The organism is Fulvivirga sp. M361 (assembly GCF_007097395.1).
In the GTDB taxonomy this organism is placed as follows: Bacteria; Bacteroidota; Bacteroidia; order Cytophagales; family Cyclobacteriaceae; genus Fulvivirga.
The window spans coordinates 1-57,671 of record NZ_VKDC01000018.1 but is presented as its reverse complement, the minus strand read 5'-3'; the positions used below and the strand labels follow the sequence as shown (position 1 = coordinate 57,671).

The following is a 57,671-nucleotide window of genomic DNA, read 5'->3' as shown; positions in this document are numbered from 1 at the left end:
CCCGTTCAAAATGCAGACTATATTTCGGACACCAATCCTGAAGGGTGGGGAATCGGTTCTGTTAACGCTCCCTCCTATGCCTGGAACCCGGTAGCTATCCTCAATTTAAGTCATCAGGATAATAACTTCTCGAAACTGGTGGGTAATGCCTATCTCAATGTAAAGCTTGCAGATTGGATCAGCTACAGGTTCAATGTCGGTTTGGAGGCCAGTTTTGATCATATCAAGTCTGTGAGGGAAGATGGCGTATGGTCTTTCAATGCAGCCGTTTTTCCGAGTTATGTGGATGATTACCGTTCCACTTACCTGAGTAAACTATTTGAGCATACGATCAACATCAATAAAGACCTGGGTGATCATTCGATCAACGCGGTGTTAGGTATATCACAACAGTCGAATCAACGTGACTTTACTTCCGCGCGCAGAAGTGAACTTCAGCAATTTAACGGACAGTACCTTAATACCATCAATTCTGCTATAGGTGACGATGTAGCTGCCGGCGGTCGCCCGGAAGATAATTTTATTTTGGGATACTTAGGACGTATCAATTATATCTATGCAGATAAGTACCTGCTGACCCTTACAGGTCGCATAGATCAAAATTCACGCTTCTCGGAAGATTACCGCACCGGTTATTTTCCTTCTGTAGCTGTGGGTTGGAGGTTAAGTGAAGAAAGCTTCTTCGACGTATCGTTTATTTCAAATTTAAAGTTGACCGCTTCTTACGGCCGTCTTGGAGTTATTCCCGGTATCGTGGGGTCCTGGGACCATATTGGCAGATTAAATAGTAATGCCAGAGCCATTTTTGGCCCGGACCAGGAGGCATATGTAGGCGCCTACCAGGCCAGGATCTCAAATACTCAACTTCAGTGGGAGACCCGTATCACTCAAAATATTGGCCTGGAAGCGGGTCTGTTTTCAAACCAATTGCTGTTTGGGATAGAATTCTATAATTCTTTGTCAGATGATGCTATCCTTCAGCTTCCCTTACCAAGATACCTGGGTAATCTCAACGGGGATCCTTTTGTAAATGCCGGTTCCATACGGAATAAGGGTGTTGAAGTAAGTGCGTCTTACCGTAAGCGAGAGGGGGAATTGAAATGGGAGGTCTCCGGTAATTTTACCACTATTGAAAATACGATCGAGAGCGTGGGAAATCAAGGTGAAGGGATAGATTACCTGCAAACCGGACTCACACGCTCAAAAGTGGGAAGGCCTGTAGCAGAATGGTTCCTGCTCAAAACCGATGGTATCTTTCAGAGTGAGCAGGAAGTACTCGACCATACTAATTCTGATGGAGTCATAATTCAAGGGAATGCACGTCCGGGAGACATCCGCTTTGTAGACGTAAATGATGATGGCCAGATCACGGAAGCGGATCGTGACTACAGTGGAAAATCACCATGGCCTACATTACAAGCCGGGGCACAATTCAACGCTGAATATAAAAACTTCACATTGAATTTACAGATGGTAGCCGTTTTTGGCAATTATATCTATAACGGCACGCGTCAGATCCTGGATGGCTATCAAAACACCAACTTTCGAAAAGATATCCAGCCCTGGACCGAGGAAAATCCCAACACCGGCGATCCGCGGATAGGTGTAGCGGAAGGCGACGTAGCCCTGTCCCAAAATGCAGGAAACAGTACACGGTGGCTAGAAAACGGGTCTTACTTCAGGATACGTAACTTGGAAATCGGGTACAACTTCAACGAGGAATTACTGGGTACAACAGGAATAGAGAATGCACGGGTTTTCATTAGTGGTCAAAATTTAATGACCATAACCAACTATTCCGGATTAGACCCAGATGTGGTAGGAACGGGGATCCTCGAACGAGGATTTGATTCCGGCAACTGGCCTTCGAGCCGGGTATATTCTATAGGAGTCCAGTTCCAATTTTAAATAAACTACGGCCATGGGCATACACCTTGAATCCTCCATAGAACATGGCAAAGGAATAAAGTGATGTCAATACATAAGACCGTTCAATGAAAATTAAAATACACATGAAAAGAATAGTTATTTTATTGATGACAGTAGCATTGGGGTTTGGATGCGAAGATAATCTGGAGGTGGACAACCCCAACGAACCCAACGTAGCACTTTTTTGGGAAACGGCAGAAAATGCCGAACAAGGTATAAATGCGGTCTACAGTACGTTTCACAGAGGCTCCATTTCAAGATGGATGATTATGCTGTATTCTACACGTACCGATATGGGTGAAAGCAGAAGCCCATGGTTTGAACTGGCCAACGCCTTGGATAAATTCATCCAACCGAATTATAATTTCGATCCGGTGGCAGGAGTTTGGAGTGATAATTACATTGGTATAAACCGGGCCAACCAGGTAATCGATAATGTACCATCCATCGATATGGACCAGGATAAGAAAGACGAGATCTTAGGCCAGGCGTATATGCTTCGAGGAGTATTTTATTATCACCTGGTCACCTTGTTCGGAAATGTACCTCTGATGCTGAAGGCCTCAGAACCCCAGGACTATCCGGCCAATAGCCTGCAGGAAGAAGTTTACCGGCAGATCATTGATGACCTGGAATTGGCAGTAGACTTACTTCCCGTAACTTACAATAACCCTAATGACCTTGGAAGAACCACCAAAGGCTCGGCTCATGCCTTAATGGCAAAGGTATACATGCAGTTAGGTGAATACGAAAAGGCACTACCATCGTTACAGTGGCTGGTAGAAGGGTCGGGAGCAGGCATTTATGACCTCACTCCTGACTATAGAGATAACTTCCTGATCACAACAGAAAATAACGTAGAGTCGGTTTTTGAGTGGCAGTTTGAAGAAAACCCTAACGAGTTTACGGATAACGACGTGGCTACACCTAATCATAATTACGGATCTTCGCTGGCCCAGTTTACAGCACCTGTAGGGATAGGGTTTTCCGATGCGGAGGCACGCCGGTGGATCATTTATGAATTTGATGAACTTACTACCGGAGGCAACCGTGATCCGCGCCTGGAGGCCAGCTTTTTGTTTGACTCAGCCCATGTAGATGGCCCCGAAGCCACTATGGTGTATGGCCAAACTTTTGCTTCACGGTTTGGCACCGGACCCGATAGCAAGCGGGTTTGGATGAGAAAGTTTCTCAATGATCACTGGAAAAATGAAGAAGGATTCCGCTCTCCTAACAACTACCGGTACATAAGGTACGCAGATGTTTTACTGATGTATGCTGAATGCCTGAATGCTACCAACAACACGGCTGCCGCCTACCCGCATGTAGACAGGGTTCGCCAGCGTGTGGGACTTCCGGCTTTATCTTCTGTCAGACCGAATTTATCCCAGGCTGATTTTCTGGAGCAATTAAAGCACGAACGCTTACTGGAACTTGCGGGAGAAGGCCATCGATGGAATGACCTGGCACGTTGGGGAGACCTGGGGCCAAAACTGGCAACAAACGATCCGGCATTTGCCAATTTCGAAATAGGTAAACACGAATTATTACCTATTCCACAGATAGATGTAGATGCTAACCCCAATTTAGACCAAAACCCCTTGTGGTAAAATTTGTGTGATATAGAGGATTGGTTTTTCCAGTCCTCACTACTTCATATTTACTAATGTGTATGTCAAAAATGCTTTTCTTGCCATCTATTGGGTCTTTATTACTTTTATTTTGGACCTGTGCGACCAATCAGACACCGGAAAGCCAGCTGCCCGACCAGCCTGATGTGGAATCAGACTCTCTTTTTCTTAACCCGATCCATACCCATGGGCCGGACCCGTGGGTATTTCAAACCGAAGGTCAATATTTCCTAACCTTCACGACCGGAGTTAATGTGACACTGTATCGTTCATCTGAGATGTCCAACCTGTCAGGTGCATTTAAAAAGGTGATATGGACACCTCCTTCCACAGGGCCAAATTCACAAAACATCTGGGCCCCGGAGATCCATCGTGTACATGGAAAATGGTATGTATACTATGCCGCTGATGATGGTAATAATGAGAACCATCGGATGTTTGTATTGGAAAACAGCCATGAAGATCCAATGGCAGGTCAATGGGTCGATAGCGGTGAACTAAAACTACCGGACAACCGGTGGGCTATCGACGGGACCATCTTCGAACATGAGGATCAGCTCTACTATCTCTGGTCCGGGTGGGAAGGCGTAACGAACATCAGGCAAAACATCTATATCTGTAAAATGAGTGACCCCCTCACTCCTACCGGGAAGCGGGTATTACTTACGAGCCCGGAACTTTCGTGGGAAACCAACGGAGTAATCCCAACAGTAACCGAAGGGCCTCAGATGTTAAAGAAAGATGACAGGCTATTCATTGTGTATTCTGCAGGAGGTTGCTGGACGGATGGTTATACGCTTGGGATGCTGTCAGCCCGGAAGGATGCCGATCTTATGGACCCGGCTTCATGGGAAAAAAGTCCGCAACCTGTCTTTATTCAGAACCCTGAGGGGAATGCCTTTGGTCCCGGACACAATGGTTTTTTTACATCAAAAGATGGTACGGAAGACTGGATCATTTACCACGCCAATGGATTCGCCGGGCAGGGTTGTGGAAATAAGCGGTCCGCACGTATACAGCCCTTTCTTTGGAAAGATGATGGTACACCTGATTTTGGGCAACCTCATCCTCTTTATCAAAAGTTAACCAAACCTTCGGGTGAATATTGACCCGATCAAAAAGCAAACTAAAAAACAATAATGAAAAAATACGTGTCACTTTGTATTGGCATTTTGGCTTGTCTCACCCTGAATGCACAGGACTACCCTATAAGCTATATACTATCGGTTAAAACGCCAGGCAATCCGGCCAAACAATATACCCTTGCCGGTAAGCAGGGTGAAATGATAATGGATAAGGCGATGCCGGTACAGGTCATTCAGGAGCTTTCCGGAAATGCTAATGATCAGCTCCTGAGTATTACGATTGAAGCACAGGAAGACACCTACATTAATTTGTACGGAAAGCTGTCGCTTGGTCAGCAGGAATACGAGGCATCCCAGTTTTATCTCCCGGGCTTTTGGTACCGGAAAAACCTGCGGTCTCCGGATAAAGCGCCCAATGCCCGGGTAAATAAAAGCTGGATCGTACGTGAGGACCGCCTTAGTACACCGCTCGTCGGAGCTTACGACACAGCCACTGGCAAAGGAGTCAACCTGGTCCGGTCAGATGATGCAGATAAAGTCGCACTGACCCCCCTGAACCAGGGAGAGGTAATTCTCAGTGGCCCTACCAACCTGGGGGCAATGGGTTTTGGCGAACAAACAGGTCAGGTCTTTTTGTCTTTCGCTATTCCCTATAAAGAAGCGCCACATAGTTACTATCGAAAGCTCACTTTGGGCGAACCTGTCACCTCTTTTGTCCTGGTCCGTTCAGGAGAGCGGTTGACCGTAGAATATCTCATCAGATCTTTTGAGGCAAGTGATTTTTCCGACTTCGTGGCCCGGTCGTGGACCACTTCTTTTGAAACTAAAAAACCTGAACCGGTGAAAGACGACGGTTTTTCTGACCTGGAGATAAAAAATGTGTTAGCGAAATTCTGGAAACAGTCCTTCACATCTACCAGTGACCTTAAAGGCTATTCAGGCGTACACCTTCAAACGGCGGATTGTGAAGTAGTGCCACTATTGGAAGTGGGATTTGTGGGGCGTGTGCTACTGAATGCATTCAATTCTTTAGAGTTCGGTTATCAGCAAAGCGACCGGGAATTGGTGTTTATTTCCAATCAAATATGGGACAGTTACCTCGCCAACGGCTTTACAAAAGGCGGACTTTTTCGAGAGGTGGTGGACGAATATCATAACCGGGAGGCAAATGTTTTCTCCATCAGAAGGCAATCCGAGGGTCTCTATGCCACGCTGTTTTACCTGGGATACGAAAAGGCTGCCGGCCGTCTTCATCCTGAATGGGAATCGCGTGTAAAAGCGCTGCTGGAGGTATTTTCCAAACTACAAAAAAAAGACGGTTCTTTTCCAAGGAAGTTCGACGATGTTCTGAAGGTAAAAGACGCCAGTGGTGGCAGCTCTTCTTGTGCAGTGCCGCCATTAGTGATGGCTTACCGGTATTTTGGTGATAAAAGTTATCTTGAGATGGCCGGAAAAGTAGCGGCCTACCAGGAATCGGAATTAATTTCCAAAGCAGATTACTTTTCCTCTACACTGGACGCTAATTGTGAAGACAAGGAGGCCTCGCTCTACGTGGCTACTTCGCTGTATTACCTGGCCCAGGTAAGTAAAGGCAAAGAAAGAGCACATTACATTGAGCAAGCTAAAAAGGCCTCCTACTTTGCATTAAGCTGGTACTATACCTGGGATGTGCCTTTTGCACCCGGACAGATGCTGGGAGATCTGGGTCTGAAATCCAGGGGGTGGGGCAATGTGTCCGTAGAAAACAATCACATAGATGTCTACATTTTTGAATTTGATGAGATCCTGGATTGGCTTGCCTCTGAAACAAAAGAATCCCGTTTTGCGCATTTTGCTCATGTGATCCGCTCCTCCATGCGCTCTCAGCTCCTACCCTACGAAGGACATATGGTGGGTATCGGTAAGGTAGGCTACTACCCCGAAGTAGTACAACATACACAGTGGGATTACGGAAAATTTGGTAAGGGCTTCTACAACGACCTTTTTGCTCCCGGGTGGACTGTAGCCTCGCTGTGGGAGCTGCTCACCGTAGGGCGTACAGAAGCTTATTTTGAATAAGAAAACGATGAAAAAGCAAATCAACTATTTGGTATGGTTACTGGCTGGTGTATGGGCGTGCCATTCGGGAGATGAAAATATCACGCCGGGTCCAAACGAGGAACCCGATGAGGACACTACCCAGTGGGTAATCGAAAAAATCATCCCTGGTAAACCTATCCGGCACATCGAATGGGGACAACCGCAAAAAGTTTCGCATGAGGTATTCAGTGCAGACTATCCACGCATGCTAAGTCTCGGGGGAGATACACTGTTCCTGGCTTACCATGGTGGTCCGCAAAACAACGAATGGGACAACCTGTACCTTAGGAAAAGCTTCGATAACGGTCAAACCTGGCTAAAAACAGAGGTGATGATGGCTGACACAGACCCGGATTACTATGGTTTTGCCAATCCGGAATTCCTGGAGTTGAGAAATGGAAGGATATTACTGGCCTTCACGGGGCGAGGTAATCCGGATGATAACCAGCACAATAATATCCAGGTGATGCATAGCGACGACCGTGGAGCGACCTGGTCAGCCCCACGTGTTGTAGCTTACGGACGTTCATGGGAACCCGCCATGGCAGAACACCCCGGAGGAGGCATCCTCATGTTTTATTCCAGCGAGGCACGCTGGTGGCAAGTATCGGATCAAATCGAACAAGAGATCCTTATGGTGCGGTCCGAAAATGACGGGATGTCATGGAGTATTCCACGGTCAGTAGCCTATACTTCAGGAAAACGTGACGGTATGGCCGTACCGCTGGTGCTACGCGAAGGTAAAGGGATGGTATTTGCGATTGAATCTGTCGGCAACAGGGACTCTCCGTGGATACTACATTCCAGCCTGAAGAACCGGTTCGAAAAACCCTCGGAAGTCACACGATATCTGGCTACGTCCAAATCTTTGGTGGATTTTGGAGGTGGCCCATACCTCATTCAGCTACCCACCGGTGAAACCATTCTCTCCTGTCATGATACAGGGGGCAGGACCATCGGTTCCGATTGGAAGAAAAATACCATGTACGTACTGATCGGGGACAGCGACGCCAGGAATTTTTCTAACGTGAGTTACCCATTCCCTGATCTCCCTCCTGAAGAAGGGGCTTTTTTCAATGCAGTGCATGCACTGGATGCAAATACCATAGTAGCACTGGGAAGCCGGCATTTTGCCGATGGACATGCCGAAGTACATTGGGTGACAGGCACTATTGTAAGAGAAGACTGAGTCCTGATGGGTCCGTTGATCCGGAGCTCATCATAAAAAGACACAAAATCAAACCAAACAAAAGGATATGAAAAATATTTACAGTATAGCGCTGACCTTGGTATTAGCGAGTTGTATGGCCGCTGTCCAGGTACAAGCGCAGAGTTTTGTGAATCCTATCAGCGATTTGGCGGATCCTTTCATCACCTATCACAACGGTCACTACTATTACACCGGTACTACAGGTGGCAATATCAGCATGCGCCGTGCTACCACACTGGAAGGATTAAAAGCTGCGCCATTACAGGTGATCTTTACACCGGGTGCAGGGCAGCCTACGCATTTCTATTGGGCACCTGAAATGTTTCGCATTGATAATAAATGGTACATCTATTTCAGTGCGTCGCTAACGAACTCTACCAATGACATGCGGACCTGGGTATTAGAAAATACTTCGTCCGACCCTATGTCTGGCACCTGGATATTTAAAGGACGCATTTATGACACATCGAATGATCTATGGGCTATTGATGGCACTGTACTCCATCTGTCCGGTACGCATTACTTTATCTGGTCAGGGGTGGATTACAACGCTAACATCGATAAACCTCAGCGTATCTACATTGCCTCTATGAGTAATCCCTGGACATTGGCTCCCGGGCGTACCCTACTTTCCAGCCCTACACTTTCCTGGGAAAACAATGGTAGTGTCAATGAAGGCCCTGAAGTTATCCGGAAAAACGGAAAAGTATTTTTGGTGTATTCGGCCAATGGTTGCTGGACACCGGATTACAAGTTAGGCATGCTGACCATGAATGATAATTTAGATCCAATGAACACCGGAAACTGGTTCAAGCACCCCAACCCGGTTTTTCAATCCAATGCATCCGTAGCAGCCTACGGACCGGGACATCATTTTTTCTTTACTTCCCCGAATGGCACCGAAGATTGGTTCGCTTATCACGCCACCACCAATGCATCAGGCGCCTGCGATGCCAGCCGCACCACAAGAGCACAGCGCATTACCTGGAATAGTGACGGCACACCAAATTTCGGTGTACCGGTAGAAACCGGAATGAAGCAACAGGCGCCGGCAGGAGAAGCGGGATTACCAGGTGGTTCTCCAGTAGCCAATGGCATTTATAAGATCGTGGTGCGGAGCAGTAATAAACCGCTGGATGTAGCAGGCTGTTCCATTGAAAAAGGAGCCAATGTTCATCAGTGGGATGATGATAATGTGGATTGTCAGAAGTGGCACGTCCAGGCTACGAATGATGGTTACTATATGATCACTTCTCTCCAGGGAGGAATGGTGCTCGAGGTAGCCAACTGTTCAAACTCTAATGCGGCGAACGTGCAAATGTGGGCCCCAAATGGAGCAGACTGTCAAAAATGGTCTTTCGTAGATGTTGGAGGAGGATTTTACCGTATCCTATCCAAACAAAGTGGGAAAGCGCTGGATATACAGTTTGGGGGTAACAATAATGGCGCTAATCTTCAGCAATACGACTATTTAGGGAATCACCAGCAACACTTTCGGTTGGACTGGCTGGGTACGGAAGAAGCTATGGGTCCGGGTGTATATCGCATCATCTCCAGGCAAAGTCAACTGGCCATGGACCTTGCAGGTTGCAATAGCAACAACGGTACGAACATCGCCCAGTGGACATGGCTTAATAATAACTGCCAGCGCTGGAATGTAGAGGATACCGGTGACGGTTACTTCATGATCCGGTCACAGGAGAGTGGACGGGTATTGGATGTGCCGGGCTGTTCGGACCAGCCGGGCGCTAACATTCAGCAATGGGACGCTTACAGCAATGATTGTCAAAAATTCAGCATTCAACCAGCAGGCAATGGGTTCTACAGTATCATCAATAAATCCAGCGGCCTTGCTGTGGACGTTGACGGTTGCTCAACGGTACCCGGCGCTAATATCCAGCAGTGGACGTACTGGGGTGGTGACTGTCAGCTATGGAAATTTGAAAGGGTGAATACTTCATCTGCGCGGATCGCTCACAGAGGGGTGAACAATGATACAATCATAAAAGAGGAAACTAAAATATCATTAAAAGTATATCCCAACCCTACGAATGATTTTATACAAGTTTTAGGGAACTTTGGACAGCGGGGCGCAGAGGCGGTACTTTATGATGTGATGTCCCATGAAGTGGCAAGGTGGAGTATCGCTAAAAGCAAGGAGATCAGGCTGGACATAAGAGGGACTTCCCCCGGAATCTATTTACTCCAAATTATAAATGGAGAGACGACTACGGGGCATCGGTTAGTGATCCGATAAAATGATAAGGTAAGTTTTTTTGATACGAACTATCTAAAACCGGGCGGGCCGGCGGGCTCGCTCTTAATTCAATAAATGTAACCCGGATAAATAGCGTTTAACTTTTTCGGAACCGGCGCTCAGGAAAGCCATTCCATTTCAACGATTAATTTTGATCATTATGACTAAAGCAACAAGGTGGACTAAAAATAAAATAATCCAGATGTTTTTTGGCGGACTTATGATCCTGCTTGTTTCAGGTTGTCAGAAGATATCACACGACCAAGACTGGAGTTACCCATCGATAAGAACGGCCTTTCAGCAACCACTCAATGGGAAAGAAGTAGATCTGTATCTTCTGGAAAATAATAACGGATTGAAAGTAACAATTACGAACTACGGAGGCAGAATTGTACATCTCATCGTCCCGGACAAGGATGGCCAGCCCACTGATGTGGTTTTGGGATACAATAGCCTGGAGGAATATCTCAACTCCGGTGAGCATTATTTCGGGGCGCTGATCGGGAGGTACGGCAATCGCATAGCTGGTGCACAATTCACATTAGATAGCATAGCTTATCAGCTCAATCCAAATAACGACAAAAACAGTCTTCATGGCGGCCCCGGAGGCTATCACAATGTAGTATGGGAAGTAGAAGAGGTAAGTGATACTGCTATTGCGCTCCGTTATTTTTCACCTGATGGAGAAGAAGGCTTTCCCGGAAATTTAAACATAGAAATGACCTACACCCTCACCAATCAGAACGAGTTAGTGATGGATTACAAAGCCACTACGGACCATGCCACACCCATCAACCTGACCAACCATGCTTTTTTTAATTTGAACGGAGACGGTTCCGGAAGTATTAATGAGCATTTGTTGAAAGTTGAGGCAAATCAATATATTCCCGTAGACGAAACCCTCATACCTTCAGGAAAGATCGCTCCGGTATCAGCTACACCTTTCGATTTTACTAATCTAACGGCCATTGGGGCACGTGTGGAAAACATACACCAACAATTGATGTTTGGGAAAGGGTATGATCATAACTTTGTGCTGGACAAAGGGAAGACCCAAACACCAGGGCTGGCAGCTTTCGTTAAGTCCCCCTTATCCGGTATAGAGATGCGGGTCTTTACCACTGAGCCGGGACTTCAGTTTTATGGAGGAAATTTTCTGGATGGAACAAGTGAAGGTAAAAACGGACCTTATGAGTTTCGAGGTGCATTTTGCCTGGAAACCCAGCATTTTCCCGACTCGCCCAATCAGCCTCACTTTCCTAATGTTATTCTCAGGCCCAGTGAAACGTATCGCTCCCAATCCATCTATAAATTTATCTTAACTGGCAAGAACTGATCAGTCTCAAGTCTAAGGTACTTAAGCCAGGTAGAGTGGTTACACAAAGCGGCACAAAGTAGCACAAAGGTTCACAAAGCGGGGAGAAATCGTGTTGGTATCCCATGGTCTCATTGAATCCTATCTTGAGCGTGGCAATTCCCGGCAGGGCTTAGATATTCGCTTTCAGGTTTCTATGCTTAAATCTGGAATTCTGTCAGGTAGTGTCAACTGAACTTTGTTTGAATTAAGGCAAAAACTTTGACACTATGTACATTACTCATGTTCATTCCATTACAGCGTGCTTTTAAAATCTTGCCGTATAAAAGTACAGTGATGTAACTCATTATTAGCTTATACTCATTAGATTAGCTGTGCTTCATGTATATCTTCAAACGCTTCAATGTCTATGAATCTTAAGAACCTTGCTTACTTCTTCATCACCTCCATTTCCATTGTGGTTATACTCATTTTTGGAAAAAGCCTCCTTATACCCTTTGTATTTGCTTTGCTTTTATGGTTTGTAATGCGAAAGATCCGTCTGGTTCTGGACAAAGTCCGGTTCGTTAAAAATAAGTTTCCGGCATGGGCGAAAAACCTGATTGCATCCGCACTTTTACTCACCATCTTAGCTTTTGCCTCCCAGGTAATATCGTCCAACATTAAAGCATTAGCACAGTCTTACAAGAAGTATGAAGTGAATCTTGACGCGTTGATGAACGACATGAATGACATATTGAATCTGGATATTATGGAAATGATCGAGGAGCATTCCGGCGATTTCGACCTTGGAGCTGCTCTGGGACTAATTTTCAATTCGTTGACCGATATATTGAGCAACGCCTTTATGATCATTCTTTACGCCTTATTCATTTTTCTGGAGCAAACCTATTTCCGGATCAAGTTGAAGAATTTATTTACAGATGCTGATCGCTTTGACAAAGTATCCGGTATCCTGGGCAAAATAGAATTGTCAATTACAAAATACCTGGGGCTTAAAACATTTGTGAGTTTGTTGACCGGCCTGTTAAGCTATGTCGTATTGGTTATTATCGGTATTGATTCTCCTGTATTCTGGGCTTTTCTCATCTTTGTATTGAATTTCATTCCCACCATTGGATCACTGATCGGAACATTATTTCCAGCTGCGTTTTGTCTGCTGCAATTTGGCGAATTCACACCGGGCTTAATGGTTTTACTGTTTGTAGGTGCAATACAAATTATTGTAGGTAATATCATAGAACCCAAGTTGATGGGCACTTCTATGAATATAAGCTCATTGGTAACGATCATAGCATTGTCATTTTGGGGCGCTATTTGGGGTGTGACCGGTATGATCCTAAGTGTTCCTATTACCGTGATTATGGTGATTGTATTTTCGCAATTTCCTGCGACAAAACCCATTGCGATAGCGCTATCTGAAAAAGGAGAAACAGATTGAATGTACCCATGCAACAGTCTAAATTGCCCGACAGGTATTCCGGCTTATTGGTTTACTGACTCTTTTTTAATCGACACAACCAGCGTGAAACAGGTGTCATAAAGTTTTCTCGTTATCGCCGTATTTATGCGAATGAATGCGCATGTTTCTTCTTACAGATAGCCCTGTTTCGTTGATTTATAGATGAATGAGGTCAGTTTTATTGACCATAAAATACAATATCAAATGCTGCTGAGTGGACTCGGTAATACACGGTGACCTGTTGTAAATGAAGTTATTTTATTGTATATTGGTAAACCAATTTTTGGTCGACCAATTCGTTCTGCAGACATACATTTTAAAGTAATGTTCACAACACGGTTTACTAATAATTATGCAATCAATCCAACAAACCAATGGTGTGCAGAACCTCAAAGGTACCTGCACATGTAATGACACGCCCGGACCGGTAAGGTCTTTTACCCGGTATAACATGCTTCTGTCATTTGGCCTGCTCCTATTTTCAACAAATACGATTTTTGCCACAGACTTTACGGTTAACTCAGCCAGTCAATTCAATGCATTGAGCTTATCACCAGGGGACGTAGTCACGTGGATAAATGGTACCTATAGCAATGATCAGAGGATAAATTTCACAGCAAATGGTACTGCGGGTAGTCCCATCATATTACGGGCACAGACACCCGGCGGGGTCATTTTTACAGGAGAAACCACCATGGACATTTCCGGGGATCATGTGATCATAGAAGGCTTCTACTGGAAGGAAGGGTCCGCCGCCAATAATCATGTTCAGTTCAGGAAAAATAGTGTATATGCCAATCATTCTACGATCAGAAATTGCGCGTTTAACAACCTAACACCCAGCGGAACGGATAAACACCGTTGGATTGTACTATACGGTACTAACAACGTGGTGGAAAACTGTTCCTTTCTGAATAAAAACAGCCCGGGGGCTTTGGTTTTAGTGGAACTGGAATACAATGACTTCAACCCTGTCGGGCATCAGATCAGGAACAATTATTTCTACAATTTCATAAAAAGAGTTTCCGGGACAACACATGCCGGTGACAGTGAAACGATACGTGTGGGAACCAGCGAGTTCCAGGATAAAAGTGCCAGTGTCACGGTGGAAGGAAATTACTTCTTCAAAGCGGATGGAGAAAATGAGATTATAACCAACAAAAGCGCCAATAACATATACCGAAACAATACCTTTCGCAGATGTCGTGGTTCCCTGGTATTACGACATGGCGCCGGTGCCACAATAGACGGTAATTTCTTCCTGGGAGAGAATGTTGAAGGAACAGGAGGCATACGTATATCGGATAGCTTCCATGTCATTACCAATAACTATATCCAAGACGTTATCAGCACTGGCGATAAGTGGAATAATCCCATTACCCTCGTCGGTGGCTCAGCAGCATCCGGAGGGACATCCAATGGCTATCAAAGGGTAGACGACATAGTAGTGGCTTTCAACACCATTTACAATTCTGAATCACCGATATACTATAATGACCGATCCAGTTATGACCCCAGAGGCGTGTTAGCTTACAATGCAATTTACACCACACGGTCTGACATTGTTACAGGTGATATTTCAGGGACCGGACAGGGAATGCAGTATGTGGGGAATATCGCAGGGGGTTCCGCTATCGGTATTTCTTCTTCCGGAATAACTAATGCAAATGCTAACTTCTCAGCAAGTGGAGAGATCTTTAAACCCAGCAGTTCCGGGCCTGCGGCCAATGCCGCGGGCAGTGATTACAGCGCCACTGTAAACTTTGATATTGAAGGTCGCTCACGCCCCAATAGTGACATGGACATCGGTGCACATGAGGTTTCCGGGGGAAGCGGAAGTGTGGTGTTTTCACCATTTACAAACAGCCAGGTAGGCACAGAGGTAGGAGCATGTTTCTTAGATGCTACCGGTGGCACGTTAAGCATCTGTGCGATAGGTTCTTCCGTGGTTCTATCAGTTTCACCTTTAAGTGATTTCACGTCATTCTCCGGGAGCAAAACGATCACGATATCGTCCAACGTAAGTTGGTCGGTGACGAATGATCAATCGTGGATAAGTGTTAGTCCCACCTCCGGGTCTGATAACGGCAGTGTTATGGTCACTGTGACGGCCAACAGCAGTGGTACAGACAGGTCAGGCGTAGTAACTGTCACAGGAGGTTCCTTAACGAGAACCGTTACGGTAACTCAGGCAAGATTCATCGCTCCTGTAGCGGTAACCGATGTATCATTATTACCAGCAAATATTTCATTAGCGCCGGGTGGAACACAACAACTTATATCCACGGTTAGTCCATCAAATGCGACTGATCAAAGTGTAAGCTTCAGCAGCAACAATACATCCATAGCCACTGTAAGTTCAAGTGGCCTCGTCACTGCCCAGAGTGTAGGGTCAGCCACGCTCACTGTCACCACCGCCGACGGTGGATTTACGGATAGCAGTATCATCACGGTCACAGCTCCGTCATCGGGCACCAACCTCGCCTTAAATAAGACAATAACGGCTACAGGGACTGCTGATGCCGATAATGTTCCTGCAAATTTAATCGATGGGGCTACGGCTACGCGTTGGTCATCGTCAGGTTTTCCCAAATCTGCCGTAGTCGATCTTGGAGCACTATTTAATGTAGAAAGGACCGAATTGGTTTGTTATAATGACCGCGCCTATCAGTATGTTGTTGAAGCTGCCACTACTTCAGGCGGAACTTACACTCAGATCGTGGATAGAAGTGCCAACACCACACAAGGAACGGCCACCAGCCCAATAATAGATACTTTTTCACCTGTTAATGCCCGTTACATTCGTATTACAGTATCAGGGGCTTCCGATTACTCCGGCAGTTGGGTGAGCCTGAATGAATTCAGGGTATTTGGTGAATCAGACCAGACCACCATTGCCGTAACAGGAGTGTCATTATCACCGGTTAATGTCTCATTAGCGGTTGGCGAAACACAGCAACTCACGGCGGCCATTAGTCCGTCCAATGCGACTGATCAAACGGTAAACTACAGTAGCAACAACACTTCCGTGGCAACCGTGAGTTCCAATGGCCTGGTAACTGCTCAAAGCGCAGGGTCAGCTACGGTGACTGTTACGACCACTGACGGTGGTTTTACGGATATAAGTTCTATTACTGTAACCACAACAACCCCTGATGCCACGAATGTTGCTTTGAATAAGCCTGTGAGTCCATCAAGCGAGCAATCTACCCATCCCGGTTCCAATGTGGTGGATGGAGATGTTGATTCACGCTGGTCAGCATCAGGGTTCCCACAGTCTTTAGTGGTTGATCTTGGAGCAGATCATATCATAAGCAGTGCAGCATTAATATGCTACAATGACAGGGCGTATCAATATAGTATTGAATCAGCCACCAGTTCCGCCGGTCCATATACTCAGATCGTAGACAGAAGTAATAATACTACCAATGGGTCTAACAACTCACCCATATCAGATACTTTTGCAGACGTTAACGCCAGGTATGTGAGAATTACGGTCACCGGGGCGAGTGGATATAGCGGACCATGGATTAGCCTGGATGAACTACGAATATTTGGATATGTTTCTACTTCTCCCCCTGATGTTACGATAACAGCACTTGAACCACCCCTCTCCCATACAGAAGAATTAGCAAGTCTTAAGACCGTGTATTTTTATCCTAATCCTGCCAATGGCAGTGTGAGTATAAGAAATGCAGATAATTATCAATCCGTCCTGGTTTTTGATCAGACAGGAAGGTCTGTAATGGATCAGCCGCTCAATGATTCAGCATACGAAGTTGAACTGTCAGCGTTGGTTCCCGGAGTTTATATTTTCAAACTGGTAGGAAAAGATAAAACCCTCATTGAAAGAATTATAAAGCAATAGCGTTCGTTTTTTGGTATGTAGTTAAGCAGGCAGAGGTTTCCTTTGCCTGTTAATTGAGGTTGGATCTGCATAGTTCTATTGCCTATTGTTGAAATAGTTCATCTGCTCTTTAGTAGACCTACATGCAGGCATAGGTCTTATTTATGAATTTCCAATTTCAGCAAACTTACAGCACTTTAATAGTGTCAATTTATATAAATTTGTATATATTTATTTATACAAAAAACGCTTAACCCCTAAATAAATCATTATGAAAGACTTAAGTAAAAAATTAAGTTTAAGGAAGTCAACTATTACGAATTTGACTAAATCTCAAATGTTCGCCACACGTGGAGGTAATGACTCCGATGATTCAACAGGTAGAACAAAGACCTCAAGGTGTTCTAACAACAGACCTACTTGTTGTGCTTGCTCCCCTTGTGATAGTGATGATGACAGTGATTAGTAACTCATTGAGGGAGGTGATTCCTCCCTCTATTCATTCTATTACTGTTTTTAACCATTCCAGAAGCGATCTTTTAACAAAACAGGAGTAACTCCTATCTGCCGAAATCAAAATGCCGCTTTTATTAACCAAAAGGTAATTATCTCCTTTCTTTTCTTTGACATTGAATTCCAACTGACTTTCCATATCCTTTAAAGAGAGGATCATGTTTTCCATTAAATATTCATCCGTTTCTATAGAAACATATCCTGTACTATTCATTTTGACCTTACAATCAATTTCTTCATAGAAGTAAATATGCTTTAATCCAATGAAAAAAATTACTATAATCAATAATACGGCACTGTATGTAGCATAAACCCATTTAAATGAAATCGACTCTTTATTTTTTAAGCTTTGCATTCCTTTTTATTTCGTATCTGTATAGCTGAAAGAGATAGTCATAAATAGCCAATTCAATTAACGGTTGGTGGACTTTGAACATTCTATTTATTGACATGTGGATATGACTTCCAATAATATTTTTAAACTCGACTTGGAAATCATGTTTATTAAGGAAAAGCAGATCTATACTATGTATTCGTTCTTCCAAAATTAAGCGAATATCTGCTGGCAAATCATTCGTTAGAGATTCTAAAGTTTTATTGTGAAAATTTTTCCGGAAGAGTTTAGAACTCGATTTATTAAAACTTTGTCTATTAATATCAAGATCTCTTATCATTTCATCTTTCGCTTGCTTACAGAATTCTATCTTGTATGTCGTCGTATCGAATCCCGTATTAGTTAACAAATGATCAATTGCAATCATAATTGAAATTATTTTGAACAAGTCCTGACTGTCTTCATATTTATGTACTTCAGTTAATATGTTAAGAACATAATGACTGTCAATTGAAAATAGCGACTCTGATTCTGTAATTTCATTACCATACCTTTCTAACTCCCGGGAATAAGAATGGATCGAAACATTGCTCACCAGACGGTGCACTTGGGAGTCTGCCATGAAGGAATTAAAGGTGTTCATCGCCTTTTCTCTATGATTATGAGTATACTTTAGCCTCAATCGTAAGTGATATTGAGGGTCAGCATACCTAATAAAAAACCATTTCTCAATGCTGTTTTCATCCGTTAATCTTCTAATCAAAGGTTCGATTACTTTAACAAGTAACTGATTACTTGAGATCTCAGAACAATAAATTTTATAAAACAGCCACTCTACTCCGGGATTGAACGTTCTAGTAATCCTCTTCTCCACCTTTTTATTTGCAGGCCGAAAAGGTATTTCATTTTTGACTTTGGTAAAAAAGGGTACTATTAGCTCATTCCTATACACCCTTCCGGCAGAATCTTTTATAAGGTTAGATTCCGGGAAGTGTTCTTCCATTATGAGGTAGTTATTTCGTTTGTATTCTTTAAACAAAATTATTGATGCGACCTGTAAGCTACGGTTTACGAGTAATTTCGTATCACTATTTGCAACTACTATTTCCTCAGGTAATTTATACTTGATACTAAACTGGTTGAACTTGTCTTCCCAATCTGTAAAACCTATACATAAATCCGTGAAATTCCATCTGGCCGCACTTAGTACGACCTTTTTAAATTTTACACGTGGCAAAACCGGAAAACTTACAAAAGTTCCCCAATTCCAACCTAATTCAATAAGGTTTGCCTGGAATTGAAGTGCACACAGGAAATGATAATGTGGTGTAGTGTATTCCGTAAAATTGTGCGCGGTGGTCAATCGTGGCTCAACAAACTTTTTTAAGTTTTTACTTCTCAAAAAAACCCTGTCGTCATTGACCGATACCATCAAATCAGATAGAGGAATGACCTTATCATGAAAAAAACCAGGACTTACAATGGGGATTTCATACCCATCATGGTTGGAGTGGATGAGAATATTTCCAATTCTGTTGTTCACTAAGTGATTTATTTCTGCTATGACAAATTCTGTGGACTGCTGATCGTATTTTTGGACCTGATTACAAAATTGTGAAAGAGATTCTGTCATAAATCCAAACCTGGCTATCAATTGTGAAGCTGAGGGTCCGGTTGTTATATCATGAAGTAAGGTATCACTTCCGTCAAGCTCCACCAACGTACAGAGGGAGTACAGCGAACTTGGAAAAGTTGGTGAATTCGCGTCTGATTCAAGGTCATAATCAGTAAATACAATTTCGTATTCATTGTTTTGGAGTGTATCAATCAGTTTTTCTTGAAGTCGTTTAAAAATAGTGTCATTAAGAACATAATCTACTGATTTATTCTCACTCCTCGTGTTGCTTGCATAGTTTAAATGGGTAAGGAAAATATTATCATCTTTAATTCTTGGTTTATCAATAGGAAAGCCTATACCATAGTCTGGATCTAAGACCTCAAGTAATGGCACCTCCTGCTCATCATACTTTTCTACAAATTTTTTCTTAAATCGATTTAAATCCTTTGAGTCATACAATCTAGGATTATTAATTTTTGATAAGAAAATGATTGCTTCGGATAGCTCTCCGATCCGTTTTTTATCAATTTCACCTTTGATCAGAGGTTTGTATAAATCGAGCTGAATGAAATTGTTTTCATCAAATTCTACATTAAGTACACGTAATTTATCTTGTATTTCTTTGTATCGCTCTACATTCGCGTTACTTTCAACACCTATTTGATTTAAAAGTTCTTTAATTTTTTTGTAGTCGGGAATAGCTGATTTCAATTTACTAAACGTAGCATTTGTAATCACACTGGGTTCCAAATTGCTAATCAATATTTTACTATCAATAGTACTTTTAATATACTCGTAGGCGGTACTTTCTTCAATTCCAGTATCAACTATAGTTTTCACCAGACCTGCAAGAGTTTTACCTGTCGATGCCTGATCCAGTATGAGCTCAATGTATTCATCTTTTTCTATCGACGCCAGCATGTATTCTCTATACACTTTTTTTTCCTGGTACTCCACATATCTCAGTGTTTTTCCTGTATCATAAATTGTATTATTTGGAAAGTAAAGAGTATCATTTGAATATTTGTACTTATCAATTATTGCACAGAGCACGTGCATATCGAGGCGTACTTGTCTCAGCCAGTCCTTCGGACTAGATAAAATAATTTCTGTACAAGTAGTCACTTCTAATTCCGATACACCTCCGAAAAGACCATAAGGAGTGGCTCTGTAAGCCATTCTTATCAGGTACTTCAATAAAGTGGTTTTGAAAAGCTCATCAACCTTATCATTTTGCTTAAGATCTGTGATGCGTTTGTGGAGTAAGGGGTTAGCGATGAATATCGATTCCAAAATCAGACTATCATTCTTAATAAAGTCTAAAATGATATCAATTGATAAATTATGTAGCTTTTTCAGGACAGATGACTCAACCAGTGGAGTTCTCAAAAAAACTTTCTCTGAAGGTATTAACTTTGCGTCATTCATATATCTAAGAGAAACACTTTATCCCAGTTCTGGCAATTGACATGTAATTTTGCCAAAAGGACTAAACCAATCCCTGAAATACCCTCAAGAATTGTCAGGTCATCATTCCATTCTAACTCGTCCTGTTCGTTATAGGAATAAAATGAAAACCTATTGGACATCTTAAGTCTTAGTTCAGAGAACTGCTTGAACCAGTAATGCTGAGCCGTCTGAATTTTTTTATCTTTGAAATAGCTAAATAGCTTCATAAACATATATGAATTACCGGCTGAACCATGGCAAAAGCAGGCTTCATGATATTCTTTTGAATGAAAAATCAGAGAATCTTTCATATCTCTTGTAGCTGCATTAAGAACGAGTTCATAGGCCTCTTCGATCAGTGAGTTATCATTTAATAATTCCCCGGCTTTGATGAATGAAAATGCGATCCCTAAATCTCCATAACACCAGCTTAGTGCACTTTTTTGAGGGAGTGTTATTCTGTCGCTAATAATACTTGGGTAATATGAACCAAAGCTGACATCTTGTTTATAATGCCTGATCCAGGATATAGTTTTTTGAATTAGGACTATCACCTTTTCCTTATTTTCGATGTATTCAAAAGCGGAACAAAGAAAACTGACAATACTTGGCGACCCATGGGCCATTCCCAGGTTGTATTCAGGTATGTCAGTATCAATTGGTTTGAAAAAGTCAGGCCACTTTATACCAAATTCATCTTTTTGGTGAATCATTTCAAGCCCTCCAATGAATTCATTCAAGGCTAGTGTTGTCATTGCGTTCTTTCTTTCTACAAAGTATAAGGCGCAACCAATGGATCCTGCAAATAGATCATAGTTCTGTTCTTCGTTGGCAGCAATGAGACTCTCAAATATAACTTCATCTATTTCGTCCAAAAATGAAATATCGCCTCTCGATAAAATGCCTTCATTATTTAAGAATTGAGTGAGCCAGGCCACTCCAATAAAACCGTACCCGAAAGTTGACTTGCTTTTGTTATTATGAGCAAAGTGTTCTATGGCTTGCTGCAAAAGCTCTATTGCTCTTGCAAGATATTTCTGCTGATTAGTTGCCCTTCCGTAATAAATCAAATATAAAATTGCACCGCCGCTTCCATTAATAAGGGAATGATCCTTAAAACCTTTAAGGTTTTCTGCTAAACTCTTTAGATAAATGTCTATATTTTCCATTAAACAATTTCCAGCGGTAGATGAAAGCCTTGAATCCAACAAGGAGGCGTTTTGGACATACCTGAAAGAATGGTTAGATAAATTCCTATTGAGCCGTTGGCCAATGAATGATCCCTGATCCATTTTCTGGCATAAGGATCAAAATAATTTTTTTCCTGAATTAATTTGATCAAGGCATTGTAACAACTTAAAGCCAATTCTTTCGCCAGAGGGACTTTTGTCTGCTGATAAAAGTAGTTGTACGATAATAATGCCCCAGAGTAACCATAAAGTAAACCTTGATTATGCAGCGGGCCGTCGTGATCCCTCATCACTGACAAGCTATGTTGCAACGCGGATCGTTCCAAAATTTTTGATGATTGGATCTCCAGCTCTTTTTGATCAAACTTCAGACCACTTAAAAGAAAAATAATCATGATTGACAACTCACTGGAACTCCATAGCCGAGAAGATGGTATATATATCCCATCCTTATTAATTTCTTCCGGATAAAAAGTGTTTGTAAAATTAAAATCGGATTTGAGCCTAAACATCCATCCACAACTCGAGAGGATCAGCTCTTTACATACCTCAGGTTTTATATCGGCTTGATGACATCTATAAAGAAAGCTTAAAATCCCACATACACCGTAATGAAAACCAAGCGAATATTCCAGCTCAGAGGTATTACGATTCTTCATACCTACATAATCAGGCCAGGTAACACCTGATGCGGTCAAGATTGACCGTTCCTTAATTTTCAGCACGATTGACTCAAGCAGCAACTTCGGAACAACCCTTTTTTCAAGAAGATATAACCCTATTCCAAGCAATCCATAGTGAATATCCAAGGGCAACTCATTAATTTTTTGTTGTATCAACAAATGGCATACCTCATCAATATTTTTTGTCCATTCTTCTAAAAAACTAAAAGTTTTGCAATCCTCTTTAATAAGGCAATTGATGCACCAGCCCAGTCCTATAATGCCTGCATAAAAATTCAATGGATACCTGTTATCCTCAAAATCGTCAATGCTCTCTTCCAACAACTGCTCGACTCTAAGCATATAATTATCATTTTGACTAGATTTATACGCATAGTAATTTAAAAGGATCAAACCCGATTTTCCATCAAATAATGAGTGATCTTGAGAATGAGCCAGAGCAAGGTCAACTGTCGAAATTTCTCTTTCTAAAAATGTCACATCAAAAGGCAGAATAGGCTCCCAACTCATATCACATTTCATTTTTAAGTGTATCAGTAATACGATGCCTGATCGCGAAGAGTATTATCCAAAAAACAAAAACAATGAAACACAAGATCAGGCTACCAGCAATCGTCATAGGAAACAAAATATGGTTGATAGCATCAGCAAATTTTTGTAGCCATCTGTCCAGCAGGTAGTAACTGACAAGCGTTCCTAACACAGTCGCCGACACTACGATGTTCAAGTATTCTTTTAAGAGGTTGTAAAGGAGGTCGGTAAACACTGCCCCCAACGTAACACGCACTGCCATCTCTTTCATTTTTTTACTTAATGTGTGAGTAGTCATACCAATTAGCCCTCCAAGGGAAATCACCAAGATGACTACTGCCAAAATAAATAGTATTGTGATGAATCTTTCTTCGGTGTGGTATTGCTTACGATAAAATTCATCAAAGTAGAAATAGGAAAATGCACTTTCAGGCGCCAGTTCCTTCCATTTTATTTTTATGTAATCAATGAGGTCTTTATTCAAAAGTCCTTTTGGTTTTATCACAAAATATCCCCAAAAATCTATGTCCAACATAAATAAAACAGGCTCAATGTTACTCTTTGAGGATTCATGATGATAATTTCTGACTATTCCTATCACCCTATGAGTTCCATATGGGGTGGTTATCAATTCGTCTAACGCGTCTTCTTCCTTCTCAAAACCAAGACGGACAGCTGCTGCTTCATTAATAATGACATTTCCTTCATCTGCCGCTATTGAGTAGTCAAAGTTTCTACCGCTTACAAGCTTCAAATTAAAAGTCTCAAAGAATTCATCATCAATTAAAATAAAGTAAAACAATTCGGGACTGAATTGATCTTCTTTATCTAGTTTAACCTTATTCTGAAAATAATCAACTATTCGTTCTCCGGGTATGCTCGATGCTATGCTAATATTATCAACACCGGAATAAGATTTGAGATGATTCTTGAAGATGTCAATATCATTCAAATAAGAATCTGAAGTAACATTTGGCGGCTCAAGTATTAAATAATTCTTAGTAGAAATTTGGGCATCACCTTGAATCACAAAACGATATTGTAAATAAACTACCAGGAGTATTTGAACAACTAATAATACAAGAAAGGCCTGTCCACCCAGTAAGTACTTGCGTAGTTGATAATTCGTAAAGAGCTTTTTATCTCCACCTTGAAGAGCGCTTATCGACTTAATTTTAACAAAGGCAATGCTAGATACAAGCCATGTTACTGTTATTCCAAAAATATAGATGGCGGTAAATTGTAATATACCGTTGATATGGACTATATCTTGCAACCTCCCGTCAAAATCCAGCCAATTTAATATGTTGTCAGCGTAGAGATAAAAGCTAACTATTGTCAGAGCAATGGTGATCAAGCTAAAAAAAACAGCTTCCAGAAAAAAGATACTGCATATCCCAAAAGAAGAAGAACCCAGTATCTTTCTCATGCCTATCTCTTTCATCCTCCCGATGGTCCTTGAGGCATTGATGTTTAAAAGGTTGAATAGTGCAACCAGTAAAACGATTAAAGAAATTATCATGTAATAGTATGGAACGCGTTTATCAATTTTGTCCGGAAGATTATCAGTGATAGTAGATAAGAAGATTTCATCCAGCTTTTGAAGGAATAAAGTGGTTTGAATGATGAGTCCTTTATTGATTGCCTCTTCATTTTCTTTAACAATTTGCTCGATTTGACTTTCAATCAGATCAGGTGTTGTTGTACTTAAATAACAATATACATTGTTCCAAGACCAACTGGTGTTAAAATGCTTCAGGTTGCTAAAAGTGCTGTATGAAAAGAGAGCATCAATCTTAATATGACTACTTTTGGGCAGATCCTGGAATACAGCTTTAACCACATACTCTTCATCATTGAGTCTAATCACTTTACTTATTGGGCTAACCTTTTGAAAGTATTTCTCCGCCAAAGAGCGTGATATTATTGCTGAATTCGGGTCTACCAAGGGTTCCTTGACATTGCCACTCGCTATTTTAAGATCGAGCAAATCAACAATTTCGTCATCGGCATTGTAAATATTGAACTCATTAAATCGTACGTCATCATAAGACAAGGTCCCCTGCCTTTTAAAGATACGTCCTATTTTATTTACACCTGGTAGAGTTTCCTCTATGACAGTTTTGATTCTCGGAAATACAAAAGCGCTACTCAGTTCTATCTCACCGTTTTTATGCACCGCTCTGACCAATCGAAATACATTTTCTCTATTTTTATTATGACTCTCATAATTGGATAAATAGGCCCCATATTGGTAGCTAAAGAAAGATGTCCCCAAAGCTAAAGACATCATAACGATACTCAGGATATTAAGTGAGTAGTCTTTCCTATACGATCTGATGAGTGAATAAAAATAATTTCTGAACATTGCTTAAAGTTATGATACAAGTTCCAATTGGTTTTTAACCAGGTTAAAATAATATCCACTCTGTTGGACCAACTGAGTATGTGTCCCGGATTCTACCAACTGCCCTTTTTCAAGAACTAGTATATGGTCTGCATTTTTAACTGTACTGAGCCGATGGGCAATAACGACTACCGTTTTGTTTTTGAAAAACATCTGTAGATTGTTATAGATTATACGCTCATTATTTGTATCCAGTGCGGATGTCGCCTCATCCAGAAAAAAATACTTCGGATTCTTATAAACTGCCCTTGCAATAAGTATGCGTTGTTTCTGTCCTTGGCTCAAGCCAGAACCATCCATGCCTACCATAGTCATTTCTTTTTTGGGAAGACGTTCAATAAACTCATTTGCATTAGAGATTTTCATGGCATATTCAAGTCGTTGTTGATCCACAATGTCTGATGCCAAACATATATTACCCTTAATACTGTCAGAAAAAATATATCCATCCTGCATTACAACTCCACACTGTTCCCTCCAGTATTTACTGGAAATGTCATCAAGATCCACTGCTCCCACCATTAACCTACCTTGATTTGGCTGATAAAATTTCAATAGTAACTTCATTAGAGTTGTTTTTCCACTTCCGCTTGTGCCCACAATTGCGGTCGTTTTGGCAAAAGGTAAATGAGCCGAAATGTTTGAAAGCACTTTTGGAGAATGAGGCCCTTCATAATGGAAATCGATACTTTCTACACTAATTGATGCTTCAGGTTCTATTTCAGCAATCTGTGCAGAAAATTCTTCATCAGGCATATTCTTAACTTCTTCAATTCTGGATATACTTAGCATTGCATCTTGTAACTCCTGAAAGAATGCCAATAATGAAGTAAGAGGGGCATTTAATTGACCAATAATGTACTGTACAGAGATCATCATTCCCAATGTCATATCACCTTGAACCACTGCCCTTGCTGAAATAAAAGTGATTAAAATATTTTTTAGCTGATTTATCAAACCACCTCCTAGCTCTTGAAATTGACGATACTTATTCCCTTCTATATTCACATCCGCAATATCTTCTTGATTTTCTACCCATTTTTTTTCTTTTCTTTCTTGAGCAGAGTTCATCTTGATTTCGGTCATGCCTACAATTATTTGAATCAGAGCACTCTGATTTTTGGCATTTAACCCAAATTTTTGGATGTCAAATTCCTTTCTCTTTTTTAAGAAAAGCCAGATATAAATGACATAACCAATACTCATGATAAGAAAGATCCAAAAGATCAAAATGTTGTAGGAAATAAGTACCAGGCTAAAAATGAGTAAATTAACAACAGAGAATAACACATTTAGAGAGGAGGTGCTAATGAACCTTTCTATTCTCGCATGATCCTCTATTCTCATGAGAATATCACCCGCTAGTTTTGAATCGAAATAGCTAAGAGGTAACCGCATCAATTTAGATAAAAACTCCTTTATAATGGTAATATTCACACGAGCGCTCATAAATATGAGTACCCATCTTCTAATCGCCTCTCCAAGTATTTGCCCAATAAACAATAGCAATTGGCCCAGACCTAATAAGTAAATAAGTCCTAAGTCTTGTTTTTTAATCCCAATATCAACGAGCGCTTGAGTCAAGAATGGAAAGATCAATTGTATAATACTACCTAATATCAAGCCTATAGTAAGTATCAAAAGATACCGCTTAAACTCTTTCAAGTAGCTTAATAAAGCCCTTGAACTGTCCTGTTTATCACTACTCTTTATGAACTCAGCAGATGTGCTTAATAGAAGTACTAAACCATTTGTATCCCTTTCGTCAGCCCAGTGATGCAAAAAATCCTTTTCGTTGTATTTTACCCGTCCACCTCGTGGATCAGCAACATAGATTTTCCCTTGATGAAATTTGTATACAACCACAAAGTGGTTGTTATCCCAATGTGCAATACACGGTAAAAACCTTTGATTTTTTAAATCTTCCAAGCATAGTTTAAAGCCGTCAGCTGACAAACCGAACTCATAAGCTGTTTCTTTCAAATTCAGAAGGGTGGTTCCATCCCTGGACAAAAAAGTGCTATCCTTAATCCTGGATAATGGAACGTTTTTGCCATAGTACTTCAACACCATAGCCAAACAAGCTGGTCCACAGTCAGTCAACTCGCTTTGTCTTACCAATGGGAATTTTGCTCTAAACATGACCTTTACAAATTTTAGAATTTTGCTAAAGCCTATAAAAATCGCTTGTTAAGAATACCGTCTTTGAAGAGTAATTTTTAGGGGTGATTTGCATTGTCAAACTTTTGAATAATCTTAAAAATACAGCATTCACTTCAGACTATCTGTTTAATGTAACTATTTATCATAATTATTAAATTACAAATTGTAAAATAACTAAATAGACTGGATTTAAGTCTTTAACAATGTGCTGATTCTCTGATAATTTTAAAAATCTTAAAAAACTCAATCATTGGTTCCGGGAGTTTATATTTTTAAACTAACAGGAAAAAACAAAACAATAATTGAAAGGATAATAAAGCAATAGTGTTCACTTTCCAGTATGCAATTAAGCAGGCAGAGGTTTCCTTTGCTTGTTTTTTTGCAAAGCCAGATCTATGTTGTACTTCGCATGTTCTATATAAACTGCCCCTTTAATGGTTTAAATAAACATGGCCAATCAATAAAGTGTACATTTAAATCATTGTTATAAACTATTGATTATTAAATAGGTAGGATTTATAATTCATTTGAGTTAATTTATGAATCAACTTTTCACCTAAATAATTATAACATGCCTGTAACTAGATCTGAAAGCGGCACCAACTTAACGAATTGGATTGTCAATGTTGGTGATGGAAATTACAATGCTCCCGGAGAAGCCGCGGTGAACTCGGCTGACATTAGCACGGTCAATCAAACGGCAGAGTCGGTCGTTAAGGCCAATATTCTTAACAGACGCATCATGGCGCACAATATCACTTTTCACAGGATAACAGATCCCGATGCGCTGGTCGATACACATGTGGCTTCTTATGAATTTAAAGTGCCCTATACCATAGCCACTTCCAATACTGATTTCAATGGACAGACAGTGGAAGGAGGTCTCTTCGTATGGGATGGCCCTACTACGGAGTTAGATTATGGCCTGGCTTTCCAATGGATCATTAATCCCTTTGACCCGGATTACAAGGCTTTACGTTATTGGGATGGAAGCGGATGGCAGTCTCTCGGACAGGATTTGGAGCCGGACAACGACTATCATACGGCAGAATTTCAGTTGGATATTCCAAATGAAGAAGCCTACTTCAAACTTGATGGCACGAGTTTCGCTCAAAACATATTTTCTGAGACAACAAAAACAGGATTCGGTACTACGGTAGATGCACGGTTTCAGGCAGAGACCATCAGCATTTACCCCCCTGCAACAGGAACGATCCCGTCGCAGAAGGTGAACTTCAAAGATTGGAGTTGGGAATGGTCGAATGACAATCCAGCCTAGCTTATCAATAACATCGGGAATTCATGGCAGACCATTTTAGGAAACGCATGAATGAGAACGTTGATCAAAACAGATGAGTAAATCGGCCAAAAGGTTGGTTTACTCATTATCTTTTACTGTCACAACACTACATCTTAAAGCAATGAAAATCAACAATTAAAACACCAGCAACTCAACTCATTCCATTCAACGATAAGAGCCACATAATTCTATTTTTTCCATCTTGCCATTACCACAAATAACAAAAAGTATCAGTGAAAGCTTTTATGCTTCAATGTATAGGATCCCGGCAGCAGTTGACCCCAACCTTATTTCAGGCCGGAACCGGTCAGCAGCGTCATTTGCCAAATACAGGCCTTCATTTTTGAATCGGTAATTTCATTGCTATATTATTGAAATGTAACGGATTGTTTTTATACATTCGGCTTATCAACTATGCCACGAAAGGATGCCGTTGGCATGAACGAAACCACACGATCAAAACAAAAAGAATGAAAAAATTCATTTTTTGGCTTTTTTATCTTGCCGTCAGTTCTCCCATATTTGGTCAATCCCTCGTTATCGACAGCCTCAAAACGAGACTTCAGGAGACTGATTTATCCTCTTTTGAAAGGAAAGAACTTATTCTGACGATTGCCAAACGTCTCTCCAGAACGGAATTACCTGATGAGGCTATTGATTATTTGGATAAGGCGATCGAGATCAGGGATGAAACAGACTCTTTAGATCCCATAATCTACCAGGAATACACCCGGAATTATTACCTCAAAGGAGACTTTCTAAAAGCTCTGGAGCCGGTAGCTAAGTTGGAAAAGTTCGCTGTTTTGGAAGAAGAGCGTATCCATTCGGAAGCCCCGGATGGAATACCAACGGTTAATGAGCGCTTCAGTGCTGCCAATGCGTACACCTTGATCGGCGAAGTGTATCGAAAATTGGGTGATTTTGAAAAAGCGCTTCGTTATGCGTTAAAATCACAGAAACTGGCCGAGCGGCTCGGGAATCAAAAGGCACTGGCCAATAATTATAATAACATAGCTATTATTTACAAGCGCCTGGGTAACCTGGAAAAGGCAAAAGAGTTTTATTGGAAAGCCCTGCACCTGAATGAGGAGTTAAACAGACCCTTTAACATCGGATCAAATTATAATAACATTGGCCTTCTTTTGATAGAAGAAATGAAGTATGACAGTGCATTAATATACTATCAGGCAGCTTTAAAACTTATTGAATCAGCTTATGGAAGGGCCACCATATTCAACAATGTAGGGCACGCTTACTTCAATCTTCAGAGGTATGACTCAAGCGAATACTATCACAGAAAGGCATTCGATATTGAGATGAAAAACGGCTTTAAAGATCAAATGAGCCTGTCTATGATCAATATTGCAGGGTCCGTTAAAGAACTGGGACGATATAATGAAAGCATTCAACTGGCAGAGGAAGCCTACACCATAAATGAGCAGGAGAAAAACTACAATCTGTTAAATTCAGCTGCACTGGTACTTTCCAATGCGTATGAAAAAGCAGGAGATCTGAAAAACAGTTTATTCTATTTCAGAAAACATAAACAGTATCATGACAGTGTTTACAATGAGAACAAACAGAATGAGATACTAAACCTTCAATTAAAGTTTAATACGGCAGAGAAAGAACGAGAAAATGAGTTGCTGAGACAAAAAAATGAACTCAATAAAGCCCGGATCAAGCAGCAATACATAATAGGTATTGTTTTAGCGATCATATTACTTTTGTCCATTTGGATCCTTGGGCTTTCCATAAAGCGTAGTAAAACTAAACAAGAACTTACCGTTCAAAAGCTAAAAACGGAACAGATCCAAAAGGACTTCTTAGAAAAGGAACTAACCTTTAAAAACCGGGAGCTAACGAATTTTGCGCTTCAGATCGTAGAACGAAATGAGTTCATAGCTGACGTAACCCGGGAGATTGAAAAATGGTCTAAAAATGGATTAAGTGATGATGTGAAAGTGAAGGAGTTGGTGAAAAAGATCAAAGAAAATGAAAGTATTAACAGGGATCAGAAAGAGTTTGACGCCCATGTGAGCAGCATCTATGAATCTTTTTACAATAAACTCGAAGAAAACTATTCCGACCTTACCCGAAGTGAAAAAAGACTGGCGGTATTGCTCCGATTGAAGCTAAGCTCTAAAGAGATATCTTCCATCCTGGGCATATCCCCTAAAAGTGTGGATATGAGCCGGTATCGCTTACGAAAAAAGCTGGAGCTGACCAATGAAGACGATCTGGTAGAGATGCTTAATCAGCTCTAAGCTGCCTGGTCCGTATACGCCTACTGCTTAATGGCTATCAGCTCATCCGGGGTCAGGTCCTTTTCCGGTTCGAAAGACTCTGAGGCCATATAATTCAGAAGGCTATGGCGTAATTGCCGGGCCACCGGTCGCTTATCCAGATCGGATCGGAGGTCAATGGCGGAAAACAATAACTTCCCCTTTCCTACCCTGGCTTCAAACACATTGGCCAGTTGGTGATTGGTGACAAAATTATCAACGACTCTTACGATAGGTTGCACATTCAGAGAATCTATTATCACGGATCTGGATTTTATGCACAGGTCCCACCACTGCCATTCTGTATGAGATCTTGTGGGGAAATCATTGAATGCTTTATGTGTTTCATCCATCAGCAAGCCCATAGTGCCTGGCTGATCAGGAAAATGGACCGGGCTCCAGAATACAGGAACGAACCGGCCCTGGATACCTTTTATCTGTTCTGTATCCGGACTTAGCAAAACGTTTTTTCCGCTCTGCAAGGCGGTAAGGGCGGTTTCAAACGAGCCGGTGACCACTACATTGTCAGGCATTGCATCATTTGATTCCGGATATACCCAAACCGGCCAGTGGTTGGCATATTCCGTTCCTCGTAAAGCTACCCGGACCGTCCATCTTTCAGCTTTTTCAATGTTTACAGTTAATTCAATGGTCCCTAACCCCATGTTATTACCTATGGATAAATGAACCTTTTCGAGCATACCACTGGCAAGAACATTACCCTGCTCATTTTTAATGGACCAATCTATGACCTGGTCTTTCTTGTCTTCCAGGAAATTGACTCCTTCTACAACCGCTTTAAAGGTTTCTCCATTTTCATAAACCGCTTTATTAAAGCGCGTAAGCATTACTATGGGGCTGTTGAATTTCCTGAATTCTTCTGCAGAAATGATCCCTTTTGATTCCCAGAATGCGTTAAGCAGTCCCACCAGTGCTGTGCCTTGCCCGGGAAAATCCTGGAGCTGTAGTAACTGAAAGCCATCAAACCCAGGGGTTTTAAATGCTCTTTCAATTTCCTCTTTGTACAACATTGCGGCCAGTTTTCCGGAAGCTTCGGTAAAATCACCGGCCAGGTCGATCATTCCTTTCCTTTCCAGGTCCTGCTTTACGGCAATAAAATTAAGAGGTGTCAATACCCCGGTGTATTTGGGAATTTCACTTAGGTCCGGATAGACCGAATACTGACCTATTTCATGCGAGATCAACGGCACATCTATGTGGTCACTGTTGGCCGAGTAATCTTTATCAAATCGCGGGCTTTGGCTGTTAAATATTCCCTGGCCGCGTATCCAGCCTTTGTCTGTCCATTGTGTAATGAAAAAATCGTCCTGCTGCTCAGGAACAGTGCCTGTAGGCTGTTGAAAAGAAAACGAAGTAGTAGTATATAAATGCCGATCGTCCTTTGCTTTCAATTCGCTGACCATTTCATTTAAAATGCCGATGTCACCTTGCAGTTCGTTCCCTAGCGACATTAGAATGAACGACGGATGATTGCCGTAATCATTGAGTAATTTGTCCGCTTCCCGATATAGGAAATCCGTGGTTTTGTCCTCTTGTCCTACTTTCAGGCTCCAATGGGGTAGCTCTACCTGTAAATAGAACCCCACTTCATCGGCGGCTTCAAAGGCTGCTTTTGGCGGACACCAGGAGTGAAACCGCAAATGGTTCAGTCCATAGTTTTTGGCTTGCGTAATCAATGTGAGCCATTCCTCTTTTTGCATAGGCGGATACCCTGTCAATGGGAAAATGGCACATTCCAGGTTACCTCTTAAAAAGATCCGCCTGCCGTTGAGCTTCAAAATACCTTGATCGTTCTCTATTTCTTTGAAGCCAAAAGTTGTGGATGCAATATCACCACCACTAACGATCCGGGCCTCATAAAGCTGTGGTCTGAACTCGTCCCAATACACCAGTTCACCGGGAACAGGGACCTCCGCATGAATTTTCCCGCCTTTTACCTCTAAGGAAGGTTTTCCGCTGAAAATACGGTTCCCTTGCAGGTCCAGTAGTTCAAGTGAAACTTCTTCCGTCTCGGGTACCTCTTGTACATAAGTGAACATCAGTTTGCTTTCTTTCCTGTTGGGATAAACCTGTAAGTTTTGCGGACTATTCTTATCGGATGCGCTTAACAGGATATCTCCCAAAATTCCATTCCATTTGATCTGTGTATGGTTCGTGTAGGCATGAGCCATTTCCTGGTTGACCGGGTCAGGATAGCGGTCACCGGTTACGTTGATCAATGGATATCGGTTACTATTATCTATCACCACCGTCAAAAGATGTTTCCCTGGTGTTAGTAACTTGCTGAGGTCATGGTCATGACTGCTTATGAGGCTTTCGGCGGTTCCTGCCAGGGTTCCATCTACAAACACTTTGGACTGCCACAAGACACGCTCCAGTTCAAGTTCTATATGTTTCCCCTGCCAGCTTTCCGGTATCTCCACTTCACGTTGATACCAGGCCTTTCCAATGTACTGATGTTTCCGGGTAAGGTTGGATAGCACGTAATTATTTAAAGCAGGTTCTAAGGTACTGGCTTCCCCCATGCCTGCATCATCCAGCGTGCCGGGCAACCGTATGGTGGTCCCATTAAATGCTGAGGCTTGCCATTGGCTACTTTTACCCTCATCTAAAGGATCAAGTTTTACTTTCCATTCACCTGATAATGAAATATTTAACTCTTCTTTAATTCCTGTTTCACAACCTGTCAGTGAGGCTACTAACAAAACCCCGGTGATGAAGTATTTGAATGCTTTATCTGATATCAATGGCCGGTTAATCATACATGTTAGATTTTTAATTATCCTATGGGTTATTTCTTGTGTCAAGCACTTATCGTTAAAGTCATTGTTCATGGGATACAGCATTGGGTACCAGGTCCAGCGTTCCTAAAAAATCCATGCAGGCAGCTTTTACGATATAAGGGCGTTTGGACGTGGCATGGACAGCTTTGACGGTTTCGACAAAAGGCTGTTTTTCATCCAGGTATAACAGGTGGTTAATGGCCATAAGCGCCAGGCCTGCATTATCATTGCTGCAAAATAACTTAAGCTGTTCTACCGAACGGTCTTCATTAAACTGTCTGTAGACAATGGCCGAAGCTGTTATACTTACAGGCGGATAAGTGTCTTCCATCGCTGCCAGGAGGTCTTTTTTGTAAGGTTGTAAGGTTTCATCACCCTGGCTAAGCAGCCCTGTGATGGCCCAGTAACGGATGATGTTGTTCTTACTTTTCAGTAAGCTGACCTGCCGTTTGGCAATTTCTTTCCCCCTTCTTCCTGATAGTGATGCAGCGGCGTATATTTCCTCGAACGGGTACAGATTTTGGTCCAGCCGGTATTCATAAAGTGTCCTGTTTTCCGAGATCAAACCAATTTCGTATTCCGGAAGAAAATGAGCGTCACGGCTTTCCAGCATCCTGGCATTCAATTGACGGCGCATTTTGCTCAGGATGTCTTTATATTCTGATTTTTCTACAAGGTTATTGATCTCCCAGGGATCTTTTTCCAGGTCAAAAAGAAATTCGTCCGGACGCGGCCCAAAAATACTTTGCTGTAATGGGTCCAGTGAATTAGCCAACAGGTCGGAACGCATGTGCTGCGTAATTTCAGCGATGTCCACATAGCGTATATACCGCATCTCCGGCATAAAAGGCATATAGTTACGTGAGTAGATAAACTTACCATCGGTTACACTACGCACCAGGTCAGGCCCGTTATCGGCACGGTCTGCGGAAAGTACAAGATGGTCAACCGGTTTGGAACGATTCTCCCCCATCAATGTCCTCCCTTTCATATATTCAGGGACTTCACCTCCTGCCAGACGTACCATGGTAGGCGCCAGGTCTTCAAAGCTGATCAGCTCATCAGTCACCACGCCTGCTGTCCCCCAGGGAGACAGGTGTTTGTATTTTTCAGGAAACCATACTACAAAAGGCACCCGGTAACCCAGCCCGATCCCATTCGTTTTTGCCCGTGGGATGCCTTCTCCATGGTCTGCATAAAAAAATACGATGGTATGTTCTCTTAAACCATCCTTTTCAAGTCGTTCAAGCAGTTTCCCAATCCGGTTATCCGTCAATTTGATGGAATTATATACCCGGGCAAACTGCTTTCGCATTTCGGGAGTGTCACGATAAAACGGAGGCATATCAAAAGCATCCTCAGCGATCCGGTCCTGTTCCGGCAAGTGGTCCCAAACATTCTTTACATACCACTCATAGGGCATCGACATGGTACGCGACTGGTGTGACGCTGCATAATTAAATACCGCAAAAAAGGGCTGATCAGCATCGCGGTTCCACCAACCGGCCTTATTAGAGCTTTCATCCCATGCATCTTTTATAAAATCCTTTTCATTCGCAACGTTATAGTCCGTTTTGGAGTTATTTGACGTATAATAACCTTGTTGCTGCAGGTAATGGGGAAAGCCATGAATGAAGTCCGGAATAGGATAAGTACTACGATGGTTCCCCGTTCCCATCTTAAACGTAGGGACGCCGGTAATGATCGCGGACCGGCTCGGTGAACATACCGTACCCGTGGAAAAGGCACCAGTGAAGCGCACTCCTTCACTGGCAAGTTGATCGATGACCGGCGTGCGGGCATTTTTGTTACCGTAACATCCTATAAACTGGGGGGAAGTGTCCTCAATGGTGATCCAAAGAATATTGGGTTTCTCCTGTCCTGAAACAAACTTAACAGAAAAAACCAGGGTCAATAGTATATAAGCAAGGGTCTTCATCCTCCTAAATTTTTAACAGATCGTGTTCCAGCTCCCTGGTCATTTTAAGATGTAAATGGGCCGGCAGATGATATGCATCCAACCGGATTACTTCCTGAAACGCTTTCTCGGCTTTTTCAAAATTTTCCATACCAAGTTCACCCAGCCCTATCAGATAGTTGCAATGGATGGTATTACGTACATTGAGGTCTTCTTCCCAAATGAGCAGGTCCGGAAGGGAGATGGCGAAATAATCCAGTATTACCTTATCATTAAGATGATCTTTACCATAATTTATCAGGTTATGAAAACGTATTTCCGCTTCGTTTTTCCTACCCAATTTTAGTAAAGCCAGTCCCTGGTAAAAGATCTTATCGGGTTGCTGATCATTATAAAAGATCGCCGGACTAGGGTCACTCAGGCCTTCTGCCGCTTTTTCCCAGTTCAGTCTGGCCAGGTCATCCCTGTCTTGCCCGTCATACGCACAACCCAACCAGTAATGTACATCATTTTCCTGGGCCCCAAAGAGCTTGCCTTCTCCTAAATTATGAGGGTATGCCTGCATAGCATGCAAATGCTCTATGGCTTTATCGTATTGCTCTGTGCACAAATAGTGTTTCGCCAATTCCACATTAACAGTAATGTATTGAAACGGCACTTTCCCCTCACCCCCTTCCCAGGGATGGAATTGTCTTTGCTGCAACAGGCTCAATGCCTCCTTAAAATCGCCTTTGAAATTATAAAGGGCAACACGTTCGAGATACAGGTCATCACGCGAGTTCGTCAGTTTTACATGGTCTTCGAGTAATTCCAAACGCTGATCGATAGCAACGTTGATCTTTTTATACAACTGGTCCAGTTCCATTAACAGTCGCGCGTCCGTAGGGTCCAGGGAAAAGGCATGTTCCAGGTGTTGCCTGGCCAGGTCTTTTTGTTTGGTTTTGTTAAAGTATAATAAGGCCAGGTTACGATGACAAATGGCATTGGAGTCATCGAGCTTCACCGAAGCTTCCCAGCATTGTTGTGCCTCGCTATATTGCTTGGAAGCATACCAGAAATTACCCAGGTAATATCGGGCGCTGGCATCTGAATTATCGGCGGAACAGGCGGACTGAAGTGCCACTACTTCCTCCAACCTGTTGGGAAAGCAATAATCTCCAGTCATTCCCTGTGCTTTCCGGTACAATTTCCCGGCTTGAGCGGTGTCATTCTTTTGCATATAATACCACCCAAGGAAGTAAGCAGCCATGGGGTACATCTGGGATTTGCCCTCAGCATAGACATTCAATACATTGATGGCCATGTCCCACTCACCTGCCTGTGCATAGTCCAGTGAGTATTCAATGTAGTTATGCACATAATCCCTCAGTATTTCCCTGAATATTTCCAGATCTTTCTCATGTCCGCTAATGACATAATTTTCGTACAACACCCCAATGTTGAACGGGTCAATGGCTAACGACGCTTCAATCCAGGCATGCGCATCCTTTATTCGTCCCAGTTTTCGTAACAGGATAACTTTTAAGTGCCTTGCCTTATGGTTATGCCAGTTTTTTATCAAAGACCTTTCTACCAACTCCAGGGCTTTATCCAGGTTGCCCCTGGAGCAATCAATTTGTGCCAGGTTAAAATAACCCGCGTCCTGCCATTGTGCATTCCAGCAGGCTTTAAAGAACGCTGCATAGGCCTCATCCTTTTTACCTAAATAGTTTAAGGCAACTCCTTTGTTAAAATAGGGTTCTCCGTCGTATGGGTTAGGATTACGTTGTGTCAGGGTCTCTATCGCCTGATCAAAATATGAAATCGCCAGGTCAAACTGTCCTTTTTTGAGGTTCCAAAGCCCCATTGCATTGTTATTGCGTACATCTTCAGGTGCCCTGGAAAGCGCCTCAAGATAATATGCAGTAGGATCATAAGTGGCATGCCTGTATTGCTCCAGGTGTACACCTTGTAAATACAATTCTTCCACACTCGTAATATCTTTCGGTTGCTTAGCAGCCTTGGCCGGTTCAGGGATCTCTTCTGCCTGATATGCTTCGGGAGACCATGAAACCAGCACATTTCCCTGGTTATCTTTCAAAGTGGCCGTCAGGCTATGATAAAGTGTAGCTCCTACGTCAACCGTTTTTTCAAAACCCTTATCGGGACTGAGGTCCATTTTTTCAGCAAAGAAAACCCGGTCGTCACTGGAAAGAATAATAGCACATTGGGTATAAACGGCCGTAACATGAATTTTTACTGTGGCCTTACCTTCCTGCATCTCCAGGTTGAGCAAAGCCTCTTTAGTGGCATTTTTTACTACCCCGGTATTATAGTAGGGCATAAAGTATTGCCTGAAACTTTTTTCCTCGTAGGGGTGCATCCAGGAAAAATCAGGTTGATTGTCTGTATAGACCCCACACATAAGTTCAATATAAGGCCCGTCGTGGTCGGTCAGGTTCCTGTCCCATGCATGCCCAAAAGCCCCGTTTCCCCATGTCCATTGCTTTTTACCCGGTGACACGTTATGATCTGCGATATGGAGCAAGCCACCTTTTGTATCATTTTCATACCCTCCCACAAAATCATAGTCTGAAGTAATGGCCATATAAGAGGTAGGTACCGGAATATTCTTGTACCTGGAAATATCCGTTCCGGGTGAGTAATCCACTTTGTAATATTCTCCTTTGGCGATGGGAAATTCCGAAACATCACGTTTTCCATGGTCAAATACCGCGTTGACATCGGGAGGAAAAACAGACTGATAATGATCATTGACCGCTACGGCAGGGTTTGCCCACCACAGGAAGGTCTGTGGATGGGGAGTGCGATTGTACAACTGGGCCTTGATCTCCAGGTAAGCTTTATCAGGATGTAACGTAAAACCTGCCATGCCTTTTGTGCGGAACATGCGTTCCACTTCACTTACCCACACCGTTTTACTTCCATCTTCATTTTCCTCGATATGATAATCTACCGGGTCATAGGTGCTGGGGCGATGATGCTGTGGCCAATTAAATTCAATACCCCCGGATATCCACGGACCGGTAAGTCCAACCAATGCCGGCTTGATCACATGATTATAATATACAAAATGCCGCTCTCTGATCTTATCATAAGCCATTTGTATCCTGCCCCCCAGGGCGGGCAGCACCATGATCTTGATGTAGCGATTTTCTATGTATATGACATCCCATTCCTTATCCACTTTCTCATCACTAATCTTCTCTATCACAGGATGAGGGTATACCACGCCACTACTTGCCTGATATACTCTTTTATCCAGGAAAACAGGGTATTTCTCAGGGGTTCCTACCTCATAGGTAGGGATTGTAACTTTATCCTTCCAGGCTTTAACAGTATTCATAATCTATCTTTTGTTTGGTCTGGTACGAAACCAGTATATCTCTATTACATTTTGGTCAACTTTGATCCGTTATTGACGGCTGTAATCAAACAGGTCGTCAAGTTTATTCTTGTCTACAACTACTTTTGGGTTAAACCGGTCGCTTGCCATATATTTTTTGAGACTGTAAAGTAATTGTTGTGCCTCATCTCGTTGCGCTATATTGGTGTGCAGGTCAACGCCTGATACCAATAACTTGCCCTTTCCTACCCTGACTTCGAAAATTAAGGCTGTCCTGCGGTTCTCAAACCAGTCGTCAATGATACGCACGATCGGTACCAGTTCGGATGTAAATGCATCCAAAACAATGGCATTAGCATTTGACATAGCATCCCACCATTGCCAGTTGGAATGGTATTCTGTTGGAAAATCAGCCAAGGCAGGGTGGTTTGGGTTACATAAAATACCCAGTGTATGCGGTTTTTGTCCCTTCGTCCAGGATGTATTCCAAAAGATACTTGAAAACCCTACTCCTATTGTACCACCGCTTTCCGGCGCTATATCTCCCTTGTTTATATTTAACAGTACTTTACCTCCCTGTTCAAGAAAACTAATCGCATTGACATCCAGTTTCTCTACTACCTGTAATTCGTCTTCATTAACAATGGGTCTCTTTTCTTCCGGATACACCCATACATCCCAGCGATTCGTATCGCCGGCTACCGTAACGGTAAGGGTCAGCTTTTTGGCTTGTTCAATCGGGTTAAGATCAACCGCGATGTTTCCGAGTGCTATACCGTTTCCTACCGGAATATCTCTTTTGGGAAGGTTTCCCTCTTCCACCAGCTTTCCGTGTACATCAACCAATCTCCATGAAGCAGTAATGTTTTTGAGCGGTTGCGTACCGTAATGCGCTACTTCCAAAGCTGCTTTGAGTGTATCCGTATTTAAAAAGATACGTTTATCCAGCCTTGCCAGTGGCACGGTCACATCACAGAACTCGCGGTATTCTTCCGGCGAAATGTATCCTTTTTCCTCCCAAAAAGCATCTAAAACACCTACCAAAGCAGTTCCCTGACCGGGAAAGTCATGCAGGTCCAGTAGCTGAAATCCTGCAAAGTCCTTTGTACGTAAAGCAGCTTCGATATCCGCTTTGTAGCATAGCGCCTGTAACTTTCCTGAGGCCAGAAGCAGGCTGTCCGCCAGGTGTCCTAAATGATTGGCTTCTAATGTCTCTTTGAAGATCTCAAAGTTCCTGGGCTTTAATACTCCGGTATATTTAGCCATTTCCCTGAAGTTTGGATATACGCACCATTGCCCTATTTCATGGCTTACATATGGCATCGGGGTCTTTTCGATCAGATGGCTGTAATCAAACAGAGTTTGTGGTGGCTTACTGTTGATGATACTTTTTAGTCCTGCACCCCACTGCTGTATTCTGGGTGCAGGGCTGTTATAATAATCAGCGTTTTCCAGGAAAGGCCAGCCCGCCGCTCCGGTGTACACTCTTCTGTCATCCAATTTTTTCATATGATCTACAAACTTGCCCAGGTAGGCGGCATAGTTTTTACCTCCCGGCTCGTTTCCATAGGCCATCATAACGAATGAAGGGTGGTTACCATAGGTATTCAAAATGTCTTCGGCTTCCTGGTATACCCATGCATCGATAGGCTGCGCGTCCCCTATCTTTGTCCAGGCAGAGGCTTCAACCTGTAAGTATATACCCTGCTCATCCGCTGCCTGAAAAGCAGCTTCAGGGGGACACCAGGAATGGAACCGCATATGATTCAAGCCATGGTTCCGGATGGTTTTAAATATTCGTTTCCATTCGTTGACCTTCATGGGCGGATATCCTGTCAATGGGAAAATAGCACACTCCAATGTGCCCCGTAAAAAAACGGGCCTTCCGTTAATGGAAAAACGTTTTTCATCCACTTTAAATTCACGCATGCCGAATGTAACTTCCTTCGTATCCATTCCGGAAGACGACTTCAGCGTCAACTTCATGGAATACAAATGTGGGTTGAACTCGTCCCATAACAACGGTGAGTCGCCCATGGAATATTCCATTTCAAACTGCCCCTCAGCATCTACTTCAATTTCCCGGACTATTTTAGAGAGGCCCTGGTCATTATCTCCCAAACCTTTGGCCATTACCTCAAGTTGACATTGTTGCGGAGCACCGGTAAAATTCCTGATCTTCGTTTTCACGGTCACACTATGGTTGCTGACATCCGGGTAGATCTGAACGTTGTCAATAGCGACCCGGGAAACCGCTCTTAACTTCATTTCTCCTACTATTCCATTCCAATTGGTCTGCGTGTTGTCTGTAATGCTATGCGCATCCAGGCCCACATTAACCTCCTTTACCCTGTTATCGATCCTTAGGGTTATGGTATGATCTCCAGGTGTCAGATAATCGCTCAGGGTATAATGATGTGGTGTTCCCAAACGATTATCAAAACCCACCTTGTTGTCATCAACCCAAACCGTCGTTTCCCAATGGGCGCGTTCCAGTTGTAAGATTATATGCTTGTTTTTCCATGACCCGGGTATTTTTACCTGTTTTTGGTACCAGGCCGCGCCATAATATACCTTGTCAGGACTTAGCCAAAAAGGAACCTTAATATGGTCCTTTTGCCTGTATTTTGCCATTTCCGGACTCGTGTACCACAGGCTGTCGTTCCACATGTTCCCGGTCCATTGCGTAGCCAAAGAGATGTCATCCCCTTTTCCATTTTCTGCCATGGACCCTGGTAATTGGATCGTTTCGGGAAGTTCACCCGCATACCACTCTTCCAAAATGCCCTGGTCTGACTTATCGGTTCTGAATTGCCATTGTCCTGAAAGATCCATCTCCTGCGAGTTCTCATTGTCACACCCGTACAGGGCGACATAAAAAAGAAGGTATAGGATGGGGTTAAGATACTTCATAGGTCATTCGGTTCTTTATTGCTACTATCCTCTTCCCAAAAGAGGGTCAACAGGGTTTCAGCTACCAATTCATGTCCCAGGGTATTGATATGATTATTTTGTGCCATCCATTTTTCCAATGACTGATTCCCGGCCATTTCTTTAAACATGGCATAGTTATCTACCAGACCCACTTCGTATTTCTTTGCCATTTCCCTGATCTGTTGGCTGTGCTTTGCCAGTTCAGCATCGGGAGACTGTATATTTTCTTTCAGGTCAGGGGTAGGCGTCATAAGAATGACCTTAGTGCCGTAGGCCTTCGCTTTCCGGATCATTTTCTCCCAGGCGACTTTGGAACGTTCCAGCCCGATACTACGATCATTAAGCGCGTAATCTATGAACAGAACGTCCGGCCGATGGACCAAAACTTCCTTTTTCACTCGTTTTGCTCCTTTTTGCGACTGCTCTCCTCCTATTGATGTGGTGATGGTATTTACAACGGCAAAAGGATAGCGATCTTTGACCTTTTTCAGCAAGAGATACGGGTAGGACTGTAAGGTGTTAACTATACCACGGGTAAGGTATCCGGAAGGTACCGAATGCCCATGAAACACGAGGTTGATCGTTCTGTTTTTGGGCCATTTCACCTGAAGTTCACTTTTGATGGGCCCCAGGTAATTATCGGGGGTCATTACTAACTGTGCATTAGCAGTACCCAAACCTATGAAGCATCCCACTAAACAGATCAAGACGCTGCCATATGTTAACTTTAGCCTGTTCATTTTTGATCTATTTTTTCTGATTGTCTCATGGCATCTGTCAGATACGGTTCAAACCTTATTGTCTTTAGCTAACTCCAATTCAATTTCTTCTAAACTTTTGCCTTTGGTCTCCAATAATTTTTTCCTGATAAATGTAAAACCGAGCAGGCAAATAATACTATACACCCAAAATGTACCGTAAGACCCCAGCAGATCATTAAGGATGGGAAAGGTAAAAGTGAGTATGAATGAGGCGATCCATAACGAGAAAGTTGCTATAGACATGGCCACGCCGCGCAGCCGGTTAGGAAATATTTCTGATAATACCACCCAGGTAGTGGGCGCAAGGGACATGGCGTAAATGGCTATCGCTGTAATCACTAATAGCAATACCGGCCAACCATCCAATGAAAAATAATAGGCGCCTCCCAAAAGCGCATATACCACGGCCAGGCCCAACGACCCGAATAGCATCAGTTTTTTGCGCCCCCAGCTGTCTAACGTACGCATAGCAGCGAACGTAAAAATGAGATTGACACTTCCTGTGATCACAATGTTGAATAACATATCGCCCACGCTGTAACCGGCAGCCGTAAATATTTCCTGAGCATAATTAAAGATGACGTTGATCCCGCACCATTGCTGGAATATGGCCAGAACAACGCCAATGGTCAATATGGGAAGGACCTTACGGCTACGTAGTTCGGAGAGTGCTACTTTGTTCTGTTGATTTTCCCGTAGGGTGAGTTTCATATTGCCCAGTTCATGCAGCGCATATTCCTTCCCTCCTATTTTTTCCAAAACGTTGACCGCAGCGGCCTCTTCCCCACTCTTCATTAAGAACCTAGGGCTTTTAGGTACCAGGAACATAAGTGTGAAAAATAATCCTGCCGGGACCAGTTCGGCCCAGAACATCCATCTCCACCCCATCTGACCATTCCATGAATTCATGATTTCAGAAGGACCTGCTGTAGCGATTATAGGCTCTGCAATATTGTAATTGGCAATTTGTGCGCCCAGTATACCAATGACTATGGTCAATTGATTGATGGCTACAAATTGCCCGCGATACCTGGCCGGGGCTATCTCAGCAATGTACATAGGCGATAAAGTAGAGGCCAGGCCAATGCCAAGGCCTCCGATCAACCTGTATATAATGAAAGGTGTAAAATGATCTACATAACCGGTGCCAAAAGCTGAAATGGTAAATAATGCGGCAGCCAATATTAAAGGTATCTTTCTCCCCAACCGGTCTGCCAATGCTCCGGATATCACTGCACCAAAAATACATCCTACCAAAGCACTGCTCATCGCCCAGCCCTGAAGAGAAGGCAAAGAAGCAATATCAAAGTAAAGTTCGTAGAAAGGCTTTGCCCCACCTATCACTACCCAGTCGTAACCAAAGAGGAAACCACCCATGGCTGACACGAGGGACAGGAAAAGGAGGTACTTAAAATTGAATTTTGATGTGTTCATCTAAGGCGTTGGGGTAAGTGCATGTTTACCATTGTTTCGATGTTTCGGTGGTTCATATAAAAACTATCCATTTTAATCTTCTGTGATTTTACTTCCCCACCAATCTGCATTGGGCTCAAACTCTTGCGATAAAAAACGTTTTCTCTGTGCCTCTAACCTGGGCCAGAGCTTATCTATCTTATCCTGATGCATCTGTTTAGCAAGGGTTTCATCATAAGCAGGGTCCTTTTCAGGTCTTTTCGCATTTACACTGTTCAGATACGTCTCAAGTTCGTCATACATCTGAGTGGCTATTTCAGGATAGTCAGCACTTACTTCCACCTGCTCTTCCGGATCTTTTTCCAGGTTATAGAGTTCATTTCTGTCGTCTTCCCAATAGTGGATGAGCTTCCAAACCGATCTTCTTATGATAGAAGCAGGCTCACCTCCCTGGTTGCCATAATGTGGATAATGCCAGAATAATGACCTCTCATTCAGGCTTTCATTTTTTAACAAGGGCGCCAGGCTTATGCCATCTGCGTGTTGTTCCGGTAAAAGACGGATATTAGCCAGATCAAGGATGGTGGGATAAAAATCAGCACCCGTCACAGGATAATCGACCGTTTTTCGACTATCCTTGAGCCAGGGCGCTTTGATGAAAAAAGGTTCTCGTATGCCTCCTTCCCATTGATACCCCTTTCCACCACGCAGAGGCCGGTTTGAGGTGGAAAAAGCATCTCCGGAAGCCACACCTCCGTTATCGGATGTAAAAATGACTATCGTGTTTTCTTCGAGACCTAACGCCGCCAGTTTGTCCAGCACCAAACCTACCGCATCATCCATACTTTCTACCAGCCCGGCATAAATGGGATTATCTTGTACCGTACGTATGGGCAATACACGCTCCATCTCATAACCGGATTCCTGAATGCCTATGGCATCTGCCTTATCACGGTATTTCTTCCATTTTTCCCGAGTCGTCTGAATAGGGCCATGCACGGCATAGAAAGAGAGAAAAGCGAAAAATGGCTGATCTTTGCTTTGCTCCATAAAGCTTGCAGTTTCTGCTGCCAGCCGCTTAGAAAGGTTTTCCCCTTTTACCTTATTTTCGAGCCTGGGGTTTTTCCATGGTGAGAAATAGCCTCCTTTAGGACTTCCGACGTCCCACCCTCCTATATTGATATCGAAACCATGATCTTCCGGGTAAGAACCTTCATCGCCTAAATGCCATTTGCCGGCAAAAAAAGTGGTATATCCGTTGGCTTTCATCATTTCTGCCAATGTGCTGTCCCTTCCAGGTAATCGATGTACATAGTCTGCAGGAAGCAGCTTGCTGTTCTTGCCATTCGTGCGCCATGCCACTCCTGATTTTGCTCCAATCCAATCTGTAATGCCGTGCCTTGCCGTAAATTTACCGGTCATAATACTGGCCCGGGAAGGACTGCACACCTGGCTGGCAGCATATCCTTGCGTAAATACAGTGCCTGTGCTGGCAATACGATCAATGTTGGGAGTCTCATAAAACTTACTGCCTGTGCAACTCAGGTCTTTTATGCCAAGGTCATCAGCCAGGATGAAAATTACATTAGGTTTTGCATTTTCCGTTTTAGCCTCCCCCTCACCTTCTTTGCATCCCGAAAAAGATATTGCTATGAGTAAAAAGTACAGTACGATGCCTTTGTTTTTATTGACCATAATTTCCGGTTAAAGTAGTTACCGACCTCGGCGATAATGTAATCGTCTCGCTTGAGATCTTATGAAAGCCCATATTTTCACTCTCTGAGGTGATAAACATCTTTCCAAGTGTAACACCAGGGCTTTGCAAATTTACCTTCTTTTCCGTTGTTGCATTGTTAATGGCAACCACAACTATTTTTGAGTTGATCCTGTCCGCATAAGCTGAAATTATTACATCATTGTATTGTTCTTTTAAGGTTTGAGCTGGTTTTAGATCAGCTTTTACTCTTACCATTCCCGGGCGTACAAACCTGGAAAAATTTCCTAACACCCAAAGCAATTTTGATGCGTGATAATTTCCGTCATGCTTTAAAAGGTCTTGGTCGAATAACTTCCCTTCCACCCCGGTATCCAAATAGATCAATCCATCTTTAAAATCTGCTATAGTCAGTGCCGTCCACCATTGCCATGACCTGGCATTGGCAAGGGTGAGGTCTGCATGTATGACCCTTGCAACGTATAGTGCGGTATTCATACCCAGATCCCGTTGGTGCCCACTTCCTATGGCATCGGTCTTTTCCAAAATACAAAACTCGCTTTGCCAGTAATCTACTCCCTGCTCTTTCAGGCTTGTATTCAGGCCTTGTCTTATGCTTATGAGGCTGTCCACCGGCCAGGTGGTAAAATAGCTGTGTCCTAAAACCGCTTTCATTACGTCGTGCTGTTCACCTAAGTTAAAAGGTGAGTCATTCCTAAAAAAAGCATTTGCCTGGTCCCCTCTTTCCGGTTTTCCATGGGATTTATACAGCCACCTTAGATCTGCCGCTTCAGGCAATACTATTTTTGTTTTGAGTGACCGGGCCGTTATTTTTTCATCAAGCAGTCTGGTTAACGTATAGATATTTTCGTTCGTCGCAGGTGTTCCTTCCTGTGATGGTTTATTCCAGTCCCATTGAGGTTCGTTGACGGGACTTAAGTAGTCAAATCCGAGGTTTTGTTCCTCGAAATGTTTCAAAACGGAAACCAGGAAGTCTGCATAGTCGCTATATCTATCCGGCTGAAGGTTAAGGGCTGCTCCCGATGAAGTATTGTAGCCCTTTCCATTCAGTGTCCAGAAAACAGGTGCACTTATGGAGAAAGCCAGAAAGTGTTCCACACCAAATTCTTTGGCCTTCCTGAGAAACCATTGTTGCCCCTGCTGCTTTGACCAATCGTAATTCCCTTCTTTATCCAGAAAAGATTCTGCCCTTCTCCATTCATTTTTAATGTCAGAGTTCGCACCTTGCTCAGTAGTACCTGCCCCTACATAAAAGCGCCATATCGATAACCCAATCCCTTCCGGGTTTTGCTCATCATCAAACTCCTGGCTGAATAAAAGTGTAGCGATCTTTTCTTTTTTATGATCAGGCCAATGCTCTCCCACAAACTGACACCTCCAGGCATCTGAAGCCCCGAACCCATCTATCTGCTGAAATTGGGTCGCGGGGTCCAAATGTACCTGAATCAACTGACCATAAACCTCGGCCGATATGGTCAGTAAGGGCATGCAAAAATAGCTTAGTAGCTTCAGCCTTAAGGCAGAAATCATAGTGTAATGTGTTAGTTAAGTTGTGCGGTAAGTGTCACAATTGATTTACCGGGGATCACAAGTTCATCAAAATTAGCCGTACTTTTGGACAGATCTTCACTTTCGGAAGTGGTATAAACGTCAAATGTACCATCCACTACCTCGAAATCAGTTCCGTAATTCCCCAGCGCCAGCTGCCTGTTCTGGTCTGTATTATTGACACATACTATAACGATATCATTTCCGGAGGCACTTTTATATCCCGAGATCATAAAGTTCTCCACTGCAGCTTCTTCCCCATAAGCAGGATCTAACACTTCAAACCGTACCATACCTGGCCTAACGAAACGGCTATAATTCCCAAAGGCCCAAAGGTTCTTACCCACTTTAAAGGTACCATCCGTATGTGACTCATTGCTGGCATTAGGTTCATACAAGATCAGATTAAATCTGAACGGATGGTCCTGGAATGTAGAAAGATTAAGCGCCGTCCAAAAACTCCATCCGGTGGCATTGCCATGTACGAGGTCAGTGTGAATGATGCGGGCCAACCAAAGCGAATAGTCCATCTCTGTCAACTCGGACATATCTTTCCCCTGTTGATAAGCGGTTCCCAACAGGCTATATTCCGTTTGCCAGTAATCCAGGTCAGGGAAACTAGCCAGTGCCGTCCGCAGGGTTTGTCGTTGTGTAATGGATTGCTCAGGCGTTGAGTTACTGAAGTAACTGTGTGCCGCTATGTGCGTGGAAAGATTGTCCAGGTCACCTATGTAGTTAGCGCTGGATGGGTTAAAAAACTCAGAAAGTTGGTTTTCGGTGTTTGAAGATCCTTCGTAGAGGTATCTCAATTGTGCTGTTTCAGGGATCATGATCTTTGCATTAACTCCCTGGTCTGTGAATTCCTGGTCAATAATACGTGTAACTTCCGCTACTTGTGAATTGAAGGCTTTGGTCCCTGATTGAGAAGCTTCTCCCACTTCAAAGGCCCACTCGTATTGTGTCTCATTAAATGGACAGACCACTTCAAAATTATACCCCTGGTCTTCGTAATGTTTCATTACCTGAGCTAAAAAGGAGGCGTACTCCCCATACTTGGATTCCTGACAGTTGAACCCATCGACTCCGGCTGTTCTAAAGGTATACCCATTCTTACTCATAAAGTAAGGAGGAGTAGTGATCCAGGCGGTGAAGCCAGGCACACCATACTCACTGGCTTTGCTTACGAACCATTGTGAACCGGACTGTTTTGTCCAATCATAGGTGATCCCATCTTCATCCAGAAAACACTCTGTTTCCCTGAACCACGCGTTTGGAGCGAAGCCACTGGTAAGCTGTTCCCGGGCGCCGTCGCCAATATTGACCCTCCACATGGAGAGCCCTATACCTTCCGGATTCCCCTGGGCATCCATTTCCGTACTAAAGAAAAGTTTTGCAATAGGTTCTTTCGAAGCATCAGGCCATTGCCCAACCCACTGGGCAGCAAACCCGCCGGAAGCGCCGAAATGATCAACGGTCTGGAAGGTATTGGACACATTTAATATGATTTCATCACCTACGGTGCCAAATCTTGGATCATTAGGATCTGTGAAACTATCTTTTTCACAGCTTGTGATCATTAAGGACAGTATAAGTAGGTAGGTATAATTTAAAAATTTATATCTGCTCGTCATAGGTATCTATTTTATCAGTATCCCGGATTTTGTGTTATGTTACCCCTGGAAAGTTGTATCTCCTCAGGAGGAACAGGCCATAAAAGATGGATCTCAGGGTCAAAGTTGATTCCTTTGTCCTGGGCTTCTCCCAAATTGGTGGTCTCAAAAGGGTCTGTACTTACTTCCGTATTGTATTTCACAAATGATCCATTAGGTCCCATGATCAGCGCTAAACGGGATACGTTATTAATTTTTTGTCTTCTGAGATCATACAGCCTGTGCTGTTCCAGGGCAAGCTCCAGCCTTCTTTCTTTCCATATGGCATCCCTTAGGTTGTCACCTGACAGTGACATATTTGTCTCTAAATTTACCCTGTCACGCACCTGCTTTAAGGAAGACAATGCCGAAGTGGCATCATTATTAAAGAAGGATGCTTCGGCGTGTATTAGCAAAAGGTCTGCATACCGGATATGAATAAACGGTAAGGGGTGTTGTCCTCTGACGTAAGGAGTAGGTCTTTTATCCACGGGGATATAAAATTTCCGATTGATCCTTCCCGACTTGTTTTCACTTGGTTCGGCATCAAAAGAAGTAACGGCAGGGTCACCAAATACCGGTTCACCGTGTTTTATGATCGTTGACTGAAGACGAATATTGTCCCCTTCACTGAGAAATGCATTTTCCAGATCACTGGAAGGTACGCACCATCCCCACCCCTGGTCTGCCCTGCTTCCCTGTGTGGTGGAGTATTGCCCACCGATACCGTTGAATACCGGATCATTGATGTACTCCACTTCAAAGATAGATTCCACCCCATGGTGGGTATCTACACTCCAAACATCTGCAAAATCGGGTTCAAGGCTGTATTCACCGGATTGGATAACATTAAGGGCCATAGCCTGCGCTTCATCCCATTTTTCCCGGAATAAATACACTTTAGCCAGTAGCGATTGGGCAGCTCCCTTGGTAACACGCCCCAGGTCTTTAGCGGCATATTCACTTCTTAAAGGTAAACTGACAATGGCACGCTCCAGGTCCTCTTCAATTAAATCGTAGGTCTCTTCAATGGAAGAACGCGTTTTGTCACGGATCTCAGGCTCCAGGAGTTCATTATACGTTTTCACAATGGGTACTCCTCCGAAATTACGGACCAGGTCGAAATAGAAAAATGCCCGCAGGAAAGAAGCCTCTGCCAATAGCCTTGCTTTAAAGTCAGCATCCATATCCACTTCAGGAATACGGTCCAGTGCTATATTGGCCCTGGTAATCCCAATATAATGGTTTTCCCAAAAGGTATTAAAATAGGTAGATCCTGCAAAGACATTATATGCGGCGATACCGGTAATATCAGGCCTGGGTTGAAGCGTATTTCCCGCCCAGTTATCATCGGTAGCCATATCGTTGATCTTTCTTGAAAAGTTTACCTGGAACCAATCATTTCCATTCACATTTTCATAAACCCCATTGATAAATCGCTCTGAATTTTCCGCGGAGGAAAAGAAATCATCCAATTGCTGTCTTCCCCTGAGCGGTTGATCTAAGAAATCATCCGTCTGGCAACCTGCCAGGAAGAGGGCTGTTGTTAATAAACTAACTATTATATGCTTTTTCATAATGTTACATTAAGTCCTACCAGGTATGTTCTTGCTACAGGATAGCGTGCGTAATCCACTCCGAAATCGTTAATGGTATTATTGCCGGCCTGAACTTCCGGATCAAAACCGGAATAATCCGTCAGGGTAATCAGGTTTTGACCGGATACATATACCCTAAGCTTTTGAAATCCTTTTACATTGAAGCTGTATCCGATCTGTACGTTCCGGAGCCTTAAGTAAGAGGCGTCTTCTATAAAAAGGTCCGATGGCCTGAGATAATTACCATTACGGTCCTGCTGAGTAAGTCTTGGAAACTGTGCTCCGGGATTTTCCGGGGTCCATACTTTCCCCAAAGTACCTTCTGCTATGTTGACATCCTGAATGCCTGAATAAAGAAAGGTAGTAGGGAAATTAAACACCTCATTGCCATAGGTACCGTACCATTGCATAGAGAAATCCAATTGCTTGTAGCCCAGGTTAGCGGTAAGCCCACCGTAAAAATCAGGGAAAGGATTACCAATGGTCGTCAGATCATCGTCATTCAATATTCCATCTCCATTTACATCTCTGAAGCGTAAATCACCCGGTCGGGCATTAGGTTGTAACAGGGCCCCTTCTTCGGAAGAATGAGAATTTATTTCTGTCTGGTTTTGGAAGATACCGTCGGTTTGAAAACCATAGAAAAGTCCTACCAACTCACCTTGCTCTGTGATCTTTATGAACCGGTTTCCAAGATCTTCTCGTTTTTGACCGAAAAGTTGTTCATTTCCCGGCGCCAGTGTTTTCGCCTTGCTATTATTGGTGGATACATTCAGGTTCACACCGACGGAGAAGTCTCCTATAGTTGTGTTATATCCCAGCGCTATGTCCAGCCCCTTTGATTCGAAACTCCCGACATTTTGAGCTACCAGGCCCGGAATACCTGTATAATTTGGAAGCTCAACATTGAACAACAGGTCTTTAGACACTTTTTTGTAGTATTCAATACTGAAATTGACGGAGCTACCAAATAAAGACGTTGCTATGCCAATGTTTTGATCTTCCACTGTTTCCCATTGAAGCCCGGGATTTCCAAACTGTGATAAAAAGTTTGTGACTACTCGTTCCCCATTGAACACATGATCCTGTGAGCCTACGGAGAAAAACTGCCCGTTACGGCTGATGTTCTGGTTACCTACCTGACCATACCCCACGCTCAGACGGAGGTTATCTATAAAGGCTACATTAAAAAAATCTTCTGAATCGATGTCCCATCCCAGAGAAACACTTGGAAATGTACCGGTCCTGTTATCTTCCTGGAACCTGGAAGATTCATCCACCCGGACTGAACCGGTGATAAAGTACCGGCCATCAAAATTATACATGACACGGGCGATGGTGGAAAAAATATTATCCACGGCTTCATTGCCATTGACGTTCATCCCTTCCCCATTGGCAGCATCCAGGTACCTCAGGTCAGGGTTTTCATTATCGGGAACACCCTCCCTGGACGCAGACAGGTAGTTAAACCTTTGTGAATCAAATAATATACCTCCCAAAACATTGATATCATGTTTCCCGATCGTCTTTTTGTAGTTTATGGTATTGTTAAAGACATAATCAAAGTTCTCGTTGGTCCTCCTGAATACATTGTTGATCTCCCTTTGTTGATTGGCATTTAAAAAGTATTCCGGGTTAAAAACATCTCTTCTCGAGGTGGATATATTCAGTCCTAATTGTGAAGAAAAGGTCAGATCCGGTGTAATGTCATATAAAAGTTGTGTATTGGAAAAGAAGCCAAAAAACCTGGTTTCATCGAATACTCTGCTAACATTCGCTACAGGGTTCGGCACAAGATTATTACTGGGCTGGTATATGCTGAAACTATTCCGGCCCACCCGCTCACTCTGGGGCAGGTAAACATCTGTCAATGGGTCTATCCGTAGCAAATTGAATAAGCCATTAGGAGTATTTTCATAGTTTTCCATCCTGGGGCTCAAGTCTTGCTTAAGAGTTACTTTATCAGAGACCTGGAAGTCAAGGTTAAAGCGGCCTGTGATCCTTTCATACCATCCTTTGGTATAATTTGACTCCTGCCTGAAATAACTTATGCTACCTGCATATTTCACTTTTTCGCCACCCCCGGAAGCCCTGAGGTTGTAATTATAGATAGGTGCGTAGTTTTCGATGGTTTCATCCCACCAATCGGTGTCAGTGGTAAAATCCGAAGGTTCGTACAGGGGAGCGTCTCCATCATTGGTACGACGTAAATTCATTACCTGGATGTATTCATCTGCGCCGGCCATATCGATCTTTTCCAGGCGCTGTACTCCATAGGAAGCATCCAGGTTTATCGTGGTCTTTCCTGCTTCACCTCTTTTTGTGGTGACCAGTATCACTCCGTTCGAACCTCTTGAACCATAGATCGCTGAGGCGGAAGCATCCTTTAGAATCTGGAAGCTCTCAATATCATCCGCATTCAAAAAGTTTAGCGATGTGCCACTGGGTAAAAGCACTCCATCTACTACGATCAAGGGCTGAGAACCGTTGTTTGTGGTGATACCCCGGACGAGTATTTGGGGAGATGCTCCCGGATTACCTCCCGAAGAAATCACCTGGACCCCGGCAGCTTTTCCCTGTAATGCTTCAGCAGGGTTACTCGCTGAAATTTTACCGAGTTCTTCCCCGTCTACTGTAGAAATGGAACTTGTGATTTGATCTCTTCTTACATCACTATATCCTATCACTACTACTTCAGCCAGTAATTCGATATCACTGACCATAGCCACGTTGATAGTAGATTGCCCATTGACCTCTACCTCCTGGGTCTGGAAACCAATGTAATTATACACCAGTATCGCGTCCGGGTTGACATTAATGGAATAATTCCCATCGTAATCTGTGACTACACCATTGTTAGTCCCCTTTTCAATTACGCTCGCCCCGGGAAGTACATCTCCCTGGTCATCTACAATACTTCCCGAAACCTTAATCTGGGCAATAGCAGATGAAGTAAAGGCGATAATTGTTATACATAGTATTAAAAATCTTTTCATTGGATTGATTTAAAGTCTTGTGGCACTTATCGTGTTAAGGTGCGTATCAAAGGTGAACTTGTAATCTCCGAATTGAGCAGCATCAAAGGTGAAGTTGTCTCCGCCGTTGGGTACTGTGGCTTCCGGAGACACCCCGTTGTCAAACCTCCAAAAGGGTGACCATCCGGCAGGATTAGCATTTAAAATAAAGCCGTTCTCTCCTTCGTCGTTAGGCTGGTCTTCCAGGGTCAGTTCCAGGGTCCATCGGTACGGACTGTCAGGATGTGCTACAAAGGGTTTTGCAGATCCGAAATTCCAACATAAGGTTGAACCATTTGGGGCCGTACAGGTAGTCGTGTTTCCAATGGTCACCCCACGGCCAATAATGTATACCTGGTCAAAAGGTGTATCAGAGGGCGTATATGGAGTAACCGTATACGTAAAATCTCTCAGATCCATACTTACTTCATAATAGCCGGATTGTTCTAAGAGGATAGCACTAATATCCGAATCTGCACCTATGGCCAACTGACCTGGAATGTCCGGGTTAGACCCAAAAGTATAAGGTGCAAATGATTCGTCCTGAGGAATAAAACGCACTTCTGTCATCGGCTCTTCCGCATAATAGTTCACCGTGAAAACAAACCCTTCTTCTTCGGCTACAGCACTGGCCTCCGCTCTTTGCGGGACCCCAAAAAGATCGGAAATTAAATTGGCGGCATCGGTCTCGTTAGTAATGTACATTTGATTGAATGCCAACTGGTCCAGCACATTTACTGTGAGGCTTTGAGTGGCTACATTACCGGTAGCATCGGTTACCGATATAACAAAGACATACGCTCCTGTTTCTTCTACATTAAGGCTTTTGATATAACTTGAGCTGGTTCCGGACAGGTCCACTACTTCATTAAGTATTGAGCTGGCGATCTCAAACCGGGACAGTTCTTCATCTTCAAAGGTAATATTGAATTGCAGCTCATCTCCATCTCCGATAAGCACAGTAGTTCCGTCTACGGGAGAAATTACATTCACCTCAGGTGCAAAAACGTCCTTATCCAATGTGATAACCACTTCATTGATCGTCGATTTACCTCCGATATTCGTAACTGTAATAGGAATGGTATGGCTACTTCCTTCTTCAGCGTCTTCAGGCACTTTGAAGTTATACTTCAGCGTGTAAGACGTCGGTAAGGAATCCTTTACTATGGTTTTGTCTAAAAACCATGGGTCATATTTCAGGTTTACGGACTGGATTCCTGCAGGGTCCGTTACCACTGCTTCCAGGGTTATGTTTAAACCAGGCAACGACGCAATACCTTCATTTATCGAGCTAAATTCAGGGATTGAATCCACTTCAATCGGATCATCTTCCTGACAACTTACTATTGTCAGGAAGATGATTAAAGGAATAATTAAATAATGTAGAGAATGTTTCATAGTTTGGATTTTAGCATAGCATGGATTTATTTACATAAGTTTTCTATTATCAGGTCATTGTTCAATTATTTCATCAGGTTATTAGATTTGTAATTATATGTTCTGTATCAGCTCTAATATGGATTATTGTTAATAATAATGACGTTTATAAATTATGTAACATAAAAGTACCTACTTAAGCGATTGATGAACATAGACAAACTATACTTAAACATGGACAATATTACTTTTTGATCTTTTTCTGATATATTCACTGCTCCGTATGGCATAGGATTATTAAAATTGTTCATCATAAAGGGCCCGACGACGTTTTTTAATACCGGTTAAGGCCATGTTATGGACAGGTCAATAAAGAGGGTAAAACAGGAAAAGACAGTCTGACCGTCCTGTAGTAAACAGGTGGTGACAGCAGTACATAAACCCGGATAATGAAATGGATAGCTCTACACTGAAAGAAGGTTTTTTAGGTCAAAAAATGATCGTACTACCGAATGCTGTGAGAAAATGGATGAAGGTAAACCCTATTACCGGGCCCTTCTACATCACGGACATCGGATATTATCCAAAGGCCAGTCACCATTATCGTGTGCGGAAAAGAGGTGCCAAAGAATTCATTTTTATTTACTGTACGGAAGGTGAAGGCACGTTAAGCATTGATAGTCATCAGGCAGAAGTGAAGCCAAATCACTTTTTTATAGTACCTAAAAATACGACCCATTACTACCACGCCAACGAGCTTAATCCATGGAGCATTTACTGGATGCATTTTGACGGCTCTATGGCAGAAAATCTATTCGATCGATACCAGTCCAGGTCTCAAAAAATAGGGATCATTCCTTTTGAGAGTGAACGCATCAAGCTCTTTAACCAGATCTTCCAGATCTTTAAAAGCGACTATGTGGAACCCCAGATGGAATATGCTAACATTCTAGGGTTGAATTTTATCAGCTCTTTTATATTCCGTGAGATTGACCAGTCCGTAGGCGTTCATGCCGGTAATAACCTGGTAGATGCTATTATCGACTTCTTAAACCAGAACCTGGATAAATCTTTTAAATCCGAAGATATTGCGGAAGAGTTCAACTACTCCCCTTCTTACTTGTTCAGCCTGTTTAAAAAACGAACGGGTTATTCATTGATCCATTTTTTTAACCTAAAGAAAATACAAAAAGCCTGCGAATATCTTAACTACACGGACTTAACCGTCAAAGAGATTGGCTATAGGATGGGTTTCCAGGATCCGTTATACTTCTCACGCCTGTTTAAGAAGCAGATGGGAGTTTCTCCAAAGACGTATAAGAGTGAATTGCACAATTAGGAATGGAACATATACGTGAAAACATGCTTTCAAAAGAAGATCAGATTTCACTCAAGATCTCGTTGCTATAGTTGATCAACTCAAAGGAGCTTTTGGGCAAACTACCTTCAAACCTAAAAACTCAGGTCCTTCCTCCCCGGGTTTTCATCAAAAAGCACCTCCTGTCGAATACTGTCGGTAGAACTCAGATTGCCGTTTCTATCGTATGTATTAATAATTTGTGCGATGGAATCTCCATTATTCATAGGATAGCCAAGGTTGTCATAAAATGTCTTACCAAGCACGTTTCCACCCGGATCTCTCTCATACATGACACAACAGAATGACCTGGCAGGTTCCAGTAATTTATCATTCTCATCGAAGCGACATTCCTTGATCAACGCATCATACAGATCGTATTCATATCGCTCGATGGCTATTCCTTCAGCATCCTGAGTTTGACACGTTTTTGAGATAATAAATTGATATTGAGTCATTTATAAAATGGCTTTCGATATACAAATTATCTTAAGTACTTGATTATCTGATTTTTAGGCAGAAGGTCTGGTAGGGGTTTCTCGGCTACTGCAGTGAGTAGTTTTTGGCCGGTTTCAGTAAGCTTGGAACGGAGGTAAAAGTACTTTTCACCTTGTTTGACCAGGCTAAGTTGCATTTTGCCCAGATGGTCCCGGATGGTTTGCTCTGAGAGAGGATTCCCCTTTTGTTTTAAGCGTAGCTGGAGATGATTGAGTAAGGAGTAAGCGAGATAACATAAGCAGATGTGCCCCTGGATGCGTTTGTCCGTCCAGTGGAACATCGGTCGGGTTTCCAGGTACCCCTTGAAGGTTCGGAAGGAATGTTCGATCTGATAGAGGTGATGGTAGTGGTCCAGGACTTCTGCATCACTCAAGGCTTTTGCATGATAAGCGATAGCAAGGAAACCGTCATACTTTTCGCTTCGCTTGATC

General features: G+C 42.8%; 33 protein-coding genes and 1 pseudogene (1 of these 34 running past the window's edge). 14 read left to right on the top strand and 20 right to left on the bottom strand.

Features of this window, described 5'->3' with window-relative positions:
- The 10 genes from FNH22_RS18665 to FNH22_RS32950 all read left to right on the top strand — a co-directional run.
- Nucleotides 1-1,908: the 3' portion of a TonB-dependent receptor gene (locus FNH22_RS18665; RefSeq protein ID WP_255518096.1), read on the top strand. 1,470 nt of this gene lie to the left of the window's left edge; only the last 1,908 of its 3,378 coding nucleotides appear in the window; its start codon lies beyond the left edge, outside the window; the stop codon is at nucleotides 1,906-1,908.
- Nucleotides 1,909-2,012: 104 nt separating this feature from the next.
- A complete protein-coding gene (locus tag FNH22_RS18660; RefSeq protein WP_143399949.1) occupies nucleotides 2,013-3,539 on the top strand; it encodes a RagB/SusD family nutrient uptake outer membrane protein in 1,527 nt (508 codons plus the stop codon).
- Nucleotides 3,540-3,601: 62 nt separating this feature from the next.
- On the top strand, nucleotides 3,602-4,669 hold the full coding sequence (locus tag FNH22_RS18655; RefSeq protein WP_185154296.1) for a family 43 glycosylhydrolase: 1,068 nt from the start codon (nucleotides 3,602-3,604) through the stop codon (nucleotides 4,667-4,669).
- A 30-nt stretch (nucleotides 4,670-4,699) separates the two neighbouring features.
- Nucleotides 4,700-6,703 carry a hypothetical protein gene (locus FNH22_RS18650; RefSeq protein WP_143399947.1) on the top strand — a complete coding sequence of 668 codons (2,004 nt, stop codon included), beginning with the start codon at nucleotides 4,700-4,702 and terminating at the stop codon, nucleotides 6,701-6,703.
- 7 nt (nucleotides 6,704-6,710) lie between these two features.
- Entirely contained in the window at nucleotides 6,711-7,913 is a 1,203-nt protein-coding gene (locus FNH22_RS18645) for a sialidase family protein (protein WP_143399946.1), read from the top strand.
- Nucleotides 7,914-7,980: 67 nt separating this feature from the next.
- Nucleotides 7,981-10,191: an RICIN domain-containing protein gene (locus FNH22_RS18640; RefSeq protein WP_143399945.1), complete on the top strand. Its 2,211-nt coding sequence runs from the start codon at nucleotides 7,981-7,983 to the stop codon at nucleotides 10,189-10,191.
- Nucleotides 10,192-10,351: 160 nt separating this feature from the next.
- The gene (locus tag FNH22_RS18635; protein ID WP_255518095.1) at nucleotides 10,352-11,527 is read left to right on the top strand and encodes an aldose epimerase family protein; all 1,176 of its coding nucleotides are present in this window, start codon (nucleotides 10,352-10,354) and stop codon (nucleotides 11,525-11,527) included.
- A gap of 388 nt (nucleotides 11,528-11,915) precedes the next feature.
- On the top strand, nucleotides 11,916-12,947 hold the full coding sequence (locus FNH22_RS18630; protein ID WP_185154295.1) for an AI-2E family transporter: 1,032 nt from the start codon (nucleotides 11,916-11,918) through the stop codon (nucleotides 12,945-12,947).
- Between the two features lie 373 nt (nucleotides 12,948-13,320).
- Nucleotides 13,321-16,836 (top strand): chondroitinase-B domain-containing protein, encoded by a 3,516-nt coding sequence (locus tag FNH22_RS18625; protein ID WP_143399943.1) that lies wholly within the window; start codon nucleotides 13,321-13,323, stop codon nucleotides 16,834-16,836.
- 250 nt (nucleotides 16,837-17,086) lie between these two features.
- Nucleotides 17,087-17,281 carry a class I lanthipeptide gene (locus FNH22_RS32950; RefSeq protein WP_221420304.1) on the top strand — a complete coding sequence of 65 codons (195 nt, stop codon included), beginning with the start codon at nucleotides 17,087-17,089 and terminating at the stop codon, nucleotides 17,279-17,281.
- Between the two features lie 33 nt (nucleotides 17,282-17,314).
- On the opposite strand, the gene FNH22_RS18620 is transcribed toward FNH22_RS32950, so the two are convergent.
- The 6 genes from FNH22_RS18620 to FNH22_RS18595 are packed head-to-tail and all read right to left on the bottom strand — an operon-like array spanning nucleotide 17,315 to nucleotide 27,682.
- Nucleotides 17,315-17,683, bottom strand: coding sequence for a hypothetical protein (locus FNH22_RS18620; RefSeq protein WP_143399942.1), 369 nt, complete (start codon nucleotides 17,681-17,683; stop codon nucleotides 17,315-17,317).
- Nucleotides 17,664-20,708, bottom strand: coding sequence for a lantibiotic dehydratase (locus FNH22_RS18615; protein ID WP_143399941.1), 3,045 nt, complete (start codon nucleotides 20,706-20,708; stop codon nucleotides 17,664-17,666). Before FNH22_RS18615 ends, FNH22_RS18620 begins: the two co-directional genes overlap by 20 nt.
- On the bottom strand, nucleotides 20,705-21,898 hold the full coding sequence (locus tag FNH22_RS18610; protein WP_185154294.1) for a lanthionine synthetase LanC family protein: 1,194 nt from the start codon (nucleotides 21,896-21,898) through the stop codon (nucleotides 20,705-20,707). Before FNH22_RS18610 ends, FNH22_RS18615 begins: the two co-directional genes overlap by 4 nt.
- Nucleotides 21,898-23,112, bottom strand: coding sequence for a lanthionine synthetase LanC family protein (locus FNH22_RS18605; RefSeq protein ID WP_185154293.1), 1,215 nt, complete (start codon nucleotides 23,110-23,112; stop codon nucleotides 21,898-21,900). Before FNH22_RS18605 ends, FNH22_RS18610 begins: the two co-directional genes overlap by 1 nt.
- 1 nt (nucleotide 23,113) lies before the next feature.
- Entirely contained in the window at nucleotides 23,114-25,501 is a 2,388-nt protein-coding gene (locus FNH22_RS18600) for an ABC transporter permease (RefSeq protein ID WP_143399938.1), read from the bottom strand.
- Between the two features lie 9 nt (nucleotides 25,502-25,510).
- On the bottom strand, nucleotides 25,511-27,682 hold the full coding sequence (locus FNH22_RS18595) for a peptidase domain-containing ABC transporter (RefSeq protein ID WP_143399937.1): 2,172 nt from the start codon (nucleotides 27,680-27,682) through the stop codon (nucleotides 25,511-25,513).
- Between the two features lie 271 nt (nucleotides 27,683-27,953).
- Between FNH22_RS18595 and FNH22_RS32945 the strand changes: the two genes are divergently transcribed.
- The 3 genes from FNH22_RS32945 (at nucleotide 27,954) to FNH22_RS18580 (ending at nucleotide 31,270) form a co-directional block, all read left to right on the top strand.
- Nucleotides 27,954-28,028: a hypothetical protein gene (locus tag FNH22_RS32945; RefSeq protein ID WP_143400062.1), complete on the top strand. Its 75-nt coding sequence runs from the start codon at nucleotides 27,954-27,956 to the stop codon at nucleotides 28,026-28,028.
- Nucleotides 28,029-28,274: 246 nt separating this feature from the next.
- Complete coding sequence (locus tag FNH22_RS18585; protein ID WP_143399936.1) at nucleotides 28,275-28,982, top strand: hypothetical protein; 708 nt, start codon at nucleotides 28,275-28,277, stop codon at nucleotides 28,980-28,982.
- 491 nt (nucleotides 28,983-29,473) lie between these two features.
- On the top strand, nucleotides 29,474-31,270 hold the full coding sequence (locus tag FNH22_RS18580; protein WP_143399935.1) for a tetratricopeptide repeat protein: 1,797 nt from the start codon (nucleotides 29,474-29,476) through the stop codon (nucleotides 31,268-31,270).
- Nucleotides 31,271-31,290: 20 nt separating this feature from the next.
- Here the strand turns inward: FNH22_RS18580 and FNH22_RS18575 are convergent, their stop codons facing one another.
- The 12 genes from FNH22_RS18575 to FNH22_RS18520 all read right to left on the bottom strand — a co-directional run bounded on the left by FNH22_RS18575 (nucleotide 31,291) and on the right by FNH22_RS18520 (nucleotide 55,406).
- Complete coding sequence (locus tag FNH22_RS18575; RefSeq protein WP_143399934.1) at nucleotides 31,291-34,071, bottom strand: sugar-binding domain-containing protein; 2,781 nt, start codon at nucleotides 34,069-34,071, stop codon at nucleotides 31,291-31,293.
- Between the two features lie 61 nt (nucleotides 34,072-34,132).
- Nucleotides 34,133-36,031 carry a sulfatase gene (locus FNH22_RS18570; RefSeq protein WP_143399933.1) on the bottom strand — a complete coding sequence of 633 codons (1,899 nt, stop codon included), beginning with the start codon at nucleotides 36,029-36,031 and terminating at the stop codon, nucleotides 34,133-34,135.
- Between the two features lie 4 nt (nucleotides 36,032-36,035).
- On the bottom strand, nucleotides 36,036-39,356 hold the full coding sequence (locus FNH22_RS18565; protein WP_143399932.1) for a DUF5107 domain-containing protein: 3,321 nt from the start codon (nucleotides 39,354-39,356) through the stop codon (nucleotides 36,036-36,038).
- Nucleotides 39,357-39,425: 69 nt separating this feature from the next.
- Nucleotides 39,426-42,269, bottom strand: coding sequence for a sugar-binding domain-containing protein (locus FNH22_RS18560; protein WP_143399931.1), 2,844 nt, complete (start codon nucleotides 42,267-42,269; stop codon nucleotides 39,426-39,428).
- Nucleotides 42,266-43,030 carry an SGNH/GDSL hydrolase family protein gene (locus tag FNH22_RS18555; protein ID WP_185154292.1) on the bottom strand — a complete coding sequence of 255 codons (765 nt, stop codon included), beginning with the start codon at nucleotides 43,028-43,030 and terminating at the stop codon, nucleotides 42,266-42,268. Before FNH22_RS18555 ends, FNH22_RS18560 begins: the two co-directional genes overlap by 4 nt.
- Before the next feature lie 48 nt (nucleotides 43,031-43,078).
- Nucleotides 43,079-44,485, bottom strand: a complete 1,407-nt coding sequence (locus tag FNH22_RS18550) for a sugar porter family MFS transporter (RefSeq protein WP_143399930.1) — start codon at nucleotides 44,483-44,485, stop codon at nucleotides 43,079-43,081.
- 72 nt (nucleotides 44,486-44,557) lie between these two features.
- Nucleotides 44,558-46,159, bottom strand: a complete 1,602-nt coding sequence (locus FNH22_RS18545; protein WP_143399929.1) for a sulfatase — start codon at nucleotides 46,157-46,159, stop codon at nucleotides 44,558-44,560.
- The gene (locus FNH22_RS18540) at nucleotides 46,149-47,687 is read right to left on the bottom strand and encodes a glycoside hydrolase (protein ID WP_143399928.1); all 1,539 of its coding nucleotides are present in this window, start codon (nucleotides 47,685-47,687) and stop codon (nucleotides 46,149-46,151) included. Before FNH22_RS18540 ends, FNH22_RS18545 begins: the two co-directional genes overlap by 11 nt.
- Nucleotides 47,688-47,740: 53 nt before the next feature.
- On the bottom strand, nucleotides 47,741-49,324 hold the full coding sequence (locus FNH22_RS18535; protein WP_185154291.1) for a glycoside hydrolase: 1,584 nt from the start codon (nucleotides 49,322-49,324) through the stop codon (nucleotides 47,741-47,743).
- A gap of 68 nt (nucleotides 49,325-49,392) precedes the next feature.
- Nucleotides 49,393-50,973 carry a RagB/SusD family nutrient uptake outer membrane protein gene (locus FNH22_RS18530; RefSeq protein ID WP_143399926.1) on the bottom strand — a complete coding sequence of 527 codons (1,581 nt, stop codon included), beginning with the start codon at nucleotides 50,971-50,973 and terminating at the stop codon, nucleotides 49,393-49,395.
- On the bottom strand, nucleotides 50,970-53,990 hold the full coding sequence (locus FNH22_RS18525) for a TonB-dependent receptor (RefSeq protein ID WP_143399925.1): 3,021 nt from the start codon (nucleotides 53,988-53,990) through the stop codon (nucleotides 50,970-50,972). The genes FNH22_RS18530 and FNH22_RS18525 overlap by 4 nt, the downstream gene beginning before the upstream one ends.
- Before the next feature lie 9 nt (nucleotides 53,991-53,999).
- Nucleotides 54,000-55,406, bottom strand: a complete 1,407-nt coding sequence (locus tag FNH22_RS18520; RefSeq protein WP_143399924.1) for a hypothetical protein — start codon at nucleotides 55,404-55,406, stop codon at nucleotides 54,000-54,002.
- Nucleotides 55,407-55,839: 433 nt separating this feature from the next.
- Here FNH22_RS18520 and FNH22_RS18515 point away from each other — a divergent pair, with 433 nt between their 5' ends.
- A complete protein-coding gene (locus tag FNH22_RS18515) occupies nucleotides 55,840-56,724 on the top strand; it encodes a helix-turn-helix domain-containing protein (RefSeq protein ID WP_143399923.1) in 885 nt (294 codons plus the stop codon).
- 113 nt (nucleotides 56,725-56,837) lie between these two features.
- On the opposite strand, the gene FNH22_RS18510 is transcribed toward FNH22_RS18515, so the two are convergent.
- Nucleotides 56,838-57,200: a hypothetical protein gene (locus FNH22_RS18510; RefSeq protein ID WP_143399922.1), complete on the bottom strand. Its 363-nt coding sequence runs from the start codon at nucleotides 57,198-57,200 to the stop codon at nucleotides 56,838-56,840.
- Between the two features lie 26 nt (nucleotides 57,201-57,226).
- Nucleotides 57,227-57,671: pseudogene (locus tag FNH22_RS32075) on the bottom strand (hypothetical protein); the annotation flags it as partial.

Excerpts from the sequence above, each read along its gene's own strand:
- FNH22_RS18650 (WP_143399947.1), top strand. The coding sequence starts at position 4,700 with ATGAAAAAATACGTGTCACTTTGTATTGGCATTTTGGCTTGTCTCACC.
- FNH22_RS18595 (WP_143399937.1), bottom strand. The coding sequence starts at position 27,682 with ATGTTTAGAGCAAAATTCCCATTGGTAAGACAAAGCGAGTTGACTGAC.
- FNH22_RS18570 (WP_143399933.1), bottom strand. The coding sequence starts at position 36,031 with ATGAAGACCCTTGCTTATATACTATTGACCCTGGTTTTTTCTGTTAAG.
- FNH22_RS18585 (WP_143399936.1), top strand. The coding sequence starts at position 28,275 with ATGCCTGTAACTAGATCTGAAAGCGGCACCAACTTAACGAATTGGATT.
- FNH22_RS18525 (WP_143399925.1), bottom strand. The coding sequence starts at position 53,990 with ATGAAAAGATTTTTAATACTATGTATAACAATTATCGCCTTTACTTCA.
- FNH22_RS32950 (WP_221420304.1), top strand. The coding sequence starts at position 17,087 with ATGAAAGACTTAAGTAAAAAATTAAGTTTAAGGAAGTCAACTATTACG.
- FNH22_RS18645 (WP_143399946.1), top strand. The coding sequence starts at position 6,711 with ATGAAAAAGCAAATCAACTATTTGGTATGGTTACTGGCTGGTGTATGG.
- FNH22_RS18610 (WP_185154294.1), bottom strand. The coding sequence starts at position 21,898 with ATGGAAAATATAGACATTTATCTAAAGAGTTTAGCAGAAAACCTTAAA.
- FNH22_RS18535 (WP_185154291.1), bottom strand. The coding sequence starts at position 49,324 with ATGATCACAAGCTGTGAAAAAGATAGTTTCACAGATCCTAATGATCCA.
- FNH22_RS18630 (WP_185154295.1), top strand. The coding sequence starts at position 11,916 with ATGAATCTTAAGAACCTTGCTTACTTCTTCATCACCTCCATTTCCATT.
- FNH22_RS18560 (WP_143399931.1), bottom strand. The coding sequence starts at position 42,269 with ATGAAGTATCTTAACCCCATCCTATACCTTCTTTTTTATGTCGCCCTG.
- FNH22_RS18550 (WP_143399930.1), bottom strand. The coding sequence starts at position 44,485 with ATGAACACATCAAAATTCAATTTTAAGTACCTCCTTTTCCTGTCCCTC.
- FNH22_RS18655 (WP_185154296.1), top strand. The coding sequence starts at position 3,602 with ATGTCAAAAATGCTTTTCTTGCCATCTATTGGGTCTTTATTACTTTTA.
- FNH22_RS18510 (WP_143399922.1), bottom strand. The coding sequence starts at position 57,200 with ATGACTCAATATCAATTTATTATCTCAAAAACGTGTCAAACTCAGGAT.
- FNH22_RS18555 (WP_185154292.1), bottom strand. The coding sequence starts at position 43,030 with ATGAACAGGCTAAAGTTAACATATGGCAGCGTCTTGATCTGTTTAGTG.
- FNH22_RS18540 (WP_143399928.1), bottom strand. The coding sequence starts at position 47,687 with ATGCCCTTACTGACCATATCGGCCGAGGTTTATGGTCAGTTGATTCAG.
- FNH22_RS18640 (WP_143399945.1), top strand. The coding sequence starts at position 7,981 with ATGAAAAATATTTACAGTATAGCGCTGACCTTGGTATTAGCGAGTTGT.
- FNH22_RS18575 (WP_143399934.1), bottom strand. The coding sequence starts at position 34,071 with ATGATTAACCGGCCATTGATATCAGATAAAGCATTCAAATACTTCATC.
- FNH22_RS18615 (WP_143399941.1), bottom strand. The coding sequence starts at position 20,708 with ATGAATGACGCAAAGTTAATACCTTCAGAGAAAGTTTTTTTGAGAACT.
- FNH22_RS18620 (WP_143399942.1), bottom strand. The coding sequence starts at position 17,683 with ATGCAAAGCTTAAAAAATAAAGAGTCGATTTCATTTAAATGGGTTTAT.
- FNH22_RS18580 (WP_143399935.1), top strand. The coding sequence starts at position 29,474 with ATGAAAAAATTCATTTTTTGGCTTTTTTATCTTGCCGTCAGTTCTCCC.
- FNH22_RS18625 (WP_143399943.1), top strand. The coding sequence starts at position 13,321 with ATGCAATCAATCCAACAAACCAATGGTGTGCAGAACCTCAAAGGTACC.
- FNH22_RS18515 (WP_143399923.1), top strand. The coding sequence starts at position 55,840 with ATGGATAGCTCTACACTGAAAGAAGGTTTTTTAGGTCAAAAAATGATC.
- FNH22_RS18565 (WP_143399932.1), bottom strand. The coding sequence starts at position 39,356 with ATGAATACTGTTAAAGCCTGGAAGGATAAAGTTACAATCCCTACCTAT.
- FNH22_RS18660 (WP_143399949.1), top strand. The coding sequence starts at position 2,013 with ATGAAAAGAATAGTTATTTTATTGATGACAGTAGCATTGGGGTTTGGA.
- FNH22_RS18600 (WP_143399938.1), bottom strand. The coding sequence starts at position 25,501 with ATGTTCAGAAATTATTTTTATTCACTCATCAGATCGTATAGGAAAGAC.
- FNH22_RS18545 (WP_143399929.1), bottom strand. The coding sequence starts at position 46,159 with ATGGTCAATAAAAACAAAGGCATCGTACTGTACTTTTTACTCATAGCA.
- FNH22_RS18530 (WP_143399926.1), bottom strand. The coding sequence starts at position 50,973 with ATGAAAAAGCATATAATAGTTAGTTTATTAACAACAGCCCTCTTCCTG.
- FNH22_RS18520 (WP_143399924.1), bottom strand. The coding sequence starts at position 55,406 with ATGAAACATTCTCTACATTATTTAATTATTCCTTTAATCATCTTCCTG.
- FNH22_RS18605 (WP_185154293.1), bottom strand. The coding sequence starts at position 23,112 with ATGAGTTGGGAGCCTATTCTGCCTTTTGATGTGACATTTTTAGAAAGA.
- FNH22_RS18635 (WP_255518095.1), top strand. The coding sequence starts at position 10,352 with ATGACTAAAGCAACAAGGTGGACTAAAAATAAAATAATCCAGATGTTT.